Origin of the sequence: Agrobacterium sp. ES01 (assembly GCF_050320885.1) — a bacterium.
Lineage (GTDB): Bacteria > Pseudomonadota > Alphaproteobacteria > Rhizobiales > Rhizobiaceae > Allorhizobium.
Map to the genome: position 1 here is coordinate 1 of NZ_JBNQTH010000005.1, position 57,671 is coordinate 57,671.

General features: G+C 55.0%; 40 protein-coding genes (1 of these 40 running past the window's edge). 22 read left to right on the forward strand and 18 right to left on the reverse strand.

The features are described from left to right. Positions 1–292: 292 nt before the first annotated feature. Entirely contained in the window at positions 293–1,468 is a 1,176-nt protein-coding gene (locus ACQQ2Q_RS15410) for a glycosyltransferase (RefSeq protein WP_428188000.1), read from the reverse strand. Between the two features lie 332 nt (positions 1,469–1,800). Here ACQQ2Q_RS15410 and ACQQ2Q_RS15415 point away from each other — a divergent pair, with 332 nt between their 5' ends. The 3 genes from ACQQ2Q_RS15415 (at position 1,801) to ACQQ2Q_RS15425 (ending at position 6,413) form a co-directional block, all read left to right on the forward strand. Continuing rightward, entirely contained in the window at positions 1,801–3,120 is a 1,320-nt protein-coding gene (locus ACQQ2Q_RS15415; protein WP_428188001.1) for a polysaccharide biosynthesis/export family protein, read from the forward strand. A gap of 105 nt (positions 3,121–3,225) precedes the next feature. Further along, the gene (locus ACQQ2Q_RS15420) at positions 3,226–5,475 is read left to right on the forward strand and encodes a GumC family protein (RefSeq protein ID WP_428188002.1); all 2,250 of its coding nucleotides are present in this window, start codon (positions 3,226–3,228) and stop codon (positions 5,473–5,475) included. Beyond that, the gene (locus tag ACQQ2Q_RS15425; protein ID WP_428188003.1) at positions 5,472–6,413 is read left to right on the forward strand and encodes a glycosyltransferase family 2 protein; all 942 of its coding nucleotides are present in this window, start codon (positions 5,472–5,474) and stop codon (positions 6,411–6,413) included. The genes ACQQ2Q_RS15420 and ACQQ2Q_RS15425 overlap by 4 nt, the downstream gene beginning before the upstream one ends. Before the next feature lie 120 nt (positions 6,414–6,533). Here the strand turns inward: ACQQ2Q_RS15425 and ACQQ2Q_RS15430 are convergent, their stop codons facing one another. The 5 genes from ACQQ2Q_RS15430 to ACQQ2Q_RS15450 all read right to left on the reverse strand — a co-directional run bounded on the left by ACQQ2Q_RS15430 (position 6,534) and on the right by ACQQ2Q_RS15450 (position 12,096). Then, a complete protein-coding gene (locus ACQQ2Q_RS15430) occupies positions 6,534–7,403 on the reverse strand; it encodes a methyltransferase, TIGR04325 family (RefSeq protein ID WP_428188004.1) in 870 nt (289 codons plus the stop codon). After that, positions 7,400–8,938, reverse strand: coding sequence for an oligosaccharide flippase family protein (locus ACQQ2Q_RS15435; protein WP_428188005.1), 1,539 nt, complete (start codon positions 8,936–8,938; stop codon positions 7,400–7,402). Before ACQQ2Q_RS15435 ends, ACQQ2Q_RS15430 begins: the two co-directional genes overlap by 4 nt. Before the next feature lie 314 nt (positions 8,939–9,252). After that, a complete protein-coding gene (locus ACQQ2Q_RS15440; RefSeq protein WP_428188300.1) occupies positions 9,253–9,927 on the reverse strand; it encodes a sugar transferase in 675 nt (224 codons plus the stop codon). 209 nt (positions 9,928–10,136) lie between these two features. Then, entirely contained in the window at positions 10,137–11,522 is a 1,386-nt protein-coding gene (locus ACQQ2Q_RS15445; protein WP_428188006.1) for a hypothetical protein, read from the reverse strand. Between the two features lie 73 nt (positions 11,523–11,595). Then, positions 11,596–12,096, reverse strand: coding sequence for a hypothetical protein (locus tag ACQQ2Q_RS15450; RefSeq protein ID WP_428188007.1), 501 nt, complete (start codon positions 12,094–12,096; stop codon positions 11,596–11,598). Positions 12,097–12,425: 329 nt separating this feature from the next. Between ACQQ2Q_RS15450 and ACQQ2Q_RS15455 the strand changes: the two genes are divergently transcribed. Further along, positions 12,426–12,938, forward strand: a complete 513-nt coding sequence (locus ACQQ2Q_RS15455; RefSeq protein ID WP_428188008.1) for a hypothetical protein — start codon at positions 12,426–12,428, stop codon at positions 12,936–12,938. A gap of 26 nt (positions 12,939–12,964) precedes the next feature. Next, positions 12,965–14,332 (forward strand): glycosyl hydrolase, encoded by a 1,368-nt coding sequence (locus tag ACQQ2Q_RS15460; RefSeq protein WP_428188009.1) that lies wholly within the window; start codon positions 12,965–12,967, stop codon positions 14,330–14,332. 253 nt (positions 14,333–14,585) lie between these two features. Here the strand turns inward: ACQQ2Q_RS15460 and ACQQ2Q_RS15465 are convergent, their stop codons facing one another. Further along, entirely contained in the window at positions 14,586–15,320 is a 735-nt protein-coding gene (locus ACQQ2Q_RS15465; RefSeq protein ID WP_428188010.1) for a LuxR C-terminal-related transcriptional regulator, read from the reverse strand. A gap of 947 nt (positions 15,321–16,267) precedes the next feature. Continuing rightward, a complete protein-coding gene (locus ACQQ2Q_RS15470; RefSeq protein ID WP_428188011.1) occupies positions 16,268–16,996 on the reverse strand; it encodes a Crp/Fnr family transcriptional regulator in 729 nt (242 codons plus the stop codon). 1,040 nt (positions 16,997–18,036) lie between these two features. On the opposite strand from ACQQ2Q_RS15470, the gene ACQQ2Q_RS15475 reads away from it, so the two are divergent. From ACQQ2Q_RS15475 to ACQQ2Q_RS15490, 4 genes are read left to right on the forward strand one after another with little or no spacing between them, the layout of a single operon-like run. Further along, complete coding sequence (locus tag ACQQ2Q_RS15475; RefSeq protein ID WP_428188012.1) at positions 18,037–19,956, forward strand: non-ribosomal peptide synthetase; 1,920 nt, start codon at positions 18,037–18,039, stop codon at positions 19,954–19,956. Further along, positions 19,953–28,073: an amino acid adenylation domain-containing protein gene (locus ACQQ2Q_RS15480; protein WP_428188013.1), complete on the forward strand. Its 8,121-nt coding sequence runs from the start codon at positions 19,953–19,955 to the stop codon at positions 28,071–28,073. The genes ACQQ2Q_RS15475 and ACQQ2Q_RS15480 overlap by 4 nt, the downstream gene beginning before the upstream one ends. Then, the gene (locus ACQQ2Q_RS15485) at positions 28,073–30,622 is read left to right on the forward strand and encodes a condensation domain-containing protein (RefSeq protein ID WP_428188014.1); all 2,550 of its coding nucleotides are present in this window, start codon (positions 28,073–28,075) and stop codon (positions 30,620–30,622) included. Before ACQQ2Q_RS15480 ends, ACQQ2Q_RS15485 begins: the two co-directional genes overlap by 1 nt. Before the next feature lies 1 nt (position 30,623). Beyond that, positions 30,624–32,237: a glucosamine inositolphosphorylceramide transferase family protein gene (locus ACQQ2Q_RS15490; protein ID WP_428188015.1), complete on the forward strand. Its 1,614-nt coding sequence runs from the start codon at positions 30,624–30,626 to the stop codon at positions 32,235–32,237. Here ACQQ2Q_RS15490 and ACQQ2Q_RS15495 read toward each other — a convergent pair. Then, entirely contained in the window at positions 32,234–32,956 is a 723-nt protein-coding gene (locus ACQQ2Q_RS15495; RefSeq protein WP_428188016.1) for a 4'-phosphopantetheinyl transferase family protein, read from the reverse strand. The genes ACQQ2Q_RS15490 and ACQQ2Q_RS15495 overlap by 4 nt on opposite strands. 413 nt (positions 32,957–33,369) lie before the next feature. On the opposite strand from ACQQ2Q_RS15495, the gene ACQQ2Q_RS15500 reads away from it, so the two are divergent. The 5 genes from ACQQ2Q_RS15500 (at position 33,370) to ACQQ2Q_RS15520 (ending at position 39,150) form a co-directional block, all read left to right on the forward strand. Then, positions 33,370–34,293 carry an ArsR/SmtB family transcription factor gene (locus ACQQ2Q_RS15500; RefSeq protein ID WP_428188017.1) on the forward strand — a complete coding sequence of 308 codons (924 nt, stop codon included), beginning with the start codon at positions 33,370–33,372 and terminating at the stop codon, positions 34,291–34,293. A 101-nt stretch (positions 34,294–34,394) separates the two neighbouring features. Beyond that, a complete protein-coding gene (locus tag ACQQ2Q_RS15505) occupies positions 34,395–35,903 on the forward strand; it encodes an alpha-N-arabinofuranosidase (RefSeq protein ID WP_428188018.1) in 1,509 nt (502 codons plus the stop codon). 152 nt (positions 35,904–36,055) lie between these two features. Then, positions 36,056–37,330 (forward strand): extracellular solute-binding protein, encoded by a 1,275-nt coding sequence (locus ACQQ2Q_RS15510; protein WP_428188019.1) that lies wholly within the window; start codon positions 36,056–36,058, stop codon positions 37,328–37,330. A 96-nt stretch (positions 37,331–37,426) separates the two neighbouring features. Next, positions 37,427–38,311: a carbohydrate ABC transporter permease gene (locus ACQQ2Q_RS15515; protein WP_428188020.1), complete on the forward strand. Its 885-nt coding sequence runs from the start codon at positions 37,427–37,429 to the stop codon at positions 38,309–38,311. After that, on the forward strand, positions 38,308–39,150 hold the full coding sequence (locus ACQQ2Q_RS15520; protein WP_428188021.1) for a carbohydrate ABC transporter permease: 843 nt from the start codon (positions 38,308–38,310) through the stop codon (positions 39,148–39,150). Before ACQQ2Q_RS15515 ends, ACQQ2Q_RS15520 begins: the two co-directional genes overlap by 4 nt. Positions 39,151–39,179: 29 nt before the next feature. Here the strand turns inward: ACQQ2Q_RS15520 and ACQQ2Q_RS15525 are convergent, their stop codons facing one another. The 6 genes from ACQQ2Q_RS15525 to ACQQ2Q_RS15550 form a co-directional block, all read right to left on the reverse strand. Then, positions 39,180–40,265, reverse strand: coding sequence for an ABC transporter ATP-binding protein (locus ACQQ2Q_RS15525; protein ID WP_428188022.1), 1,086 nt, complete (start codon positions 40,263–40,265; stop codon positions 39,180–39,182). A 170-nt stretch (positions 40,266–40,435) separates the two neighbouring features. Then, positions 40,436–41,353, reverse strand: coding sequence for an SMP-30/gluconolactonase/LRE family protein (locus tag ACQQ2Q_RS15530; RefSeq protein WP_428188023.1), 918 nt, complete (start codon positions 41,351–41,353; stop codon positions 40,436–40,438). A gap of 26 nt (positions 41,354–41,379) precedes the next feature. Further along, positions 41,380–42,327, reverse strand: coding sequence for an ABC transporter permease (locus tag ACQQ2Q_RS15535; protein ID WP_428188024.1), 948 nt, complete (start codon positions 42,325–42,327; stop codon positions 41,380–41,382). Further along, complete coding sequence (locus ACQQ2Q_RS15540) at positions 42,324–43,265, reverse strand: ABC transporter permease (RefSeq protein WP_428188025.1); 942 nt, start codon at positions 43,263–43,265, stop codon at positions 42,324–42,326. The genes ACQQ2Q_RS15535 and ACQQ2Q_RS15540 overlap by 4 nt, the downstream gene beginning before the upstream one ends. Further along, positions 43,262–44,725 (reverse strand): sugar ABC transporter ATP-binding protein, encoded by a 1,464-nt coding sequence (locus ACQQ2Q_RS15545; RefSeq protein WP_428188026.1) that lies wholly within the window; start codon positions 44,723–44,725, stop codon positions 43,262–43,264. Before ACQQ2Q_RS15545 ends, ACQQ2Q_RS15540 begins: the two co-directional genes overlap by 4 nt. A 94-nt stretch (positions 44,726–44,819) precedes the next feature. Continuing rightward, the gene (locus ACQQ2Q_RS15550; RefSeq protein WP_428188027.1) at positions 44,820–45,836 is read right to left on the reverse strand and encodes an ABC transporter substrate-binding protein; all 1,017 of its coding nucleotides are present in this window, start codon (positions 45,834–45,836) and stop codon (positions 44,820–44,822) included. 247 nt (positions 45,837–46,083) lie between these two features. Between ACQQ2Q_RS15550 and ACQQ2Q_RS15555 the strand changes: the two genes are divergently transcribed. Continuing rightward, positions 46,084–47,316: a GAF domain-containing sensor histidine kinase gene (locus tag ACQQ2Q_RS15555; protein WP_428188028.1), complete on the forward strand. Its 1,233-nt coding sequence runs from the start codon at positions 46,084–46,086 to the stop codon at positions 47,314–47,316. Positions 47,317–47,318: 2 nt separating this feature from the next. Next, a complete protein-coding gene (locus ACQQ2Q_RS15560; protein WP_428188301.1) occupies positions 47,319–48,035 on the forward strand; it encodes a response regulator in 717 nt (238 codons plus the stop codon). Between the two features lie 32 nt (positions 48,036–48,067). Here ACQQ2Q_RS15560 and ACQQ2Q_RS15565 read toward each other — a convergent pair whose 3' ends face one another. Beyond that, the gene (locus ACQQ2Q_RS15565) at positions 48,068–48,970 is read right to left on the reverse strand and encodes a GntR family transcriptional regulator (protein WP_428188029.1); all 903 of its coding nucleotides are present in this window, start codon (positions 48,968–48,970) and stop codon (positions 48,068–48,070) included. Between the two features lie 132 nt (positions 48,971–49,102). Between ACQQ2Q_RS15565 and ACQQ2Q_RS15570 the strand changes: the two genes are divergently transcribed. From ACQQ2Q_RS15570 to ACQQ2Q_RS15595, 6 genes are all read left to right on the forward strand, one after another. After that, entirely contained in the window at positions 49,103–50,125 is a 1,023-nt protein-coding gene (locus ACQQ2Q_RS15570) for an ABC transporter permease (RefSeq protein WP_428188030.1), read from the forward strand. A 41-nt stretch (positions 50,126–50,166) separates the two neighbouring features. Further along, on the forward strand, positions 50,167–51,111 hold the full coding sequence (locus ACQQ2Q_RS15575; RefSeq protein ID WP_428188031.1) for an ABC transporter substrate-binding protein: 945 nt from the start codon (positions 50,167–50,169) through the stop codon (positions 51,109–51,111). Positions 51,112–51,184: 73 nt separating this feature from the next. Further along, positions 51,185–51,955, forward strand: coding sequence for an ATP-binding cassette domain-containing protein (locus ACQQ2Q_RS15580; RefSeq protein WP_428188032.1), 771 nt, complete (start codon positions 51,185–51,187; stop codon positions 51,953–51,955). Beyond that, positions 51,952–52,986, forward strand: a complete 1,035-nt coding sequence (locus ACQQ2Q_RS15585; protein WP_428188033.1) for a zinc-binding alcohol dehydrogenase family protein — start codon at positions 51,952–51,954, stop codon at positions 52,984–52,986. Before ACQQ2Q_RS15580 ends, ACQQ2Q_RS15585 begins: the two co-directional genes overlap by 4 nt. Before the next feature lie 437 nt (positions 52,987–53,423). Further along, positions 53,424–54,164 carry a hypothetical protein gene (locus tag ACQQ2Q_RS15590; RefSeq protein ID WP_428188034.1) on the forward strand — a complete coding sequence of 247 codons (741 nt, stop codon included), beginning with the start codon at positions 53,424–53,426 and terminating at the stop codon, positions 54,162–54,164. Continuing rightward, the gene (locus tag ACQQ2Q_RS15595) at positions 54,121–55,548 is read left to right on the forward strand and encodes a glycosyltransferase family 4 protein (RefSeq protein ID WP_428188035.1); all 1,428 of its coding nucleotides are present in this window, start codon (positions 54,121–54,123) and stop codon (positions 55,546–55,548) included. The genes ACQQ2Q_RS15590 and ACQQ2Q_RS15595 overlap by 44 nt, the downstream gene beginning before the upstream one ends. Before the next feature lie 142 nt (positions 55,549–55,690). Here ACQQ2Q_RS15595 and ACQQ2Q_RS15600 read toward each other — a convergent pair whose 3' ends face one another. Continuing rightward, entirely contained in the window at positions 55,691–57,193 is a 1,503-nt protein-coding gene (locus ACQQ2Q_RS15600) for an oligosaccharide flippase family protein (protein WP_428188036.1), read from the reverse strand. 208 nt (positions 57,194–57,401) lie between these two features. Then, positions 57,402–57,671, reverse strand: the 3' end of a protein-coding gene (locus ACQQ2Q_RS15605; protein WP_428188037.1) for a phosphodiesterase. Its footprint extends 531 nt past the window's final position; 270 of the gene's 801 nt are visible here — the last part of the coding sequence; its start codon lies off the right edge, out of view; it ends in the stop codon at positions 57,402–57,404.

A 57,671-nucleotide genomic window follows, 5' to 3' on the forward strand; every position in this document is an offset into this window, starting at 1 on the left:
GCGGGGTGGAGCAGCCCGGTAGCTCGTCAGGCTCATAACCTGAAGGCCGCAGGTTCAAATCCTGCCCCCGCAACCAAAATCCAAAACACAAATTCAATCATCATATCAAATACAAGATACAAGAATAAATCCCGGCGCTCAAAACGCCCGGGCGCACCGCTCAATAGCGGCTAGCCTGGCTCACGCAGCACTGCCTAATGATCAATCGGATTTTGGGGGCTTTCATCGATCCGTAAATGTCGGGTGAACCTTGTCACAATTCGACCGGATAGCAATATGCGGATGTGATTGCCTAATGCAGTGGCACTTGGTCCACGCCCTCGAAAAGCGGGGAATGCGACTTTTCCATTTTTATCGGCTCTATCGCTTTGTTGCGCCGTGCTAGCTCCTGTTCGATAACCACCTTCATTTCCATCATGAAATTCATAGCGCTGAATTGCGCTGCGTGCATCTGGATCGTATCGGGATTGAATCGTTCTTCCATCGCTTCGAAGATTTCGATGGCTTCTGCCAACGCTTCGACAGTTTGTTTCTTGAACAAAATACCTGTGCGGCCCGGAACGATCGTATCAAGGGCTCCACCTCGGCCATAGGCGATGACCGGACGACCGCTTGCCATGGCTTCGACCGGGACGATGCCAAAATCTTCCTCACCGGGAAATACGAGTGCGCGGCAGCGCGAAAGGTAAGACTTGAGTTCCGCGAAGGAAGCCGGGCCGATGAACCTTATTGTCGGGCCCGCGATCTGCTTGAGCGCCTTGATCTCCCGGCTGTCGCCATCGCCAAGCACGACAAGATTGCGCCTAAGCTTCGTGAAGGCGCGGACGGCCAAGTCTATACGCTTGTAGGCCACGATTTGTCCGGCGCAGAGATAGAAGTCGTCCACCTGGGCGCCGGGAGCAAAATCGTTGGTGGCGACCGGTGGATGGACCACGACCGAGGAGCGTCTGTAGTATTTGTCGATGCGATTGGCGACGTGATGCGAATTGGCGACAAACCGATCTACGCGGAGGCTCGAACTCGCATCCCACGCCCGCAGCACGGGTGTCAGCATCGGCATCATTAACCTCGTCATCCTCCCAGCATTGCCGCGATAGAAATGGTACTGGTCCCACAAGTAGCGCATCGGTGAGTGACAATAACATATATGTACCGCATGCGGCGGCGGGATGATGCCCTTGGCCGGGCCGGACTCGCTTGAGATGATCAGATCATAGTCGCTGAGGTCGAAACTCTCCAAGGCAAACGGCATCAATGGAAGAAGCGATTGGTAATGTTTCCTGGAACCGGGAATATGCTGCAGGAATGAGGTGAAGATCCGGTGTCGTAGTATCTTTTCCGAGAGCTTTTCGCGATCGCAGACCAGGGTGAAAATGTCTGCATCGGGATACATGTCGCACAGGGCCTCAATAACCTTCTCACCACCGCGCATAGATACGAGCCAATAGTGAATGATCGCTACCTGCATAGGTCTTCCTTCCCCAACTACTGGACCAATCTATTCGTGCGCCTCATCCGCTGAACAGAGCGCCATAAGTCTCGCGGCAACCACCAAAGTGACAAACCGACCCTGAATGGAGTGTCTCGCCTTATCAAAAGACGCACTGGATTAGCTCGAAACATGCCTCGTACTCCCCCAATTGGAGTGCAGGCGTAGTTATTGCTACCAAAAGTGATTAGAGCGAACCGAAGGAGAGAGAATTTACTCAGCCTGTTGCCATGCGATGATGAGGCATATGGTGACGGTCCGCGCCAATAACTCCGGCAGGTCAACGCACCCCAACGACGAGGTAGCGCGGTATGCTGACACCATATTCGAATACACCGCATCCGGTGCGTGGATATCGGTCGAGGTATTTGTGCTGTGCCTTGGCTGGCTGGCTGGTTCTGCAGTTCGCCGGTCCAGCTTCAGCAGAAGTGAGTCTTCTACCGCTGACGCAGGTGAAGGTGACCATCGTTGAATGGCTTGCCTCGACCGGGGAATACAAAGAATGGACGGCGCTCAATGGTCAATATTCAGTCTCGCCTGAAGGAACCATGGCAATTCCGCTGCTAGGCGAGTTTTCCGTGAAAGACGAAACCCCAAGTTCGACAGCGGAAAAGATTGCCAGACTTCTCAAAACCAAGACGGGCCTCGCCTCCGCGCCGGTCGCAACCGTGGAAATCATACGCTATCCAGTGTTGTACATTTCCGGTGTTGTGGCCAAGCCAGGCGAGCTCGAATATCGACCGGGACTGACCATCACCCAGGCCATGGCAATGGCAGGGGGGCGAGAGCGTGGAAAAGATGCGAACGGTTCAAGTGAGCTGGAGCAATTGCGCTATGCCGGCGAGCTGAAACGCTACGATCTGTCTCTGACACAATTGATGGCAAAACGCGCGCGTCTTGAAGCAGAACTGAATGACAGTCCCAAGGTCGCGTTTCCTGCCGAGTTGATGAATGCGCGCGCAGGCAGCACCGAGAATCTCTTTATGCGGAGTGAGGGAGACCTGTTCGTGGCGCGCGCCGAAGCTTTAAAGCGACAGTTGACTGCTCTCTCGGACTTGCAGGTTCTGCTTCAGAAAGAAATCAGCGTGCTGGATGAAAAGACGGCAGTGCAGGACCGTCAAATTGTAATCGCACAGGACGAACTGGCCAGCATTGCTTCATTGGTCACTTCCGGCACTCTGGCAAAATCGCGAGAGACGGCACTGGAACGGGTCGTGGCCGACCTGAGCAGCAACAAGCTCGATCTGGTGATTGCGGCCATGCGTGCGAAGCAGAAGCTCAGTGAAACGGAACGCGATGCCATAACCTTGAAAGGCCAGCGGCGCACAGAAGCGGGACGCGACCTTCAGGAAGTCACCGCCGAGATCGAAGACACGAAGCTGAAACGCGGGACCGTGATCGAATTGCTGCAGGCAGCAGGTGCGACGGTATCTCGGGACGCCTCACGTGCTGCTGCGGCCGTCCAGCCTCTGGAGTTCTGGGTGACGAGAGCCGGTAGTAGCGGCACGCCGACAAAGCTTCCGCAAACTGCGGAACTCGCACCCGGCGACGTTCTCGACGTACGCTATGACATCTCATCAAGCATGGCCGAGGCGGCATGGACCTCCATCATAAGCCAGCCGTCGCAATAGCCATGCCGGGATCTAAGGATACAACGGAGAGAAAAACACGTGGGACTCCATGAATTTGGAACGATCGAGACCCTTCCTCCCATAGCGAGACGAGAGGCATCAGGTATGGAAGCCGTCTCCATCCGCGATCTATTCAATTTCCTGAAAAGCAACATCCCGATTATTGTGCTTTCGACCGTGCTGGGCATCCTGTTTGGTGTGGTCTATATCGCTAGAACGCCATCAAGCTTCGAGGCAACGGTGCGTCTCGTCATTGATCCCGAACAGAGCCGCATCCTTTCCCAGGATGCGGCAACCGGCACGGTCATCATCGAGGCGGCTGAAATTGCGAGCCAGGTGGAAATTGTCAAATCGGAAGCCATTGCCCAGGACGTCATCAGCAAGCTCGGCTTGTTCAACGATCCTGAAATCGTTAACTCCACGTCCTGGCAGTCCACCTTGCGCGAGTATGCGACGTCGGTAATGAATCTCATTACCGGGGGAGGCGATGAAATACAGGGGCCTCCTGAAGAAGAAGAGCGCATGCGCAGAACGATGAACGGCTTTCTGTCGCGCGTTTCCGTTCGTCGCGTCGGACAATCTTATGTTCTGGAAATCGGCTACCGTTCCGGCGATCCAAAAAAAGCCGCGCGAACAGCGAATGCTTTGGCAGAGGCCTATATTCAAAACGGTCTGAATGATCGTAAGTCAGCCGCCAAGCAGGGAGCGCTCTGGCTCGAAGGGCGACTGATAGACGTTGGTCGCAAGGCACAGGAAGCTGCCTTGGCAGCCGAAGAGTATCGCAACAAGCACAACATAACAGCCATGACCGATGCGATTTCGCTGGATCAGCAACAACTGGCTGAGATCAGCAGCCAGATGCTATCGGCCCGGGCAGCGACTGCCGATGCAGAGGCCAAGTTATCGACCTTGAACAAGTTAATCGCGACCAGTTCAACAGATGCTAATCTGCCGGAGATTGGCGAAAACCTGCAGATCCAGAAGTTGCGCGAGGAAATGCGCCTCGCCGATACACGCCTCCAGGGATTGAAGGAACGCTATAGTGCCGGCAACCCCGCGATCATCGCTACCGAAACCGAAATAGCGCGCATAAAATCAAACATTGTCGGTGAGCTTCTTCAGGTCCAGGCGCTTTATCGTTCCAACCTCGCGGTTGCGAAGGAACGGGAAGCTCTCGCTGATCAGCAGTTTGAAAATGCTGACCGTCAAGGAGCGGACAAAAACATAGCGCGGGTTGAATTGGCTGAGATAGAAAGCAGGGCCAATACCTACAGGCGGTTGTACGAGAGCATTCTCCAGCAGTTTGTCAGCGCATTTCAGACACAGTCGTTTCCACTTGGAAACGCACGTATCGTGACGGCGGCAACTGAACCGTTAAGCCGGAATTGGCCGAAGCCCTCCGTGCTTCTGCCCTTTTCGATGGTACTCGGTATGGCATTCGGCTTGTTTGCCGCCGTCCTGCGCAGTGCTCTCGACCGAAGAGCGGGGTCCAGCGAGCGACTTCAGCGAGAGTTGGGCATCGCATCTTTGGGCAGTGTGCCTGTCTACAAACCGGCGCCTGCTGAAAACGGCCTCAGAGAAAGACTTCCCTCATCGGTTATGCCTCTTCGAGCTGTTTTGGATATGCCCTATTCGGCGTTCTCCGAAGCGCTCCGGAGTGTAAAGAACTCCCTGGATTCACTTGCCCCAAACCATGGATCGATGGTGATCGGTGTAACTTCGGTGGGGTGCGGCGAAGGCAAGACGACAATAGCAACTAACCTGGCACAACTCTATCAGAACGAGCAGCAGTCGGTGCTTCTCGTGGACGCGGATTTCGTGGCGGCGCGGCTGACTCGGCTTGCATTCAATGCTGCACCCGATTTCGCCCTCACGCCAATTCATCCGTCGGTGCTCGGCGATCCGTCAGATGGAATCGGTGTCTCGAGCCTCGCGCGTGTTACAAGGTGCTCCGAGCGTACGTATATCGATCACGATGCAGGCGTAGAGCCGGAGGTTTCTGACGTACCGCTCCCGCTGCTGACCATCGAACAGACCCGGCGTTCTGCAACACCTCCTTATCGTTACGCACACTTGTCGGCCCTTAAAGAAGCGCTGATCAAACTTCGCCCGCTTTACAAGGTCATCATTGTCGATATGTCTGGCTTTGAAGAATCCGCCGACACGCGCACCATATGCTCTCATGTCGACGGGATCATCGTGGTGATCGGGAATACCAAAAAACTGACAATCGAGCGTCTTACAGAGGCATTGAAGGCGTTTGGTCGCTCACGTGTGTCACTGCTCGGCGTCATCTCGAACCGGAGCAACACGGCCCACCGCCGCCGTCCTGCCTTGTCGAAGGGTCTGCGATGATGGCTATTGAAGCGGCACAAGCAGTTGCGGCAAAAAAACCTGTAACGACATTGCCCGGCTTGGCGCTCGTGATCGGCATACCCAGCGCAGGACGGCGTGATATACTCACTGAGGTGGTCCCGCATCTCGCCCGCCAGACGCGGCAACCCGCCGAAATCCTGATCTGTGTCCCACGCCTCATTGATGTCGATGCCAAGGCGTTATCTCTTCTACCATGCCCTGTCCGCATACTGTTGTCACAGCGCGGCCTCTGCAAACAGCGCAATGCCATTCTGGACGCAGTCCCCGATGCAGACGTTGTTCTTTTCCTGGACGATGATTTCCTGCTCGCTCCAACCTACCTCGCCGAATTGGAGCTATTATTCCAGAACAACCCGGATGCAGATATTTCAACTGGAACAGTCATTGCTGACGGGATTTCCGGTCCGGGTATTTCTCTCGCAGCAGGGCTAGATCTTCTGCGCAATATACCGACGCCGAGCGATGAAAGCCCTCTTCGTGACGTTTTTAGCGGCTATGGCTGCAACCTTGCCGTACGCATGTCTGCCGTGCACATCGGCAGGCTGCGTTTCGACGAAAATCTGCCACTTTATGGCTGGCTGGAGGATCTCGATTTCAGCCGGACTGCCGTGCGCTATGGTCGGGTCGTTATTTCGCCCCGGCTCATCGGGGTACACCTCGGTACCAAGGTCGGCCGAACCTCCAACTTTCGGCTAGGCTATTCGCAAGTCGCCAATCCAATTTACCTGATGCGCAAGAAGACCATGAGCTTTCGCCAAGCCTCCGTCCGAATAGGTCGCAACGTGTTGGCCAATTTTGTGAAAGTTTGGCGGGCCGAACCATGGATAGACCGCAAGGGCCGCCTGAAAGGCAACATGCTGGCGTTTCGCGACCTGCTATCCGGACGGCTGGCACCGCAAAATATAGAGCGGCTATAACATCTGGTTGTGCGCCCTTTGGCGAGATCCTCATAGGCGTGACGGCATTCACCCGATCTCCGCTGACTTCTGCGGTAATCTATGCCGCCTCCATTTATTTATGCTGGCCATAGACGGGAGCTATGTCTGCTGAAGCCTGAAATAGAAACCCGCGCTCTCGCTGGCTCCTAGCTCCGGGTGAGTCTCGATAACATGCGAAATGGCGGGGATAGACCAGCGGTCGACCTGACGGTAGCCTAGCTTCTCCAGATCACTTACGAATGCCTTCTCGTCTCGCATCTGATAGGGAACATAGGCCTTGCCGATGCGCTCCAGGGTAACGACGGGCGGACCAGCTTTCTTGAAAGCCACCTTGTTCAGCAGCAAGTGGCGTGGGAGCGCCGGCAAGCCGCTGAGCAGTGAAGACAGCGGAACGTCGAGATACTGCATCAATCCAGAACCCAGAAACAGTGGCAGCCTGGGCGCATCTTCGAGACTGTCGACAAAGCGCAGTTGATCGAGCCCATCCAGTTTCGCGCGTTTGCGCCCAGCCTCCGCTATCGCGGATAATTCGTAGATAATCCATTGGAAGTTTTCCGGGAGATCCAGCATGCCGCGAAAGGCGCGGTACTTTGTGCCCAGATGGCCGCCAGCATCAAGAACGCCGTCAATATCGGGGCCAAGTCTGCTCAACCAGAACATGACCGGATAGTCCCACGGCACGACCTCGCACATTTTCTCGAACGACACATGGGCGATCTCATCATGATTATAGCCCGTGAGCGGGCCTAATTTGGCCGCGGCAGCTATGGCGTCGTCGAAAGAGAGGTAGGCACCTGTAAACCGGCGCGGAAGTGGCGATAGATAGCGGAGCCGGCCAGCAATTATCTGCAACGGCACTCGTGATTTACCAGCGCCTGACCTAATTTTTAAAAGCACGGCCTTTACGGTATGCTTCATCTTCACAGACCAATTATCGCGGCCATTCAATTGCGTTCGGGTGACGTTCAAAGCTTGATCTCCAGGTTAGCCGCTGTAACGGGCAAAAGACCGCCGGCAATCTTGTGCAGCACTGCCAGAGTGGCGGCATAGACAAGACTGCCGGCCAGAATTTGCAGCACATTGGTGGTCAATCCGCTGGCCAACGACTGCGTGGCGACATTGCCGAGCGCGATGACCGTCAGCGCCATTGCGATTAGAGCGGCTACCGGATGAACACAGCCGCGCAAGACCCTTAGCCAGTTCACTGCGCCGTAACGACTTTGAAGCCACGCCGAAACAGCGAAAGAAAAGACAGCAGCAATAAACTGGCCCGATGCCGCCGCCACCATGCCGAACGGTGACAAAGCGAGCATGAGGCCGACGGATACCAAGCTGTTGATCAAGATGGCGCCTGGCACCTTCCGGATAGAACCCGTCAGCGAAAGAAGTGGCTCGGTGATACAGCCCGGAACGAGCAAGATCTGTTTGACGGACAGAAGACTGACGAGAATGGCGGCGGGTGCCCAGTCGTCACCGAGCACAAGATGGATCAGAGTGCCTGACATCAGCGCAAGCCCTATATGCACAGGAGCCGAAGCCACCATCAGGAAAACCAGATAATTGGTGGCCTTGGCGCCGATTTCCGGTGACGCCTCTCCTCCGGCTCCATTTGAAGCCGCAACTTTGCGGAAGACGCCCCACGCAATTTGCCGTCCAGGTTCGCAGACGAGGTCGGTGAAAGCAGAGACAATGCGCTCGGCAGCACGGTAGTAGCCGGCTTCTGCAAGGCCGAGAACGCTGCCGACCACGAGTGTGCCGGAATAGGATCGCATGAGCACAATCATGCGGTTGTACACAACGTGTTTGGAAAACTCGAAGATCTCCCAAAAGAAGACCGAACGGATGCCAAGTTTCGGCAACCATCGCAGTATTCCGATAAAGGCGATCACGGTCAGCAGCTGAGTGACGAGGCGTCCCGCCACGAGCGCGAAGATGTTCCAGCCGTGCAAAAGGCCCACGATTGCGAGCACCGTGCCGCAAAGTTCCGCCGCGACCTTGATGATGCTCAGCTCCCGAAGGCGAGCGTCGGCGATGAAGATGCCCTCACAAACAGAAGAAAACGGAGTTGGCAGCAACCATAGGCCAAACAGTGTTACCAGCAGAGCCTCGTGCGGCATCTTGAGATATAAGCCCAGGAATGTCGCAATACTGAGCCCAACCATCATCGCCGAGGCACCCGAGATGATGGCCACCGTTGCGATCTGATCTAGCCGTCCTTCCTCATGATTGGTTTTCATGACGAATTCGCGCCATCCCCCTTCCGCTAATACAAGCAGCAAGGCAACCAAGGCAGCCACGTAAGAAAAGAGACCAAACTCCGCGGAGGCCAGTGTCCGCGCCGCCACGACGAATGTAGCCACTTGAGTGAACTGCACGACGATCTTGGCAGCCAAGGTCCACATTGCGTTACTGATGAGGGAGCGGACGCTCGAGCCGGTGCCTCCTCGCAGCGAAGTAGCTTTGCTGGAAAGCCACGCACAAGTTTTTGAAAGTAAGACTGGCATCAGTATTCCTGCCTTATTTCGTATCTATCATCATATTTGGCCGCGGAGAGTATCAACCACCCTTTGTGCCGGTCTGGAGTGGACATGATTTCAAATTTTATTGACGTTTCGTCGATATATTTTTGAACCCCAAGTTTAACTCATTTCGAGCCCGAGCACTTTCGGCATCACGTTATGAGCTCCTTGAAGCTCCGGAGTTGGTAAGAGGCTTATCCATGAGCGAGTTTACATTGAAGTTCCAACTCAGATGGTTTGTTCTCCTTATCTGCCTAAGTTTTTGGGCTGCCGTCATTTACTGGGTAGTATAAGCGGCATCACCGATCGTTTTGCGCAAACAGAACAACCATGATCGTCTTTGCAATGATTGCGATGTCGGTGCGCATCGAGCATTTGTTGTAATATTCAATGTCGAACTGAACGCGTTGCTCGTAGGACGTGGAGGCGCGCCGCGACACTTGCCAGAGACCGGTCAATCCGGGCGTTAACGCAAGATAGCAGTGGATATGTGGCCCGTAATGCTCCAACTCCCCCGCGGTTATCGGCCTTGGACCAACAATGCTCATCTGGCCTATCAGGATATTAATCAGTTGGGGTAGTTCATCCAGGCTAGTCATACGGAGGTATTTTCCCAGCCAGTGTATCCGAGGATCCCTCTTTAGTTTCTGGGTGTCCTTCCATTCATTTAGCTTGGCCGAATCAGTGGCGAGAAGTTCCTGCAACACCTTGTCAGCATCCTTTCGCATACTGCGAAATTTCAAGCAGTAGAACGGCCGGCCATCGCGCCCGATTCTTTTGTGGCGAAAGATGATGGGGCCTCCGTCAACCAGAAGAAGCACGACAGCGATCAACACCAGCGCCGGAGATAGGAAGACAAGTGCCAGAAGCGAGAAGACGATGTCGAACGCGCGCTTGAGACCTCGCCAACCTGAGCGTTTGGTCGACGAGCCCTTTACAGAACCTTGCGCAAAATTGTCCGAATACAATGAAATCACCTACCGTTTCGCCAGTCTGAGGCTGCCTGTCAAAACGACAAGAGGCAATTTATCCTCATAGCCAATGGCTCAACTGATAGAGGTAGAGGGTGATCTCTTTTTAGCCGAAACGCCGGTCATTCATGTAAAGAGATCCTTACCTAAGCGAGAAGGTCAAATCGGAGGCAGTAATTACAAGCCCTGCTCCTCACTCTGCGCAAAGTCCTTCAAGCCTGAACGGAAGCGGAGGTCAGTCCGCTTCTGGGTATCGCACTTTTCAAACCCGCCATGACGAAGAACAAAAGTCCAAGGTCAACGATCGTCCCAGAGATGAGCGCACCCACCATAACGCCCAGACAACCGTTTCGCGCCGCGACACCGATATCGGCGTCGTAAGTCCGAGGGACTCCCCTCGGCAGGAGGATCGACGTCAAAAGAAACATCAGGAAGAAGAAGGTGCCGGGAACCCCGACATTAGACAACAGTGCGACAGCGAAAGATGACGTCCTTGACGTACCTAGCCCGACCCCGAAGCCATAGGAATCGAAGAAGTTAGAAATACCGTAAGCATTCCAAGCACCTCGCTCTATCGCTGACAGGGAGGTGGGCTTGCTGAGAATGGTGATGTCGATGAAATCGTAGACCAGCCTGTAGAAAGTCTGATTGAGGGCCAGGAAAAATAACACGGATATCGCGGCGATGGGAAAGACGAGAATGACTGCTGCACTGGCGCGCGTCCCCGACAGCCCGCCGGCGCGAAAGATACTTGTCAGATACAATATAGCGAGGCAGACCGGAAGACCGGCAATCCCCCCTGATGATGTTGAGCGAACAACCAGCAGGCTCGACAGCACAAACAAAAGGCCGCTCATCTTGCTATGGCGACCGCATACCCATAAAGTTCCACTAAAGCCGATTACACCCAAGCTGGCGCCTGCAAAAGCAGATGCTTCAGGCCACGATCCTATGATCCGTCGCATTCCCGCAACCATTTCATCGGCATGAAAGGTGTAGGGCGCATTCCGAATATAGGGAAATATAGAGACAAGCGGTGTACCGGGACTAATCATGTCGGCGATCCCAAAAAAGATATTCGCAGCGCCAAATGCCATGAGTCCGATCGTTACGTTTCGCAGTCCGTTCGAGGTCGATGCAACAGATAAGATCAGGCAGAACGTAATCAGGTCCGCGACTAGATAGACGGCCTGGGTAAAATTGCCGCTCACCGGTCGAAGAGGGATTGTGCCTTCACTGCCCAAACTTGCTTGTCCGCCGATTGGCACGATCTCCATCGTATTTTGTAGCAAGCGCGGCGCAAAGTAACCGCAGATAATACCGTAGGTAACAAGCAATGCGAGCCACATCGCCGGCGATGAGCGGAATATTATGCCGACTGTCGTCTGCAGGTTACCATGAAGCCATATAGTCGAGAGTAACAAGAAGGCGACAAATACGTGTCCTGGCTGTATGCCCGTGGAACCGAACATTAAAGCCGCTGCGCCACCCAAGACAGGAAAAACTGAGAAGGCAATCACAGTTGCCCCGCTACCTCGCAATAGGCAAATTACGCCTACTGCGAACGTCACGACACCGATTGGCTCGACACCCATCATCAACTCACTCTATTGGCCAGCGTCGCGACACCTAGGCATTTGGTCACCGGACTTGCCCGTTTCCTAAACCACTTCAACAGTCATGTTTGCTATCAAGGGGACTTCTGGCATGCGCGTTATACGTCACCCGCGGGCTTTTCAGCGTCTTGGACAAGCCGGACCGCTGATCCAGCAGCCAGACAGTCTGGCCGATGATTTTAGACTGGATACCGGTCAGTTTTGCCACTGCGGTACCGGCGAGATACTGTGACCCGGTGTGCGTCCAGATGACGCCGGCTTGTGCCAATTCCCTTCTTTGGCGCCAAGCATGCGGGAAATCAAAACGGAGAATAGCGCGAAAGGCATATCTGGTGAGCTTCGAGGGCATACGCTCGATCCACGGCTTGGAGAAAGACACGACGCAACCAAGATCAATCGCGCGCCCATACCCGTGAGGCGTGTGGTCATTCACGTCGACGAGTGTGCTGGCAGCCCAGCTTGCTCTCCAACGTTCCGCGTCCTTGTTTTCCGTCAGGTGTACAAAGACACGCAATAGCGCTTCAAACAGGGTTTTTTTGGCAGTAAAAAATGACATTCAGATCATAAACCGCAAAAATAACATACGCCTCAAGACTGCGAACTCAAAGCATTTCTGCCGCCAAAATCGTGTTCGTAAAACTTAGATTGAGGAGAGATTCATGCCGTCAAACCAAATAATAGCATGCCTTCAAATTCAAGAGAAGACACAACTTAGTTATTGAATAAGAACTGAAATTCTGTAATTTTAGATTTTTATGTGAAGGGATTTAGACTGTGAATTCCTCGTGCATATTTTACGTCGAAGGCGACAGCTATTTCTTTCCAACCGTAGTATCGGCCTTTCACGCAAGAAAAGCAGCGTCCGGTTCTTCGGATGTTGTCGCAATGACTATGCAAGAGTTTCGAGATAATTCCAGTGCGGTTGGGTTGTGCCGAGATGCAGACATCCCTTTGATTGATGGAATGCGATTCTTTAGCGCAAGACGCGCCCAACTTGATCGTCGAGTATGTCGTGCGCGGATAAGCGTTTCGGCGATGCGGCGCCTTCTCTGGTCTGATCTCTTGCCTGACCATTACTGGAAGATGATTTATATCGATGGCGATACCCAAATTGTCTGCGACATCATTCCATTGGATCGCCTCAATATTCCACAGGGCAAAATGTTGGCGGCACCCGTTTACATCTCTATCGCCAGACGTTGTGCCTACCAGCTGCGCTCCTTTGGGGATCGTATCGCGAGCGCCTTTTCGAGCCTCAGAGGTAACGCAAATCGAATCGAATTGCAGCGTGTCCTGAAGGATCGGAATCTTGACGAAACACTTTTCGGTCCTTCGAATGCAGCTCCTTCTGCACTGATGCCCTTCCGTGGTAGTGGCATCATGGCCCATTCCGGTTGAACTTGAGCGAGGGGGAGCTGTTAGTGATGCGTGTAACGGCAACAGGCAGTTCCGGCGGCAGACGCCTCACTTTGTTCGCGGGGCTGGTTTTCGCTCTGGCTATACCAATCCGACAACAAGCCAAGGCCGAGGAGGTTGCCGCACAGCCGACAGCTGCGTTTCTGGATAGTATCGGCGTTGTTTCAACGTTCGATGACCGAGGGCAACCTTACTCCAGAACGCTGGAAATGTTGAAGTATGGTGGGTTTCGCTGGTTGCGCGGCGGTATCGAAGGGCTGACAAAAAACGGTCCGCTTACAATCGACACATTTCTGACTCTGCACCGGGAGGCAGGTGTCAAGATAAGTTGGGGTCTCGGAAGCGGCATCAGCGATCTAGACACGCTTTTGGCAACGGGTCGCATTCTGGCAAAAGCGGGCGCCCTGCTCGCATTTGAAGGAAACAACGAACCCAATAATTGGCCTGTGTCTTATAACGGTCGCAAAGGGGGCGGGCGAAGTTCCTGGCGCGCAGTTGCCGAATTGCAAGCTGATCTCTATCGCTCGGTGAAAGAGGACCCTTTGCTGGCAGCGTATCCGGTTTGGTCTATCTCAGAACCGGGAGCTCAAACTGATGATGTCGGCCTCCAATTTCTGCAAATTCCCGCTGATGCGATTACGCTGATGCCCGCGGATACGCGTTACGCCGACTATGCCAATGTGCACAACTATCTCTATCATGCGAATTCACCGCATCCAGCCGATAACAAGAGTTGGGACGCGTCCGATCCCAGTAGCTCCTCTCCAGTAGATGGACTTTACGGAAACTTCGGGAGAACGTGGGCGCAGAAATTTAGGGGCTATTCGGAGGACGAATTGACCCATTTGCCACGGGTCACCACGGAAACGGGCGCTGCAGTCAATGGTGAAGTGGACGAAGCCTTGCAGGCAGTTCACTTGGTCAACCTCTATTTGGCCCAGTTCGCGCGGGGTTATAGCTATACATCTGTCTACATTCTGCGAGATCGCACGGATGAAGAAGGCGTGCAATCATTCGGGTTCTTTCGCCCCGACTACTCTCCGAGAACGGCTGCACACTATCTCCACAACCTGACGCGAATCCTGGCCGATGAATCGATGAAGTCTTCTCCGGCGCGATTGGATTATTCGATTGAGCCCCAACACGATACCGTTCACGATCTCTTGCTTCAGCACAGCGATGGCGCGTTTCAACTTGTGATATGGGGTGAGGCGTTGGAAGGTGAAAGTACCGTCACGATCAAACTGAAAAAGAGCGTTGCAACAGCCAGTATCTTCGACCCTACAATCGGTACTTTGCCCATAGCCAAACACACGGACACCAGTGAGATTGTCCTGACAATTGGCAATCATCCAATCATTGTTACACTTCAGTAAAAGTTGAAATTTTCTTCAAAATGTAAACAAATTGAATAGATGCAATGGCGAAACTTTATGGCATCTCGACAATTTTCATTTCACCGTTTTCGGTCTTCAACGCCAGACGTCTTGATCACTAGTCCCGCCTGCGTTGCAGCTTAAAAAGCCAGGGCTTCTGCCAAAGCACCGGCTCCTTAGAGTTGATGCGAGTGGCAAAAGCCACTGGCAATGAGGCCTGACAGTGACGGCATGCAATTTATCCAATGATGACTTATTTCAGTTTGAATGCGGCTTGGGTGCGGTTTGTAACATTCAGTTTTCTCATGATGTTGCGAATATGGACTTTAATGGTGCTCTCGCAGAGGTTCATTTCGTACGCGATAATTTTGTTCGCTTTTCCGCGACGCAATCCCTCCGCGACTTCGATCTCCCGCGGGGTGAAGCTCTCGTTTAAGTGATTGGAAACTGTAACCACAGAATTCAAAGCCTCTCTGCTGGCGAGAAGGCTGCTAACCGGGAAGAAGAGACCGCCCGCACGAGCTAGCGAAATGGCTTCCGCAGCGACGCTGATGTTCACATTGGTTGGAATATAGCCAGATGCGCCGCAGTCGATTGCCTTGAGAAGGTCACCCAGTTCGTTAGAATCTGCGATAACGATCAAAGGGATAAATTTGAAAGCCGCTGCGACGGCTTTAATTTTGTCGCAACTGCCTGTCTCGTCAGGCTTATCACTGGTAAGCACTAGCAGTATTGCCGATGGTTCGCTCTGGAATTGGCGCTTGCGCCATTCATCAATTGATCCCGAGGTGACGAACTTCATTGTCGGATCATAACTGGAGAGGCTGCGTGAAAGGCACTCGCGATCCAGCACTCGACTGTCGAGTATGAGGATGTATTCATCCGCTTTGTCTTCCAATGCCTGGCTGGACGCAAGCGAACTGATGTAATCTATATCTGCTTTTGTTACATTATTTATATTGCCTGAGATGGACATATCTGCACTCATTTTTACCCCCTCTATATTCACATATCCGATAAACGGATACACAAAACACAATAAACCCCTCACAGTTTGGCTAAGCCGAACTGCATATTCCCCTCTACTTATGGTTTGTATGAATACTTTTCACAGATTTATTTATGGCGCATTAACCCAAGTTAATTTTCCATTAAACAAGTCGTGATTGCCGAAATTTAGTCGCCAAAATGACACAATTGGAAAGTGCTCGACTTAATGCAAACGCGTTAAGTTCGTGGCTTATCGTTCGGAAGACTATAATAGATAGTAAGCTTGTGATTTTTTGTTGAAATTTATTATTGTTACTATTCCCTCGGTGCGCCGATGGCGTCGGGGGCCACATATGGGGAGATACTGCAACTGCACGAGCGTATTGATATCGCATGCAAGATAGCGATGGCGATACGGTATGAGTTTAAGGGACAGGCCTTGCGATGGGTCTTCGGGAGAACATTCGTCTAGATCGTCTCCTGCTTCGCAGCCATCTGCCGGAGATAGGCGTCGCAAGCTTCCTCAACCAGAAAGATACTGTCTGTTGTGATGTCCCGCAGCATGAATCTTGGGCGTCAGTCGCAGTAGATCCTTTTCCACCACGAGTGCGATCACTTTTTCTGTGATGACACAGGTCGTCTAACCCGCCGCCAAGGATCGTCGATAGATGATCCATCATCGAAGCCATTGGAAGGCTCCCAGAGCACATGCTTCTATTTGATAAAGGTAGAACACGCCAAGGTGAAGCCGTCGCAGGTCGCCAGAGAATATCGTCGATGAAGTGAACGTCATCAATGGATAGCGTGTAGGCAGTGAAATTGGCTGATGAAAAAACCACAAATCAGAGCAAAACAGTCCTGGTTAAACTGGCCTCCAATTCACGGACCCGTTCAATCGCGAAAGGTCACACGACGGAATGCATGATGAGCCTTCGGACGCGTATTTCAATGACCCGCAAGTTGAAGGTCTTCGGTCTCAGGGCCAGTCAAGTAGTACGGGTCGAAGTCGACCAGTTCAATTAGTCTGCGGCGGTCAAGGAACTCAACAATCCCGTTTCGAAATGACAGCAGCCCGCTGATCCTCATTTCCTTGAGAACACGGTTCACGTGCACAGTCGACAAGCCGAGCGCATCGCCGATCTCCGACTGTTTCAGCGGACACTCGAAGCCGTCGAGATCAGGGCGGGACAAGTTGCCAGCGCGTACCGCAAGTTCAAGCAGGAGGTGACCCGTGCGTCCGAACGCGTCTCTCCTTCCGATACTTGCCAGCCGTTCCACCATCCTGGCGTGACGTTTCATCATCTCGATACTCATAATAAGCGGCAATTGAGAAGCGCTTCCGCCGCTCTGCCCCGACAGTTGTCCAGTAAACTCAAAGCACGTGACAGAGGAGATGGCTTGCACCGTCTCCTGTGATAGAGCTGCAGATGCGGATGACAGTACATCGCCATGCAGCGAGAAATCGGTGACTGTCCGAGTGCCATTGAACATCGTCTTGCTAGATACTACCCAGCCGCTATCAATAAAGAAGATTCGTGAAACGTCACTTTCGCTGTCGAAAATTGTGGTGCCTGGAGAATATTGGCGCAGGTGCGCACCGGTGAGCTTCGATCCACTATTGAAGTAGTCGGAATGGACCGCTTGCCTGAGATTCCAGCTATCGCGTATTATCATCTAGCAACCTATGCGCCAAACACCATAATCGGAACACTTTTAACACAAAATACATTAGTGGATGCAAAGATTCACGTAGTTTCGGGTTAATGCGTTAATTTGACGACTTTTGTTGTTTTTTGGCAAAATCAGGTGGCGCTTGCGGCTCGACAGCGCATTGACTCTATCTCGTGATGAATTTTTCTATGAGATAGATGTTGTCTTTTTCAAAAGCATTGCCATGCAATGTCATTTCTCTTCGCATTCTATATGGATTCCATTTACTGTCACGAAATACGAATTTTCTAAGTTTTGTTGCTCAGAATTTCTCATTGTTTATGGGGAATAACATGACGCAGCTGCATCGTACGAACGGGAGTGATCCTTGCGTTTCGATCACGAAGATTGATTTCCTGCCAATGTATTGAAATTTCTTCAGTAAAACGTCGCTCTGCATAGAATTTTTCAACATCAATTTTGGATGCTTTTCAGAAGATTTGAAAAATCAGTGAAATGTAAGATGTAGAGGCCTGTCATTTTGCCTGCTGAGCGTAATATTCTATTCACTTTGCTCGCCCAGATGACCGGCACAGACTTCGCTGAAAATGCAGATTTTAGAGCCAATTTGCGGCGACCCACACCTTCAAGCCAGCTTGTCGGTGCCTCTAGACATAGCAGCATGGTCCCCCAGCGCCTGATCCCAATCGTCGAGCTTCATGCGCGTTCGCTGGCCGGTAAAAGCGACAGGGTGTCGTCACCGCTGGGCATCAGATCAGACAAAGCTCTTTTGGTTCCATGTCGCACACAGTCCGTGCTTGATCGTCGACATATGCAGTCAGCCTGGCGGCTCCAGTCATACGCAACCCGCACTTGAGGCGCGGGCAGCCTAGCCAAATGGCTTAGACGTTAGGGCGACCGGTCGGCCAATTTCACCCCAATGACCAACTTTCCATTTTATGGCGGTGTGAAACTATCGCTGTCGTGGAAAGACCGTACTTGCGGAAGCGGGCATAGAGCATCGCGATCTGTGGTCGGGCAAACGCGATGAAGCGGGGAAGCCGATGAGAGCACTCCAGGATATTAAGGGCGTGGATTTTACCCCTCGGGACGGTCGAACGGGTGGAGTCCGCTACGATAGGACGCGCAGTGTTCCGGATATCGTCAGGCAGCATGCATTTTCCGCTCCCGACACTATCGCCATCATTTCCGGCGACACACAGCTGACTTATAGAGAGCTCGATCTCCTTTCCGACGCGCTTGCCAGTTATCTGATCCAAAGTGGAGTTAAAAAGGGCGATGTCGTCTGTCTGCTGGTACCGCGCGCCTTAACCACCGTCGTCGCCAAACTTGCCATACTCAAGGCTGGAGCGGGCTACCTGCCGATGGACCCAGCTTATCCGTTGGACCACCTTCAGTATGTCCTGGACGAATGTCGTCCCAAGATAATCTTCACGGACGCCGGCCAGGACCTGGACCTGGCGGCGCTCACTCCCCCTGGCAGTCGGGTGGTCGACCTTCCAAGGCTGCTCCCGACGCTTGAGCCGGGTGACGTCAGCACGCAACCCGCGTCGACCGGGGCAGACCTTGCCTATGTCATGTACACCTCCGGCTCCACTGGCCGCCCGAAAGGAGTAGCCGTACCGCATCGTGGCATCACCAGGTTAGTGCTTGAACAAAATTACATAGATTATCGCCCGGGCGAAAAGGTTTTGCACTCCACCACAATTTCATTCGACGCCTCCACCCTGGACATATGGGGAGCGCTTTTGAACAGAAGCACGCTGGTGGTCATGCCGAAGGCGAACTATTCGCTCACGGATATCCTTGATCTAATCCGCGTCCACGACATTGCCATCATCACGTTCACAACTGCGCTGTTTAATCTGTTTGCAGATCACGCTGCTGGCGATCTGCCGAGCCTGCGCCAAGCCAATTTTGGCGGAGAGGTTGCGTCTGCGGCCCATGTGAGTCGCTTTCTGGCGGCTTATCCGAATTGCACCCTCATTAACGTCTATGGTCCAACAGAAGCCGCCTGCATCGCGACGACCTATGCGGTGCCGCCGAAGTTCTCGAGTACGGACTTACCTATCGGAAAGCCTATCGCTCATACCGATGTTTTCCTGCTCGATGACGACATGCAAATCTTACCGCCCGGCGTTGAAGGCCAGATTGTGATTGCAGGTGACGGACTGGCACTCGGCTATTTCAATCGGCCCGATCTTACGGACGAACGTTTTGTCACAATCGAGACAGATGACGGCCCCCTGCGTTGCTATCTGACCGGCGACCTTGGCATTGTTGACAGCGACGGCCTCTTTCATTTCCGGGGGCGCCGGGATCGTCAAGTCAAAATCAATGGCAAACGGATCGAGCTTGAAGAGATTGAAGCGGCGTTGCGCCGTCACCCGCGCCTCCTCGAAGCGTTGGTAGAATGCCACGAGCATAATGGAATCAAGCGGATCGTAGCCTATCTGCGGCCAAGCGATCCCCAGGACCTGTTCAACACCAATCTTGTGCCGGCCGTGATGGAACGTCTGCGCAATACGCTGCCCGCTTATATGATCCCGAGCGCGGCGATGGTTCTTGACGTGTTTCCGTTGACACAGGTGGGAAAGATCGATCGTTCGAAACTGCCTATGCCACCGGCCGAGGAGATAAAACCAGCAATTCCCGAGAGCCGTAGTGAAGAGATTTTGATCCGCCTGTGGCGCGAGGCCTTGGGACTGGATGCTATCCCGATTGATCGCAATTTCTTCGACCTGGGTGGCACTTCGCTTCAATTGATGCGGGTGCATGCTGCGCTGGAAGCCGAGTTGGGGCAGCGCTGCGAGGTTCTGGCATTTTTCAAGCATCCGACGGTTCGAGATATGGCGAGCTTCCTGGATGGAACCACACCGAGCATGCCGCGCTCAAAGACATCAGATCAGCGGCCAGCAGTCCAACGCAAGACCATGTCTCAGTTTCGCCGGAGCACTCCATGAGAGAGGAGGAAAACCTGTCGAAACTTGACTCGGTCAACGCGGGGATAGACAGCGATTATCTGCCCGATGGTATAGCCATAATAGGTATGTCGGGGCGTTTTCCGGGCGCACCAAGTGTTGATGCTTTATGGCAAATGGTGGAACGCGGCGGCAACGCCTTCCGGATATTCTCGGCAGATGAACTCGAGGACAGTTTCACGGATGAAGAGCGGGCGTCGCCCGACTACGTAGCGTGCCGGCCGCATCTTGATGATGCCGACAAGTTTGACGCGGAGTTCTTCGGCATGTTCGCCCGTGAGGCCGCACTGACGGATCCCCAGCACAGGATCTTCCTGGAATTATGCTGGGAAGCCTTGGAAATAGCGGGCTACGACCCATACCACAGCCCAGGTGCCGTTGGTGTGTTCGCCGGTTGTTCCGTTCCGACCTATCTGCTCAATAACGTTACGCCGGATCGTGCCGCAGTTGAGGAATTGACCTCACACTACCAGATCGGATGCTACAATCAGTTGATTGGCTCGATCAGCGATGTTCTGGCGACCAGGGTCGCTTATAAATTGGGCCTGCGCGGACCGGCTTTCACGCTCCTATCTGCCTGCTCCACTTCGCTACTGGCCGTTTCGCAGGCATGTCAAAACCTCCTCACCTATAGCTGCGACATGGCCTTGGCTGGCGGCGTGTCGATTACAATGCCCCAGAAGCGCGGGTACATGTATCAAGAAGGAGGAATGGTCTCCCGCGACGGCATCTGCCGTCCCTTCGACGCGGAAGCATCAGGAACGGTGTTTGGCAGCGGCGCCGGCGTCGTGCTGCTCAAGCGCCTCGAAGACGCAATCAAGGACGGCGACGTTATCTATTCGGTGATCCGGGGTTACGCCGTAAACAATGACGGTTCCGACAAGATCGGATTTACTGCCCCAAGCGCGGAGGGGCAGGCCGAAGCGATCAGCGCAGCCTTGGCCCATGCCGGCATAGATCCATCGACCATTGGCTATATCGAATGCCACGGAACGGCGACTCCTCTTGGAGATCCCATAGAGTTTTCAGGGCTAACAAATGCCTTCTCTGAAGCGAGCGAGCAACGGGACGCCTGTGCCCTGGGATCACTGAAGGGTACGGTTGGGCACCTCGATGCCGCTGCCGGGGTAGCAGGCCTTATCAAGGCGACGATGGCACTCCATCACCGCAAAATCCCGGCCATGCCCAATTACAAGACGCCAAATCGCAGGATCGAGCTGGAAGACACTCGATTCTACATTCCCAGTGAAACCAGAGATTGGCCTGAAGGCCCCTCGCTGCGACGGGCTGGTGTCAGTGCCTTCGGCGTTGGCGGCACCAATATCCATGTGGTCTTGGAGGAGTCGCCGGAAGTTAAAGAGAACACCGGATACGATTTTTTTGGGCCCCTCATCCTACCCCTTTCTGCCCGCTCGGACGCCGCGCTGTCAGAGATGCGCAACAATCTCGCAACTTATCTGGAAGAGAACGACGATGCTTCCCTGCTGAAGGTGGCTAGAACATTGCAGGGGCGCCACAATTTCAACACCCGAATGGCAATTTCGGCGACGTCAACAGCCGGTGCCGTTGAGCAGCTGCGTTCGGAAACGGTTGCAACTCACGTTGCAGAAGACCGGCCACCACCGGTCGTTTTCATGTTCCCCGGGCAAGGATCGCAATATGTTGGAATGGGTGCGGCTCTGTACAAAAGCGAACCGGAATTCGCCCGGTGGATCGATCGCGGCACCGAACTTCTGCAAATGCGCTTCAGGATAGATCTGCGGGATTACATTTGTCATAGCGGTTCCGTGAGCAGTCACATGGCTGCAGAGCAGCGAGAGACCCGGATTGCACAGCCATGCCTCTATCTGGTCGAATATGCCCTGGCCCAACTGTGGATCAGCAGAGGGCTGCAACCCGATGCGATGATCGGCCATAGCGTCGGCGAGTTCGTTGCAGCAACGTTGGCAAATGTTATTTCGTTCGAGGATGCACTCACGCTGGTGGCCACACGTGGGCAATTGATGCAGAATCAGGCACCCGGTGCCATGCTTTCCGTTCGGGCGGCCCCCGACACATTGCGCGAATACCTGAAAGGTAGCGCAGAGATCGCGGCAATCAATGCACCGAGACTCTGTGTTGCCTCCGGGCCGATTGACGATATTGAGGCACTTTCCTTGGCTCTGGAAGAAGGTGGGATCGCCTTCAGCCGTTTGCACACCTCGCATGCGTTTCATTCGGCCATGATGGAGCCCTGCATTGATGCACTGCGCGATGTGGCCGCCAAGGTCACCTACGGACGCGCCACCATCCCCTACATTTCATGCGTAACGGGCGGCTGGCAGAATGATGAATTGGGTTCTTCGCCCGATTATTGGTCGAGGCACTGCCGCGAGCCTGTGCGCTTTTCCGACGGCTTAACGACACTATGCCAAGGACAAAGCCCGATCCTGATTGAGGTCGGTCCCGGCAGGACGCTCTCGGTCTTCGCTGCGCAGACGATCGGTCGCGGTGAACTCGGCGCCATCGTCCAGTCGCTTCCAGAACACGATAACGCTCATGCCGCCGAGCGCTTCTTGGCGGAAGCTCATGGCCGGGTCTGGGCTGCCGGCTGCGTTCTGCCATGGCCTGGCCTGCCGGTGGAGCAGCAACGGATCCTGCCGCTGCCGACCTATCCATTCCAGCGTCAGCGGCATTGGATCGACGCTCCAGCATCTGTGCGTCGCGCACTGGCGGCCTCGATGGCGGAAGCAACTGCCGCGACGGACACTATCAAGAGCGAACCTCTATTTGAAAATGGGTTGGAAACGATGAACGCTATTAGCTCCATTACAATCGCAGATCGTACCGTGGCATTGGAGACTTCGCTCCTGACGCTGCTTGGCGACATGTCCGGTGAGCCGATCGATGCCAGCAACCGAAGTGACAGCTTCCTCGAACTCGGTTTCGATTCGTTGTTCATTGGTCAGTTTGCGCAGAAGATTGACAAGCAATATGGCGTCAAGATTTCGTTCAGGGAATTGTTAAGCAATATTCCTTCGATTGCTGCGCTTGCCCGGTATCTCGACACTGTTTTGCCGCCGGACCCGGCTGCTCAGGCTCCTGTCGCTCCGGTTGTCCAGCCTGTGCCTCAGACATCAATAGCCGCTGTACAGACGCCAGTTTTGCCGGCGATGGGCCTTCCCAAAACTGTTGCATCAGGGGCTTCGGTCGATGGTAGCCTTGAAGCATTGCTGCAGTCCCAGCTGGCTTTGGCTCAGAACCTGTTTTCCCAACAAATCCAATTGTTGCAGGGGGCACCCCATACATTGCCGTCAACGTCAGATCCTATTCCGGTTGCTGCGAAGACCTCGGTTGCGGTCGGCAACCCTCCGGGAAATGTCGAGATGTCTGCTTTAATATCTGCTGCCGGCGACAGTGTCGCCGAGATTGGTGGGGAGCGTTATACCCGGTATCAGCAAGGAGCAATGAAGGTAAAGACGGAACTAACGCCGCAAAAGGAAGCCTTCATCAACGATCTGATCCTCGCTTATTCAAACAGAAACAAGAATTCAAAGGACTATACGCAAAAACATCGCGCACGATTGGCCGATCCTCGAACCGCATCGGGCTTCCGGACCGAGTGGAAAGAGATGATCTTCCCCGTGGTCTCCGATCGCTCAAAGGGTTCGCGCATTTGGGATGTCGATGGCCACGAGTATATCGATCTCGTCAATGGTTTCGGCCAAACGGCATTCGGGCATGCACCCGACTTTGTTGTCGAGGCGATGAAGGAACAGATGGACGCAGGCTTTGCTATCGGTCCGCAAACGTTGCTGGCGGGCGAAGTTGCGGACCTAATCGGTGCCATGACCGGACACGAGCGTATTACCTTCTGCAACACGGGTTCCGAGGCTGTTATGGCAGCCATGCGTCTGGCCCGTGCCGTCACTGGTCGCGACCGCATCGTCGTCTTTGCCAATGACTATCACGGTCAGTTTGACGAGGTATTGGTCAAGGGTCGGGCGAGAACAAAAGAGCCCGTTGCACTGCCGATCGCTGCCGGCATTCCGTCCGGCTCCGTCGGCAACATGATCGTCCTGCCTTACGGCAGCGAGGAGAGCCTCGACTGGGTTCGTGCCAATGCACAGGATCTGGCGGCAGTTATCATCGAACCGATCCAGAGCAGACATCCGGAGCTTCGTCCCCGGGAATTCGTGGGCGCTCTGCGTAAGATAGCGACCGACGCGGAATTCGCGCTGGTCTTCGATGAAGTCGTCACCGGTTTCCGCGTCGATCCCGGCGGCATGCAAGCCATTTGGGGCATTCAGGGCGATATGGCCACCTATGGCAAGGTCGTTGGCGGTGGCATGCCAATCGGGGTCCTGGCAGGCACCAGCCGGTTCATGGACGCTCTCGACGGAGGCCGTTGGGCCTATGGTGACGACTCCGTGCCGAGCGTGGTTCCGACTTTCTTTGCCGGCACATTCGTTCGCCATCCCGTTGTACTGGCCGCAGCACGGGCCGTTCTCAATCACATCAACGGCGAGGGTGCAGCACTTTACAGCCGCGTCGCACCGCGGACTGAAGCTCTCGTCGACGAGATCAATGGTGAGCTTGCCAAGCGGGGGATCGCACCGTGCCTCAGGGGATACAAGAGCTGGTTCGTGACTGATTTCAGCAATCAGGATCCACTGGGAGGCCTGATCTACCCCTATCTCAGGATGAACGGGATCCATATTCAAGACGGCTATCCCTGCTTTCTAACGACCGCCCACAGTGAAGACGACTTCAAAACTATCGCCAGGGCATTCCGTGATGCCGTTGATGCTTTGCAGTGCGTTGGGATCCTTTCTCCGACGGGTGAGGTCCAGCTTGCCGACGTCTCCTCAGATGGCGCCCCAACGGAGTCGGTTGCTGAGGTAAGCGAGCGGCCCGAGAGTGCTTTATTGACGGAAGCGCAAATTGAAATCTGGCTGGCGGCGCAGGCCGGAGATGAAGCATCCTGCTCTTTCAACGAGTCGCTGTCGCTTGCTTTGGATGGCCCTCTCGACGAGGGGATCTTCCTGGCCTCACTGAAGACCGTCGTGGATCGCCATGATGCCTTACAAATCCGCTTTGATCGCAATGGTGAGAGGTTCCGCTTCATTCCAGATTTCGACTTGCCGGTAGAATTCGTGGATCTTGCGGCCGAACGAGATGCGCAGGCAGCCCTGGCTGATCTGATCGAACGCGACGCAATGACACCCTTCGATCTGGTCGAGGGTCCACTGGCCAGGGCGCAATTGGTCCGTATGGGCGACAACAGGCACGTGTTCGTGTTCACGGCACATCACATCATCTGCGACGGCTGGTCGCTGAACGTCATCATCAACGAACTGTCAGCGGCGTATTCCAGTGCAATGAACGGAGAGACGGCGACATTCGAGCCAGCTCTGTCATTTGCGGAGTATGCGAGCAAGTATGCACCAAGCGCTGATGTCAGTCGCGAAACTGCCCGCTTCTGGCAGGAACAATACAAGGAACTGCCGGAACTGCCCGACATGCCATTTGATCGGCCCTATCCGGACCAGCGGACCTTTGCGGGGGGGACCTGCACTGCCAATATTCCGGCAGAGGTCTACAAGCAGATCAAGAAGCGCGGTGCCCGCTCTGGTGCCACACTGTTCTCGACAATGCTGGCCGCACTCCAGGTCATGATCGCCCGTCTATCCGGCCAGGACGATGTGGTGATTGCCATCCCTTCGGCCGGCCAGAGCCTTCTCGACGACAGGATCCTGGTCGGACACTGCGTCAATCTGCTGCCGCTCCGCCAGACAGTCGATATGTCCGCACCTTTCGAGAACCATCTAAAGGCGACCCAGCAGCTGGTTCTGAAGGCCTTCGAGCATCAGGACTACACTTACGGTACCCTCGTTAAGACGCTGGGCGTCAAACGGGACCCACGGCGGCTGCCATTGACGGGCATCCAGTTCAACCTGGAGCGTATCGCCGCGAATGCCGATTTTACGGGGCTTGACGCCGTTATCGTACCAAATGCCAAGTCGTTCTCGAACTTCGATATGTTCTTCAACATGATCGAGAGCGCAAACGGTGTTCGCATCGATGTCGATTATAACGCCGATGTGCTTGACCGGTCGACAGTCGACCGTTGGATCGGCCATCTGGTCACCCTTGTCACGGCACTGGCGGAAGACATGAAGCACCCCGTGGCAGATTTTGAACTGCTGTCGCCGAGCGAGAAGATGTGGCTGACAGAGGAGCTCAACCAGAGCGCAGCCGCATATGACAGCGACAAGTTTACCTTTTCACTTTTCTCCGCAAAGGCGAGAGAGTTCCCGCAATCGATTGCCGCGCAACATTCCGGTCAATCGATCACCTATGGTGAACTTGACCAGCGCTCAAATCAGTTCGCGCGACATCTGGCCTCAATTCTGCCTGGACAGGGAGAGCGTATCGCGCTCCTGGTCGACCGCTCGCTCGACATGCTTGTCGCATTACTCGGCATCATGAAGGCCGGGCATGCCTATGTGCCGCTCGATCCGGGACATCCGGTGTCACGGCTTCGCCAGACTCTGGTCACAGCGCGGCCGGCGGCCTTGGTCTGCGACAGCGATAGCGGCGCAGCGCTGGCAGACGGCGGAATGGTGACGGTTCGTCTGGATAAGGAGGCAGCAAGCATTGCCGCTTTGCCGGAAGCCGAGCTGGAGACATTGCCCTCCGATACCGAGACGACCGCCTATGTGATATTCACTTCCGGCTCGACCGGCGCGCCGAAGGGTGTCGCAATCTCTCACCGGGCCCTGACGAATTTCCTCCAGTCGATAGCGAGGGAGCCCGGTTTTACTACCGATGACATTCTGGTCGCGGTTACGACGATCTCTTTCGATATTGCCGGGTTGGAACTCTATCTGCCCCTGATCTCCGGTGGCAGTGTCGTGATTGCGGATCGCGCCCAGGTGGAAGACGGCTTTGGGTTGGTTCGCCTGATTAAGGAGAGCGGAGCCACAATTGTGCAGGCAACGCCGACACTCTGGCAAATGCTGGTCGAGGCCGGTCTCGACGGCACGACCAACCTGAAGAAACTGTGCGGCGGGGAAGCTTTGCCAAAGGCACTCGCCGTTACGCTTGCCGGTATGCAGGGCGAGCTATGGAACATGTATGGCCCGACCGAGACCACCATCTGGTCTTCCGTCGCGCGCATTGCAGACCCTGACGCACCGATCACAATCGGCCACCCTATTGCCAATACGCAGCTGCACATCCTCGATCGCGAAGGCAGGCTCGTTCCTCCGGGCGTCACAGGGGAACTTTATATTGGTGGTGACGGCCTCGCCCAGGGTTATTTTGATCGATCGGACCTCACCGAGGCAGCCTTCGTATCGCACGATATCGGAACCGGAGCGATCCAACGGCTCTACAAAACGGGTGATCTTGGCAAGCGTCTGGACGATGGGTCGCTCAAATTGCTCGGCCGGCGCGATAATCAGGTCAAGCTGCGCGGTTTCCGCATCGAACTGGGCGATATAGAAGCCGTCATTTCCCAGGTTCCTGGAATGAGCCAATGTGCAGTGGTCGGCGCGCGCAACGGCAAGGGCGATCTGGTCCTGGTCTGCTACTTCGTTGCTGAGCCTGGAACACCGGCTGCTGACAGTATTGAACTTGCCAAGCAGGTTCGCGCGCAGTTGCCAGCCTATATGGTGCCGAGCATCTGGACCCTTGAAAACGAGCTGCCACAGACAGGAAATGGAAAACTGGATCGCAAGACATTGGAGGCACGCGACATTCGCCGCACCGTCGATGTGGGGGAAGCCGCGTCCAAGATCAAGCCGCGGACCACTATGGAAGAGACGCTTTGGACCATCTGGAAGAGCGTGCTCGATGTCGACACGCTCGGGGTTGAGGACAATCTCTATTCGCTCGGTGCGGATTCGTTGGTTATCTTCCGTATCGCCGCGCGGATGCTGGATGCGGGTCTGCCGCTTGAAGCCAAGCACCTGCTGCGTCATCCATCGATTGCCGAACTGGCCGCCTATGCGGAAGAACAGGAGGACGCTCCCGAGACTGATAATGTTGTCTACCAGATCCCGTCTTTAGCAAGTTTCCGTAATGGCGCTCGTCGCCGGATCGAGGGCGTGTAATGAGCCAGTCTGAACACACCGAATTTTCGCAGACCGATACAAAGATAATTGGCGAATTTCCCTGCACGCAGACTCAGTTACGTTTCTGGGTTTTGGACCAGTTTCAGCCCGGAAACCCCTCACTCAATGTCGCTGTCCAGTGGGAGATACGTGGCACCTTCCGGCCGGCAACGATCGAAGCCGCTTTCCGGAAAATCATCCAGCGCCACGAAATTCTGCGCACGCGCTTCGTTGAGCGGCATGGAAGCCCCTATCAACAGGTTCTAGATTCCGTCGAATTCAAAATGTCGGTCATCGACTTGCGTCACATGCCAGCTGACCAACGCGAGCAACGCATTTCGTCGATCGGTCAGGAGACGGCTTCCGCGCCTTTCGACCTCGCACGCGGCGGTCTCTTCCGCGTTACACTGCTTATGGTGGAGAGTAAGCGGGCCTTTATTCTGATCACGGCGCACCACATTTGTTTCGACGGTTGGTCGATCCGCGTGCTAGGCCGCGAATTGGGTGAAATCGCATCGGCCATCGATGAAGACCGCGCGCTTGAACTTCCGCAACTGCCTCTGCAATATGGGGATTTCGCCCTGTGGCAAAACGAATACATGTCAAGTCACGGTTTTACTGTCGAAGCGGATTTTTGGAAAGCCTGGCTCAACGGCGCTCCCTATTTTGAGTTGCCGACGGACTTCCCTCGTCCAACCGTCAGGAGTACCAACAGCAAGATCATTGCTGTTGTGAAGCCAAAGGATTTTGGCGACAGGCTCCAGAAAGCAGCACGGGATCACCGTGTTTCTCTTTATGCTTATGGCGCCAGTATCATTAGCGTCGTGCTTCATCGCTTTACAGGAATGACCGACATCATGTTCGACACCCAGATTGCGGGGCGCGCGCATTCGGATCTGGAACCTATGATTGGGGTATTCATAAACAATCTCGTGATGCGACTTCCGGTGGAGCCCCAATGTACGTTTGAGAACCACCTCAAGAGGTCTGCCGAGGCGGTGATGGCGGCGGTCAACCACCAGCAGATGCCATTCAACAAACTAGTGGAGTTGCTTAACCCGGTACGCGATCAGTCGCGCACACCACTGGTTTCGGTGAATTTCAATCAGTCAAAGGCCTTTCTTGAGGATCGCCGCTATGGGTCCTTTGAACTGATCAGTGCCCCATCCCAATCGCCTGGCGCAATATATGATATCAGTTTCAGCATGGTCGGAAGGCCATCTGGCTGGCGAATGTCGATTGAATATAACACCGATCTCTATGATGAGAAACGGATGAATCGAATGCTAGAACTTTGGCAAGAGGTTTACGATGAGGTGCTTGACGATCCGACTGGGCCACTCGTCCGCAACGCTTCGTTGATAGAGGGCAAGACGTCAACCCTACCGAGGACAACTGCTGAACCTTTTATACGCACCCAAATCAATCAGGCTCAAGAAGTATCTGAATTGACGAGGAGCGATCTGTCGCAAAACAGTGAGATGGCGAGTGAAGAGAACATCCGGCGGCGCGTCACTGAGATCTGGGCGGAGGTACTGGACCTGAGCATTGTTGCTCCGAATGAAAACTTCTTTGCACTTGGCGGCCATTCCTTGGCGGCTGTACGCATGATTTCGCGCGCGCGAGATAGTTTTGGCATGCATTTGAGCCTTTCCGATCTTTTCAAAGCGCCGACCCTCACGGGGTTTGCCCAGTCTATTATCGACACTAGTGCCACCAGAAAACTACCCCGAGCTGCCTCTGGTTCCAGCCCTTGGAGTGTTACCCCCTACAGGATCGGGACGGGTACGAGCACTGTTTATACGCTGAACCATCCATTCCACTACCATCGGCTCGCCAACGTCCTCGACAGCAAGGTATCAGTTTACAACATCAACATGTTCGGATCGTCTGCAGAAGAGACGACGGGAGCCAAATCCCTCGAAACCGTCGCCCGTCAGGTCGTCGAGGCGATGAACGTCGATGCCCACAGCGGACGCGTCTCACTCGTGGGACTTTGCGTAAACGGCGTTCTAGCCATGGAGGTTGCTCGGCAACTGCGCGCTGCCGGCGTGGATGTTGGCTTGACCGCCATGATCGATTCTTGGGCTCCAGGCTACTTCCTGCCGATACCACGGTCACGCCGGCGACTTATGCATATCGAACGGAGAGTGAGGCGAATGTCTTATTTCACTCGGAAACTGCTCGGCCGCGGCATAAAGCCGCTCCGGTTCCTGAAGGAATTCAGAATTACGAGGCAGTTTTTGACTATGCTTGGCTTTGACGCGGTGAGGGTCACTCCTGACGAAGTCACGACCACTCGAGTGATCGACTTTCTCGCGCGGGCGGCGCAATCTTATTGCCCGCAATCAAGCGGTGAACTTGCTTTGTTCCGAAGCCAAGCCAGCCCGGCTTGGGCGAAGACATCGTGTTTCGGATGGGAGGCCACCTTAGTGGGAGATGCAAAGGTCATCGACCTAGAAGGCTGGCATGAGGATTCCCTCAACATGGGGGGCGTGCATAAGTTGGCTGCGGTCATCGAAAGCCGTTTGCTCGCAGAGCGCGCCTGACATGGTCGGCCCGTCCAAGCCTGTAGGCATCAACGCTAGCCACGCGGTGGCGGCGGCTTTGCGCATCGCCGTTTTGGTTGATCGGCAAGACCGATTGGAAAATTGGCAATTGAGGATAATCGACCGCATCCTGGAAGATGACCGTTTTTGCCTGGTCTCGGTGCCTGTATGTCAGTATTCGAACGGTCGGACCAAAGCATCTTTATTGTTCAGATTTGTGAGCGCCATGGAGCGAGCAATCGTTGCTCGACAACCGAAATATGTACCAAGGCACTTTAATCTATCGGATCTTCCATTCGAGCCGTTCTGTAAGGTTTTTCGCGGCAAAGATGAACCCAAATTGGACCTCGTCCTGTGCCTAGCTGGAGGTGCGCTGGATGACACAGAAATCCGCCGGATGCGTCACGGCGAATGGCACTTCTCGTTCACACGTCATGCTGATGCCGTCGCGGACTGGTTTGGTTATGCTGGCTCGATCGAAAAAACGCCTACGACAAAGGTGCGGATTGAGGTGCGTCGGCCGGAAAGCAGCCAGCGCGAAATTCTCGCCAGTGCCGCATTCAACACAAAATTCAGCGCGATAAGAAACGGCGACTTCATCAAGGAGCGTGCGGTGACATTGGTTATGCGGGAACTGCGTCGGGTGGCCAATAACGGTAGTATGCATGCAGTCGCGAACGCACCGAATGCAGAACCCGCTGAAATGCCGCCGACGGCATGTCAGTTGGCATTATATTCTATGAACCTGTCGAGAGTCCTCTTTGTCCGTGCGGTTGAGGCTGTGAAGCTGAAGCTGGGCACTGGTCCTGCAGACTGGCGGCTTTATGTTGGAGAAGGATATGGGCATGACTTTGATCCGCACAAAGCCGTGCCGGCCGTTCCGGGAGACGACGAATTCCGCGCAGATCCGTTCCTCCTAGAATATAGCGGACAGCTCTACATATTCTATGAAGCCTTTTCTCCGGGCGAGACCAAAGCCCATATCGCGGTAAGCCGACTCGTCGGCAACAGGCTGGAGAGGTTAGGTATTGCCTTGGAGTGTGATCATCACCTGTCTTACCCCTTCATATTCCGTCACGATGATCAGTTGTTCATGATCCCGGAAGCACATCAAGCGCGTCGTCTGGAGGTCTGGCGCTGTGTGGACTTTCCGCTGGGCTGGGAGCTCTACTCGACCGGACTTGAAGGGTTCGCACCCGCAGATAGCGCGCTCACGCATTTCGATGGAAAGTGGTGGTTATTCACCAATCTGTCCGATTTCCATGCCTACGAAGACCACTGTAGCGAACTACATGTCTTTGAGGTGGACGGACCGGAACTCAAGCGGATCGTGCCACATAAGAATAATCCGGTCGTCATAGACAGCACTGTGGCGCGCAATGGCGGGCGACCGTTCGAACATGAGGGCAAGCTCTACCGACCATCCCAGCGCAACGAGCACGGAATCTATGGTTATGCCTTGAACATCATGGAGGTTGAGCACCTTGACCTTGAGACGTATCGTGAGCGTTGCGTACGCACCATCACACCGGATTTCGGCCCTGGACAGGTCGCGTGCCATCATCTTGATGCGGCGGCAGGGCGTTTCGTCATTGATGTGATGTTTGAGGGCTAAAGGGAGAAATCACGATAACGTAGCACCACGTCTTCACCAAACGTCAATGCTGCCAAGGCGCCGCAAAAACTTTTGTCGACATCAAGATTGAGCAATGCCCAATCTTCCGCGCGGCCGACCAGCGGATCAAGACGCCGGAGCAAGGTTTGGCCAGCGTTGTCCGCAAGCGAAACATCGAAACATTCAAGCGGAAGAGACAGGCCAGCACCATGCGCTTTGATAAAGGCCTCCTTGCGGGTCCAGCACCGATAAAAGGAGGAGATCTGGTCGGCCAAAGGCAGCGCCTGCAGGTCTGCATATTCAGCCGGTGAAAAGAAGTGGCCCGCGACATCTTCGGATATTGGCCGAATTTCCTCGATATCGATACCGAGATGAAACCGGCGTGAGACCGCAAGGATTGCCTGTCCAGCGCTGTGGCTCAGGTTGAAATGAAGCGCAGTCGAGCCTTCCCAGACAAGTTCAGGTTTGCCGTTTATGCCATAGGAAAATATAATTTCCGATGGCGACACACCGATATACTGTCCGAGAATATTGCGCAGTTGCACGCGGCCGGCGAGGAAGCGTTTTGCATCCCGCGGCCGGATGAAACGGGCCGCGCGCGCGCGCTCATCATCGGAGAGAATAGCCCCTGCGGTATTTTCGTCGCCCACAGGATGGTCGAGTGACCAGTTCCAAATGTCGATCATGGAGCCGTCATCCGATGCGGGATCAGTGTCCATGCTTCACCAAAGACAAAAAGGGGGTGGTAAATTGAAGCGCGGACGCAAGTCGGCTCTTGAATGTGCTTTCCTCTTGAAGGGTGTAAAGGTCTGCACAATGAGTGTGCAACTTCTGATCTTGGATATTTGAATGTTGATCGGTCACGGTGGTTGCCAAACATATACGTAGGCGGCGGGTCCATTCCCTCTGCGCCCAATGATCAGACGAGGATGAAATCCAGAATTTTTCGAACTTTAATCCGAAATGAACATTTCCGATAGGATTGGATCAGCACGGGATTAAGCAACACTATCGGGAGCTGGACCATCCTAAAGGTCTGCTGGCTTTCCAAAGCCTCAAGCTTCTGTTCTGCCCCCGTTGCATTCATATCGAAAAATCTGATATGAATGCAACGGGGGCAAAGGGCAGGTATATGACGGGTAAGGTACTGGTAATCGATCCTGTGGAGCGACAGGATCTCCTGAAGGGCCTCGCAAGCGAGGTTCGCATCGGCATCTTGAAGCTTCTGCGGACTGAGGGGGCGAGAAACGTCAACCAGATCGCTGAGGCACTGGCGCTTCCGCAATCCACCGTGTCGATCAATTTGAAGATCCTTGAGGATTGCGGGTTGATCTATACCGAAAGTCAGAGAGCGAAAAAGGGTAGCCAGAAGCTATGCCACTCCGCTTTCCAAGAGATCCTGATTTCATTTGCCGAGCCGATGGCCGATCATCTAGAGAATATGATTGAGGTCTCGATGCCGCTGGGTCTCTATACGCAGTTTGACGTAAAGGGCCCTTGCGGCCTCTGTTCCCGTGACGGCGTTATCGGCCTTCTCGATGTGCCGGACACCTTCCTCGATCCGGACCGAATGAAGGCAGGTCTGCTCTGGTTTACCAGGGGGTACGTCGAATATCAGTTTCCGAACAATACCTTGCTCAAGAAGGCCAAGCCCAGGGCGCTGGAGTTTTCGATGGAACTGAGTTCGGAGGTGCCCGGCACCGCCGCAAACTGGCCTTCCGACATTTTTCTCGAAATCAATCAAGTCGATGTCGGTACATGGACCTCCCCGGGTGACTTCGGTGACAAGCGTGGGGTCTTTACCCCCGACTGGTGGAAGCTTGCCGGTTCGCAATACGGCAAGCTGAAAAACTGGCGGATCAATGAGCAGGGTTCCTTCGTCGACGGAGTGAAAATTTCGGCGGTCACCCTCGATGATCTTGGACTCGATCGTCATCGGTCGATCCGTATGCGCGTTGGCGTCAAGGAGGATGCCGAGCATCCCGGTGGCATTAATATCTTCGGAAGCGGTTTCGGCAATTATGACCAGGATATCGTGTTGCGTATCCAGATCTGAAAAATCTTAAGAACACTTGACGCCGCCACCCATGTCAGTTCTAAATACCAAAAAGACGGATATAAACCGGATAAACGGATATTAAGATCTGTGGGAGGAACATGGACGCTCGGGTCACTGCGCATGCGCGCTATTCAATTGGAGAGATCGACAAGCGGCTTTACGGCTCATTCCTGGAACATCTGGGGCGTGCCGTTTACACGGGTATTTATGAGCCTGAGCATCCGACGGCTTTGCCGAATGGTATGCGCCGCGATGTGATCGATCTTGTGCGGGAACTCGACACGCCTGTGTGCCGCTATCCCGGCGGGAACTTCGTCTCCGCCTATAATTGGGAAGACGGGATCGGCCCCAAGGGAAATCGACCCACGCGGCTGGACCTTGCCTGGCGCACCTCGGAATCCAATCAGGTCGGCGTTCACGAATTCGCCGAATGGGCCGATGCCGCCGGCACCGATATGATGCTCGCGGTCAATCTGGGTTCCCGAGGCCTCGATGAGGCCCGCAATTTTGTCGAGTATGTCAATCATCCCGGTGGTAGCCAGTGGTCGGATCTGCGCCGCAAGAATGGCCGTGCGGATCCCTGGGATGTGAAGCTCTGGTGCCTGGGTAACGAGATGGACGGTCCTTGGCAGGTGGGACACAAGAGTGCACACGAATACGGCCATCTCGCTAACGAGACTGCCAAGGCGTTGCGCGCATTCGATGACAAGCTTGAACTCGTTGTATGCGGCTCTTCCCATTCCGAAATGGCTACCTATCCACAATGGGAAGCCACGGTTCTGGAGGAGACCTATGACCAGGTCGACTATATCTCGCTGCATATGTATTTCGAGAACTACGAGAAAAATACGGCCGAATATCTGGCGCTTCCGGAGAAATTGGACCGCTATATAGGCACGGTCGGCGGCGTCATCGACTTCGTCAAGAGTAAGAAGCGCTCGAAGCGGGACGTCAAGATTTCCTTCGACGAGTGGAACGTCTGGTATCACGAGCGCAAGAGTGATGCGAAACGGATGAAGGAGTGGGACTGGCCGCACGCGCCGGTGCTGCTGGAAGACATCTACAATTTCGAGGACGTACTGCAGGTTGGCTGCATCCTGAATACTTTCATCCGTCGTTCAGACCGCGTCCGGATCGCCTGCATAGCACAGTTGGTGAATGTCATTGCGCCGATCATGACTGAGCCGGGTGGCGCAGCCTGGCGACAGACGATCTATCATCCGTTCCACCTTGCTTCGCGTCATGGTCGCGGCACGGCACTTCAGCTGGATGTTGACTGCAAGAGCTACACATCCGGTGTCGCCGATGACGTCTCCTATCTTGACATCGCGGGCACTCACGACGCTGACGCAGGAACGCTGACCTTTTTCGCGATCAACCGCCATGGACAGGAGCATATGGACATTGCTCTAGCAGTTGAGCGCTTCGGCTCGGTCAAAAGTGTCGAGCACACGCTGATCAAGCATGATGATCTTGAAGCGCGCAACACGAAGGAAAATCCTGACAACGTCAAGCCGCATCAGACGAACGATGCTACGCTTGAAGGGAATACCGTGCGGCTATCGGTGCCGCCCTATTCCTATTCGATGATTAGAATTACACTTTAGTGAAATGTCATGCTCATGTGAATTTGTGAGCTGGCCAACGGTGGAAAAGTCAAGTTGTTGCAGCGTCTCTTGCCCAGATGAGGGGGCCGGGGCGCCGTCGGTGCAATCATCGGGTGGCTGGGAGACCACCCGTCTTCAGGGAGGAGAAAGACATGCCGAATTGGTACAGATTTACGAAAGCACTCGTCGTGGCCACGGGGTTGATGACCTCCGCAGCTCATGCTCAGGAAACGGTTGTCTGGTGGGATTTCCTCGCCGGCGGTGATGGTGTGCGGATGAAGCAGATGATTGCCGATTTTAACGCGGCACATCAAGGTGAGATCAAGATAGACGCGACCACTCTTGAATGGGGAATTCCATTCTATTCGAAAGTCCAGACCTCAGCCGCCGTTGGCGAAGGTCCTGATATCATGACGTATCATGCCAGCCGCATTCCCCTGGGTGTCAAACAGGGCATCCTGCAGGAAGTGACTGCAGACGACTGGAGTACCATGGGGTTGAAGCAGGAAGATTATGCGCCAGCCACTTGGGATGCCGTCACAGTCGATGGCAAGCAGTATGCCGTCCCGCTCGATACGCATCCGATTGTTCTTTACTACAATAAGGATTTGCTCGCCAAAGCCGGCCTGCTTGACGAGAACGGAAAGCCAAAGGGCTTGGATTCGCGGGACAATTTCACAGCCACGCTGAAAGCGCTGAAGGATGCAGGCGTGAAGTTCCCTCTGGGTTCTGTGACGGCCGACGGCAATTTCATGTTCCGGACCGTCTATTCCTTGATGGGGCAGCAGGACGGTGAACTGATGACGGACGGCGAGTTCCTCGCTGGTGACAATGCCCAAAAGCTTGAGAACGCCTTGTCGGTCCTGCAGGAGTGGACCAAAGAAGGTCTGCAATCCACCTACACAGACTACCCGGCCACGGTCGCTCTTTTTACCTCGGGAGAGGCGGCCATGATGATCAACGGCGTTTGGGAAGTGCCAACGATGACGGACCTGAACAAGGAGGGAAAGCTGTTTGAATGGGGTGCGGTAGAATTGCCAGTCATCTTCGACCATCCTTCCACCTATGCCGACAGTCACGCCTTTGCGATTCCTGACAACAAGGGCAGGGATATGACGCCCGAAAAGCGCGCTGCCGTGCTGGAAATCATAAGCTGGATTTCGAAAAATTCACTGCTATGGGCCACCGCCGGCCACATCCCCGCCTACGGCCCGATTACCAATTCCGCCGAGTACAAGGCCATGGAGCCCAATGCCACCTACTCATCGCTGACAGCGAACATGATCTTCGATCCCAAGACCCCGCTCGCTGGTATCGCGGGACCGGTCTTCGATGTCATGTCGACCTATTTTGTACCGACACTCAACGGTGAAATGGACGCCTCTGAAGCCGTCGAGGAGATCAAGATCGGCTTGGACGAGCTCTGATTTTAGGTAGTATGCCCGGGTGCGAGCAATCCTGCCCGGGCGTCCTTCTGTTCAATTGACCGCCTTATTGTCACGTTTCGGGAGGTCTCGGAAAGCATGCTCAGGAACAGAGGTAGCGAGGCCCTGTTTGCATTCGTCCTTGTCGCGCCGTTTGTCGCGATATACGGACTCGTTTTCATCTATCCGGCGATCAAGCTGTTCAGCGTCAGTCTCACCGATGCGCCGCTGATCGGGGGCGGCAGTTATGTGGGGCTCGATAACTACACGCGTCTCGTCGGAGAGCGTCGATTTTCTACCGCCTTGTGGAATACGGCCTACTTCGTGTTGCTCACGGTCGTTCCAGGCACGATGATTGCCTATGCGATCGCCCTCGGCGTCAACCGCCTCACGGGGTCTCTGAAGTCGGCAATATTGGCCGTCTTCTTCCTGCCCTATATTCTGCCGGTCTCTGTCGTCTATCTCATCTGGGACTGGACCCTGAACTTTCAGTTCGGGATTGCAATGTATGTTTTCGATCTGTTGGGTATGCAACGCATTCCTGTCTTCAAGTCCACCGTCTGGTTCATGCCGGCGGTTGGTCTCGTCACGATATGGTGGACCGCCGGCTTTTCGATTCTGCTTTTTCTGGCGGGACTAAGGGCCATCCCTGCCGAGATTTACGAGGCAGCGGAACTAGACAATGCCAGACGCTGGACGATGTTCAGGCGCATAACCTGGCCATTGATGTGGCCGATCACTGCGCTCGTCCTGACCATCCAGCTAATCTCGCAGCTCAAGATTTTTGATCAGGTCTATCTTTTTTCGCAGGGTGGGCGCCCAAACGACAACCTCGTTCTCGTCTATTACATCTTCCTCAGGGCATTTCAGTCCGACCAAGGTGGGCGGGCAGCTGCGGCTGCGGTGGTGCTTTTCCTGATTGTTATCATTGTCGCGGTGGTGAATTTCCAGCTCACGAGACTTTCGGGGGCGCGCAACAGATGAAAGTCCAAACCCTACGTCGCCTCAACCGCGCCGGTCTCGTCATCACCTTGCTGACTGTTCTAGCAGCTGTGATCTGGGCCTTTCCGCTCTACTGGGGTGTTGTGTCCTCATTGAAGCCGGAGGATGAGGTCGTCAGACCGTATATCGAATTATGGCCGGATACGTTGACGTTCTCACACTACATCTTTGCGTTGACAGAAACCGAGATCGGGCGGTGGTACCTCAATTCCATCGTGACCGCCGTCGCTGTCACCGTATTGACGGTCTCTTCCTCGCTTCTGTGTGGTTATGCCATCTCGCAACTGGATTTTCCGTTTCGCAAGGTCCTGTGGTGGCTGATCCTCGCGAGCTTCATGGTTCCAATGCAGACGCTGATCGTCAACCATTTCGAGCTGGTTGCCAATCTTGGTCTTATCAATAGCTGGGCCGGCATCGTGCTGCCCCAACTCATCCATCCGGTCATAATCATTGTCTACAAGCAGTTTTTTGATGGTGTGCCGAAGGATTTCCGCGAAGCAGCTGTCATGGACAACGCTTCGGAATGGCGGATTCTGACGCGTGTTTATATTCCGATGAATTGGGGTGTCACGACGGCGCTCGCCATTGTCTGCTTTATCTGGTCGTGGAATTCTTTCCTTTGGCCATTTCTGGCTGTCACCCGGACGGATATGATGACAATCACTGTCGGCATCACGCAGGTGAACGATGCTTTCGGCGTTTATTATGCGCGCGAACTGAGTGCCGCTGTTCTGGCTGGATTGCCGGTGGCAATTGCCTATCTGATCTTTCAAAGGCGCGTCACCGAGGCGATAACGCTCTCGGCGGGTATCAAGGGGTAGGGCCTTGTCTTGTCATCCGCCGCATCACGTCAATGGTGCTGGTATGACCTTCCGTCGGTGTCAAAGAAGTGAACGGCATTCGGATCAAGGGCGATGTGGACACGGTCGCCGGGCCGTATATCCGAGCCGCCGCTATCTTGGGCGATCAATTCCGATCCGTTATCAAGCGTACAATAGGCAAGCGTGCGTTCGCCCAAGCGCTCGACCACGCCGATCTTGGCCTCGGTGGTGTTTTGCTGCTGGCCGTCGCTCTGGGTGACAACGCGTACGGCTTCCGGTCGTATGCCCAATTCAAAGCGGCCCGGATTCGGTACGGGAGCGTCGATTTCGAGTTCGAAGCCGTTGCCAAAACGCACCGGCGTGCGCCCTCCTCCCAAAACCTCTACGGGCAGAAAATTCATACCCGGGCTCCCGATGAACCCGGCAACAAACCGCGAGGCGGGTTTCAGGTAGACATCCATGGGCGTGCCGATCTGTTCGATCCTGCACTGGTTCAGCACAACAATTCTGTCGGCCAGTGTCATCGCTTCGGTCTGGTCATGCGTGACGTAGATCATCGTGGCATTCATTCGTTGGTGAAGTTGCGCCAGCTCGACGCGTGTACGGACCCTTAGCGAGGCGTCGAGGTTCGAGAGGGGTTCGTCGAAAAGAAACGCCTTAGGTTCTTTGACGATCGCACGGCCGATCGCCACCCGTTGCCTTTGTCCGCCGGATAGCTGGGAAGGTCTACGGGCCAGCAGTTCATCCATCTCCAGCATGCGTGCCGCATCCTTGACCCGGCTCTCGATCTCGGCTTCGGCCAGACCGATATTGCGTAACCCGAATGCCATGTTCTCCCGTACGCTCATGTGGGGGTAGAGAGCGTAGTTCTGGAACACCATGGCGACGTCGCGTTGACCCGGTGCCAAGCCTTCGCTTGGTACGCCGCCAATTTTCAAAGTTCCACTGTCGATGCTCTCCAAACCGGCTATCATGCGAAGCAACGTGGATTTTCCTGAACCGGAAGGCCCGAGGAAAACCATCAGCTCGCCAGAATTTACGGTCAGTGAAATATCGCGGATGACGGAGACCGCCCCGAAACTCTTGGATACGTTGTCCAGACGGATTTCCGCCATCGTTGCCCTCCTCCATTCTTTTTCATCATCATTCCCGGTATGTATCGTAAGTCAAGATATGAAAACGGATTTGGTATCTGATGATCGTGTGTCAGGACAGGGGGAGAGTACCCTCAGAGGTAATGGCCGTGATCTCAATCAATGCGACCGTGTCACCACGTTCGGCAATATCAGCTCAGCGATGCCCCGTTCGTGGCGAGATAGACCGAGTAAAGCGATCTGGTGGCTGTAATGAAAAGCCGGTTCTTGCGGGGGCCACCGAAGGTGAGGTTGGCGACCGTTTGCGGGACGAGGATCTTGCCCAGCAATTCACCCTCCGGTGAAAAGCAATGCACGCCATCTCCGGCGCTGGTCCAGAGGTTTCCATGGACATCCATTCTGAAGCCGTCCGGAAGCCCCTTGTCCAGGTTGCAGAAAACGCGATCATTGGTCAGCGTTGTCCCGTCCACGACATCGAAGACGCGGATGTGGCTGGGCGCGTTGACATCGTGGCTCGATGACGAATCGGCGATATAGAGCTTGCTTTCATCTGGCGAGAAGGCCAGTCCGTTGGGCTGGCCGAAATCGGTGACGACCGCGCTCAGCTCTCCGGTTTTGGGATCAAGCCTGTAGACGTTACGGGTCGCCTGTTCGGGTTCAGCCCTATAGCCTTCATAGTCCGACAGAATGCCATAGGTTGGATCTGTAAACCACACGCTTCCGTCTGAACGCACCACAACGTCATTGGGGGAGTTGAGCTTCTTTCCTTCGAAGCTGTCTGCCAGAACCGTCAGCGAGCCGTCTATTTCCGTGCGCGTTACGCGACGGCTCCCATGTTCGCACGAGACCAGACGGCCCTCGCGGTCGCGCGTATTGCCATTGGCGAAGTTGGACTGCGAACGAAAGACGGAAACCTCTCCGTCCGGCACCCACCGCAACATGCGCTGATTCGGGATATCGCTGAAGATCAGGCAATTGAGATCTGCGAACCAGACCGGCCCCTCAGCCCATCGGCATCCGCAATACAGTTCCTCCAGCCCAGCACTCGCCACCGTCAACTGCCGAAAGCGGTCGTCGTGGATTTCATAGATGGAGGTTTGCTGTGGCATGATCTTGTCCATTGTCGTTGTAAGTTTCACCGTATCGCCTTGCGCCCGCCGGCCAGCAGGATCACGGCGATGATGATCAGTCCGGTCAGGATCAGGCGAACGCCGGCTCCAAACCCGTAGGTGTTGAGCATCGAGACCACCAGGAACATGAAGAGCGATGCGCCCCAGATACCGGGTATGTTGGAGTTACCGCCAGCCACTGCCGTTCCCCCGATGACGACAACGGCAATCGACATCAGCAGATATTCTGCACCCATGTTGAGCGCCGCACCACCGGAAAAGCTTGCCAGCAGATAACCGCTGATAGACGCCAGCACCGCGCAGGCGATATAGGTGACGAGCCGTGCGCCATCGACGGGAATGCCGGTCATGCGGGCGGCAAACATGCTTTGCCCGATTGCGGAGATCCAGCGGCCATAAATGCTTTTTTCCAGCATGACCCAGGCCGCGATGGACACCACAAGCGCCACCAGGGCAACATTGGGGATACCGAACAGGCTGGATGTCGTGAAGTCTGCCAGCATCTGCGGCGGCTTGATGCGTAGACCACGATTGGACCAAATCGCCGTCGATTGAATAATAAAGCTCATCGACAGCGTGGCAATGATGGGTGGTATGCGCAAAAGCTTGATCAGTGCGTAATTGCAAAGACCGACCACAAAGCCAACGCCGAGGGACGCCAGCAGACCGGCGATAATCATGCCGTCTGCACCATTCATCAGCTTCAGCGCGAGCGTGCCCGAAAGCGTCATGGTGGCTGGAACGGATAGATCGATATTGCCAGGCCCGAGCGTGATGACGAACATCTGTCCGACGCCGACGATCACTGAAAATGCAGCAAAGGTGAGCGCCGCGTGAGAAAGGCTCAAGGAACTCGCGCCGCCGGTGAAGAGCACCGTGATGATCCAGATGATCAACGTGGCGGCAAAGGACCAGATCCACGTTTTGGACGAGAGGATGCGAAGCGCGCTCATCGGCCCTTCTCCCGCTTTTCAAGTCGATTGAGGAAGAGACGCAAGGCCAGTACAAGGATCAGGATTGCGCCCTGCGCGCCGATCTGCCAGTCCGGCGAAATGCGCATGAAGGACAGGAAGGAGCCGGCCAATGTCAGCGTCAATGCGCCGATCACGGCACCGATGGGCGAGACACGTCCGCCGACAAACTCGCCTCCGCCCAGAATGACGCCCGCAATCGACAGCAATGTGTAGCGAAGTGCGATATTGGCATCTGCAGCCGTGGTCAGTCCGACCAAAGCGATACCCGACAGGATGGCAAAGAAGCCGGCCAGCGCATAGGCACCGGCACGAAGCCCGATCACGGACCAGCCGGCCCGCTCGACCGAGCGGAAGTTGCCGCCGACACCGCGGATCAGCACGCCGAAGGATGACCGCATCACAACGAAATGGGTCACCAGAGCGATCACGACACTGGCAATAATCGCCATCGGAACGAAAGGCGGTTTCGAGGTCATGAGCCAGCGCGCCCACTCAGGGGCTGCACCGCCCGGTGATGGCAGCAGCAACACAGCAAGGCCGCCCCACACAAAGCTCATACCGAGCGTGACGACAATGGACGGCAAGTCGCGGACGAAGATCACCACACCCATGATTGCGTAGATAGCAATGGCGCCGACAAGGATCAGAATACCGAGCGTCGGCGAAGACTGGAGATATGTTGCGGCCACACAGGCAGCAAAGCTGACAAAGGCACCCATAGAAAGATCGAGATCATTGACCGACATGATCAGCATCTGCGCGATGGTCGCGAGTGCAATCGGCACGGCGAGATTGAAGAGCAGATTGAGCCCGATATAACTCATGGCACGCGGCTGCATATAAAAGACGGCTGCCAGAAGAACGGCAAGCGACAGTGCCGGGATCAGAAGCCTGACGGTGCTGGAAGACAGTTTCATGCGGCATCACTCCCGCTGAAGGATGAGGCAAGAACATTGGTTTCCGAGATCTCCTCGCCAACCAGTTCGGCGGCAATAGCGCCATCGCGAAACACATAGACGCGGTCGCACAGGCAGATCTCATCCATTTCCGTCGAATACCATATGAATGTACGGCCGGCAGCGGCTTCGGCCCGCAGGATGGCATAGACCTCTTGCTTGGTGCCCACATCGACACCTCGCATCGGATCGTCCATCAGGACAATGCTCGCGGTTGTTGCCAGAGCGCGTGCAAACAGAACTTTCTGCTGGTTCCCGCCCGATAGAGAGAGAATACGGTTTCCCATATCCGGGGTACGGATCTCTATGCGTTTTTTCCAACGTTCTCCGAGTTCACCTTCCTGGCCATGATCGATCAGTCCCCGGCTTGAGAGGCCTCCGAGCGAGCCGATGCTCAAGTTCTTGAGGATGCTCCAGAGCGGAAATGTGCCGTTGAGGCTGCGATCTCCTGCCACGAAAGCAATACCATGGCCTTTGGATGGCAGCCAATTGCCGTTATAGGCGAGATAGAGATCCAGCAGAGCTTCGGTCTGTCCGTGCCCTCCCAGACCTGCAAATCCGATGATTTCACCGCGATGTGCCTCAAAGGCGAGACCGTCGCCCTGGCGCGGTGGCATGGAGAGAGCCGGCGCTCCACTTCTGTCGATATCCGCCCTTTGCCAGTCCTGCTCGTGCACAACGCTGCCCATGGTTTCAACGAGGGTGCGGCTGGTAAATTCGGAGGCGGGACGGTCGGTGACCACCTTACCGTCCTTCATCACGACAATTCGGTCAGAGGTGGTGAGTATCTCGCCAAGGATATGAGAGATCAGCAAGACTGAGCCGCCCTGGCTGACAAAGCGCCTGATATAAGCCATCAACTGTGCAGCGAGCCCCGCATCGAGCGAAGAGGTTGGTTCGTCGAGGATCACCAGCTTTGGTCGCGCGCTCGCGCCGGCAAAGCTGATGGCGATTTCCACCATCTGCCGCTCGGCAATGGACAGATCTTCAACCGTGTTTCCACAATCGATGCCGTGGCCCGGAAAGATCTCGCCCAGCTTTGTTTCAATGAGGGAAAGCGCCTTTGAGCGCCAGTTCCAGCCGGTCAGGTCGCTATGCATGACCCGTGCGTTTTCGGCGACGGAAAGATTGGGGCAGAGCGACAGTTCCTGAAAGACACACCGAATGCCGTTCGCACGTGCTGTGGCAATGTTATGCGTGCCGCTTTTGCCACCGAAGGTCACGGACCCTTCATGCGGAGCCAGACCGCCATTGATGACATTGACGATCGTTGATTTGCCGGCACCGTTGTGACCGACCAGACCAACGCATTCGCCGGCCACGATGACGAGATCGGCGCCGTCCAGTGCCTTGACTGCGCCGAAGGCCATCTTGACGCCGCGTGCGGCCACGACCTCTTGTTTTCCTGTCAGTTCACTCATGAAGGATCATCATCGACATTTCTGGTGGGGGCGAGATTGGAATCCGGGGCGCCATCCTCAAAGAGGCGTGGCGTCCCGGTCGGGAGGTGTGGGCTTATTTCGCCGCGTCGATGACCTTTTGGGTGTCTTCGAGCGTGTAATCCACATTCGCCACGCCACCCTTCTGGGTGTTGGCGAGATTTTCCTCAAGATTGTCCTGATCGATACGCAGGAATGGAACGGTGAGGTCCTTCTTCACATCCTTGCCATCGAGGATTTGCTGGGCAACCCAGAAGGCGAGCGTCGAAACGCCGGGGGCAATCGAAACCGACATGGTCTCATAGCCATTGGCGTCCTTCTGCTCTTTCCACCAACGCAGTTCGTCGTCGCGGTTGCCGAGAACGATCGTGGGGGTTGGCCGATCAGCGGCGGCAAAGGCCTGTGCTGCGCCATAACCATCACCGCCCTGGGTCACAACGCCTGCGATCTCTGGAAGGCTCGGCAGAATGCCAGCAACGGCACGCTGGGCAACATCCTGCGCCCAGTCACCATTGACCGAGCCGGCAATCTTGAACTGCGGGTACTTCTTCACACCCGCTTCGATACCCGCATGGATCTCGTCGTCAACCGAGACACCGGCAAGCCCGCGAATTTCCAGGAGATTACCGCCGTCGGGGATCTTCTTTGCGAGATAGTCAAGCTGGCTTTCACCCATGGCCTTGAAGTCCACCGCAATGCGCCAGGCGCAAGGTTCGGTGACGATGCCGTCGAAAGACACAACGATAATGCCCGCATCGCAGGCTTCCTTGACGGCACCGTTCAATGCTGTCGGCGAAGCCGCGTCGATAACGATCGCATCATAGCCCTGCAGGATCATGTTCTGGATCTGGGCAGCCTGCTCGGTCGCCTGATTTTCTGCGGTGGTGTATGGGTCGGCTGCGGCGACAACGCCGTCGGCGACTGCTTTCTTGGTAATTGTATCCCAGCTCGTCAGCATAGCCTGGCGCCAGGAATTACCAGCATAATTATTGGACAGAGCAATCTTCTTGCCGGAGGTGTCCGCAAGGGCTGTGACAGGCCCGGCGATGCACGCGACAGCAACAGATGCGATCAGCATCTTAGAAATAGTCATGATTTCCTCCCTAAAGCTCCCAAGAGATGCTTCCCCGATTCCGCTCCTCAACGGTTCATCCGGAGATGCTCATTCAACGAGCGTCTTGTGCTCGATTGCGAAAGGATGGAGAAGAAAACTGGGATTGTATAGGCGCATTCAAGCAACCGGTTTGCGGTCTTGCGCGCAAAATATGCGGGTTCCCGCAAGACAGTATCGAAAATGAAGCGCTTAATTGCGCAATGAAGGACTGGGAGGAGGTCCGCTCGTGCTCAATCCGGAACAGAATACACTTTTCGATCACTATCTCGGTATTTCGCGACTGCTGGCCGGCCAACTCGAGTTCCACTCGATCATTCAGGCCGTTGCAGCCGAGATCAGCCATATCATTCCGCATGACCACCTCGATGTTTGCATCAAGAGGGTGGATGGCAAGTACCACAATGCCTATGAAAGCGGTCCGGAAAGCGCCTGGAGCCTGCAGCCGCCTGCGCTTCTGTCGGGAAGTCCTATCCGTACGGTATTGACGGGTGAGGTCGATTATCTACTTACCGACAATGCCTGCACCGATCCAAGATTTCACTTCGACGGCGCCTTTTCGAGCCCGATCATTGAACTGGGCCTGAAAAGTCGCCTTCATGTGCCGCTGAAGGTGCAAGGCGATATCATCGGGGCCTTGAGCTGTTCCAGCTTCCAGTCCGCTCTTTATACCATGGAAGATATTTCGCGAGCGCGTTCGATTGCCGATCTGCTTGCGCCCTATTTTTTCGCGTTGCGGGCAGCCGAGCAAGCCAAGCAATCTGCCATCGTCGAAGCGCAGGCCAGGGCGCGTGAAGAGGGACTGAGACTCGGCGCGCTCAAGCTGACCGAAGCACTGGAGGCCGAACGCCAGCGGATCGGTATGGACCTTCACGATCAGACGCTTGCCGATCTTACAAGGCTTGCGCGCCGAATGGAGCGACTGGCCTCCCAGCCAGAAGTGCCCGGGGAGACATTGGAGCCGCTTTTCCGTACGTTGCAGCATTGCATGCACGATCTGAGACAAATCATCGAAGAGGCAAAGCCATCGGTCTTGCAGCTCTTCGGTCTCGCTGAAGCCATCGAAAATCATCTCGAACGCTCGATCGGGGAGAGCGGTCAGGCGATCACCTGGCGGCTCATCAACGAGAGCAGCGCTCAAATAGAAGGCCTGGATCAGCCTGTGACAATCGCGATCTTCCGCGTCGTTCAGGAAGCGGTCAATAATGCCATCCGTCACGGACAGCCGCAGACCATTACCGTAAAGTGCCGCAGTGAAAACGAACGTCTGATCTTTCAAGTAATCGACGACGGTGTCGGGATCGCCAATCCGAATGAACTCACAAGCCATGGCATCGACAATATGAAAACCAGAGCGCGTCTGATCTCTGCAAGTTTCGAGATCGGATGCCATCCGAAGGGCGGTGGCACAGTCGTGAGTATAACGCTGCCGCAAATCAAAATGAAAGTTCAGGAGATCTGATGATGGATGTATTGATCGTCGAAGACGACCCATTGCACCGCTCCTATCTCAACGAGGCAGTGCGTGCAGCCCTTCCCGAATGCTCAACAGTTCTCGAAGCTGAGAATGGTCGAGGGGGTGAAGTTCAGGCCCGCCAGTCGCGCTCCGTCAATGTCGTGATGGATCTGCAGATGAGCGAGAGAAACGGCATCGAGGCGGCGCGCACCATCTGGCGGGAGAGGCCTGACACCAAGATCCTGTTCTGGTCCAACTATGCCGACGAAGCCTATGTGCGCGGTGTGTCGCGTATCGTTCCGGAAGGCGCGACCTATGGCTATGTGCTGAAATCGACTTCGGATGAGCGGTTGCGGCTTGCGCTGAGAAGCGTCTTCATTGAATCCCAATGCGTTATCGACAGGGAAGTTCGCGGCATACAACAAAAGAGCCTGGGCAATGCCCATGGTTTAAGTGATGCCGAATACGAGATTCTCGTCGATCTGGCGCTGGGTCTCACAGACAAGGCGATAGCTCAGCGCAAGAAACTGTCGCTACGCAGTGTGCAGAACCGCCTGCAAACCCTTTATGAAAAGCTCGACGTCTATCAGCCATCAACCGAACAGACCAGCGGGTGGTACAATCTGCGCATGCGTGCGGTGACAATTGCTCTTCTGAGCAAGGTGTTGAATGCAAGTGCCCTTGAACGTGCAGAACGCGAGCTACGCGACAGTCTCAAGGATTGAGTGTCACCTTAGGGGCATCGGTGTTGACGCTGTTAGGACAGAGCGTGGATGCGCAGTGACGACAGGAGCGTCTGTTTTGACGTTGTCAGGTGATGGCGCGCGGCCTTCATCGCCGCGTCTTCACTTCGTGTCTTCAAAGCCTCTATCAAATCCAGATGCTCGCCGATGGCCGCCAGATTGCGCTCTCGCTCGTCCTTCTTGTCCCACTGGTAGTGGTAATGGAATATCAGAGTGATGACCTTCTGAAATTCGGTCACGAAGCGGTTCTTGACCACGCTTCCGATGGCGGTGTGGAACTGCTCGTCGAGCACCGAAAAGTCGTGATACCGGTCATCTATTTCTTCAGCGAGCTTTCGGTGCGCGACCTCCAGTTCAGCCAGTCGCGACCATATCTCGTGCTCATCCGGCAAAGCGAGCAAATGGGAGATCGCATTCAGCTCCATCATCATGCGAAAATCGGACAGTTCCACCGCGTAGTCACGGGTAAAGCCGACCAGCTCCCAGCCGCCTTTGGCTCGCCTGCGCACGAGCCCCATTCGACTGAGGGAGGCTAGAAATTCCTGCAGACCATAGGCCGGAACGCCAAATTTGCGGGCGAGTTCCGTGACGTTCAGCGACGTTTGCGGTGGCACGTCGAAGCGCAGGATCCAGTTGAGAAATTGATGCTCCAATTCCTCGGGTGAAATTTGCTGGAATTTGACCTCCAGCCTGTCTGTCGCTTTCGCTTCGCGCAGCAAAGATTTCGACCGCCCGTCCCAATTGAGAATGCCTTCGCTTTGTAGCCTTTCGAGCGCCGCTCGAACGACGGTACGGCTGACGTCGAGATGAGCAGCAAGCGTGAGTTCCGCAGGCAGCTGATCGCCCACACTCAGGTCATCGCAGTAATCGAGGAGCTGATTATAGGCTCCGCGAAAGCGCTCATCCGTCCTCGCCATCCCGCCTTATCTCCATGAGATTCAATATTGGTATATTTATCATATTGTCGAGAATGATTAAAAACAATTGACAAGACAAGCCCGTCATTTCACGTTGCACTTAATTATTTTGCACCGTGTGGGAGGAGCCATATGTCGGTCGCAACGGATGAGACCCACACGCACGGCGCGCTGGGCAAGTTCAACGCTGACACGTTTCATCAGATTTCGGCACTGGCCACACTGGCATTGCTGATCGGAATCTTTGCGTTTGGAAATGCAGCCTTTCTGTCGGTCAATAATGGCCTGACGATCCTTCTGCAAACCTCGGTCATCGGGCTGATCAGTATTGGTATGACCATCGTGATTATCACCGGAGGGATCGATCTGAGCGTAGGCTCAGTGCTGGCCTTGTCGGGAACGGCTGCCGGCCTACTGGTCAAACTCGGCGTACCGGTGCCCCTTGCCATGCTCGCGGCCGTCGGAGTTGGCGCGCTGTGCGGGTTGATCAATGGCGTGGTAATTACGAAAATGAGGATCACGCCTTTCGTGGCCACACTCGGCATGATGATGATCGCGCGTGGAGCGGCATTGCAATTGACTGGCGCTGCACCGATTTCCCAGCTCGGCGAAGCCTTTGGTGTACTGGGCAACGGCGCCCTGTTCCGCGAAGTTGAAAAACTGCCGAACGGGCTGTCAAAGGTCATTTTCCCGGGCATACCCTATCCGGCAATTCTTCTTCTGATCATTGCCATCGGCGCTGGCATTCTTCTGCGCCGACGGGCACTCGGCCGGCATATTTACGCGACCGGGTCGAACGAAGAGGCAGCACTCCTGTCCGGGGTGAATGTCGATCGCACCAAGATTGCCGCCTATGTCATTTCCGGTGCTCTTGCCGGCCTTGCCGGCAATGTCCTGATGTCACGTCTCGTCACGGCCCAGCCGAATGAGGGCGTGATGTATGAACTTAACGCCATCGCTTCGGCGGTCATCGGTGGCACGTCCCTCATGGGTGGTGTCGGAGCCATCTCGGGCACCATGATCGGTGCCTTTATCATCGGGGTCTTACGCAACGGGCTCAACATGTCCGGCGTATCGGCCTTCATCCAACAGATCATCATCGGCTTTGTCGTCATCTTGGCTGTCTTTATCGACCAAATGCGCAACCGGAGGTGAGGCTTAGGCCATCTGTCGTCGTGTCTTAAAGGGAGGAAACCATGAAGACCATTATTACAGCATTGCTTGCAGCAACTGCCATTTCGGCGATTCCAGTCACATCGGCCTTTGCCGGCGAGATTGCCGTTATCGTCAAGACAACCAACTCGAATTTCTGGCAGAACGTCAACAAGGGGGCAACGGCGGCTTTGGAGGGCCAGTCCGATTTCACCATGACCTTTGACGGTCCAGCCGCCGAGTCAGACATCGCTGATGAAGTGAACATGGTCGACAACGCCGTCAATCGTGGCGTTGCCGGCATCGTTCTCGCGCCCTCGGATCCGGACGCACTTGTCCCCGCCGTCAAGCGCGCCAACGAGGCGGGCATTCCCGTCACCATTATCGACTCAGCGCTGTCTGACGCGGGCAACGGCACGTATCAGGCCATGCTTTCGACGGACAATTGCGCCGCCGGCAAACTGGCCGCCGACGAAATGATCAAATTGACCGGTGGTGAAGGCAAAGTCGCGATCATGTCCTATGTGGCAGGCGTTGGGTCGGAAATCGGTCGCGTCGGCTGCTTTACCGATCAGATCAAGGCCGGTTCAAAGCTCGAAATCGTCGGGCCATATTACTCGAAGTCGCAGATGGCGATGGCGCTTGACCAGACCACCGACGTGCTCGCTGCCAATCCCGATCTCAAGGGCATTTTCGGTGCCAACGAACCGACGGCCGTGGGAATGGGGCGTGCTCTGAAGCAGGCAGGCAAGGCGGGTCAGGTTGCGGCCATCGGCTTTGACGGCAATGCCGACCTCCAAGACTTCGTCAAGGACGGTACGCTGAACGCCATTCTGGTTCAGGGATCCTTCCAGATGGGTGAAAAGGGCGTGAAGGCGATCATGGAACTGGCAGCAGGAAAGAGCGTCGACGCACAGATCGACACGGGTGTCGTCCTCGTGACCAAGGACAACATCGACACTGATGAGGCCAAGAACGTCCTCTACTAAAAACGAGCGATGGGGCGGTCGAAGGTGATCGCCCCAACTTTTTGACTTTTCAGAAACAGACCGGGACAAGACGATGAAGCCGCTGGTTGAGATGATCGATATTGAAAAGCATTTTGGCGGCATTCATGCCGTCAACGGCGTTTCCCTCACTCTTTACCCTGGCGAAGTTGTGGGTGTCCTCGGCCACAACGGTGCCGGAAAATCCTGCCTCATGCGCATGTTATCAGGCGCCATGAAACCCAGCAAAGGCAGGATCAGCGTTAGCGGAAAAGAGGCCGAATTCGCCTCGCCACAGGATGCACGCACCTTTGGCATTGAAACAATCTACCAGACGCTGGCGCTTGCCGATCACCTCGATGCGCCAGCAAACCTCTTCCTCGGTCGCGAGTTGAAGACCCGATGGGGCAATCTGGATGACAAACGTATGCTCTCCGAGGCACAAAAGGTGCTCGCGCGTCTCAATCCTAACTTTCGCAATCTTGGTGAAGCTGTGTCGCGCCTGTCTGGTGGGCAGCGCCAGGTGATTGCCATTGCGCGCGCCCTTTATTTCAATGCCAAGATCCTGATCATGGACGAACCGACAGCGGCGCTCGGCCCGTCGGAATCGGCGATGGTCGCAGATCTGATCCGTCAGCTCCGCGACGAAGGAATCGGCATCTTTCTGGTCAGCCACGACATGCATGACGTATTCGATCTTTGCGACCGGGTTGTGGTGATGAACCGCGGTCACCAGGTAGGCGCTCATCGCATAGACGAAGTCACCAAGGACGACATTCTCAGTTTGATCATCAAGGGCGAATTACCAGTGGACTGGACGCCCCGCAACGCAGGACAAGTGCAATGAACCGTCACCAGGAAGTGAGCAACCGCGGCGCAACGATGCTGTGCGGTACCTGTGTGGAACCTGGGCGTTTCGAACTGCGTGAAGCCGCCATTCCACAGGAGGCACCTGACGGCTGGGCGCTGGTCGACATCTGCGCTGTCGGCATCTGCGGTACGGATTATCATATCTTCGAGGGCAAGCATCCTTATCTCGCTTATCCCCGTGTTATCGGCCACGAACTGGGAGGCCGTCTGGTCTCTGATGCGGCGGGCATGTCAGCAGGCGATATCGTCGTGATCAATCCCTATATTTCATGCGGGACTTGCCGTGCCTGCCTGCGCGGCAAGCCGAATTGCTGCATGAAGATCGAAGTGCTTGGCGTCCACCGCGACGGCGGCATGTGCGCACGCATCGCAGTGCCTGAGACCAATCTTTATTCTGCGCAAGGCCTGACTGACGTTCAGGCGGCGATGGTCGAGTTCCTGGCGATTGGTGCGCATGCTGTGTCGCGTTCAGGCATTACAGAAGGAGACAGAGTTCTCATCACGGGTACGGGGCCGATCGGCATTGGCACCGCACTTTTCGCTCGTCTGGCTGGCGCGCAAATTCATCTTCTCGACCTGAGCAAGGAACGCCTGCAACTGGTGGCCAGCAAATTCGGCTTTGATCGGCTGCATGATGATCCAGCCAGTCTGCTTGAAGGCGATCTCGCAGACGGCTTCGATCTCATCTTTGATGCCACTGGCACAGCGCGCGCCATAGAGGCAGGTTTTCCGCTTCTGGCACACGGGGCAACTTACGTCCTCGTCTCGGTGGTCAAGGACGACATCAGCTTCAACGATGCCGAGTTTCACAAGCGCGAGGCTCGCATCATCGGCAGTAGAAACGCGCTCAAGGGTGACTTCGAACACGTAATGGCAGCGATCCGCAGCGGCCAGATCGACACTGACAAGCTTTTGTCAACCGAACTTCCAATCTCTGATCTGCCTGATCGCTTCTCGGCGCTCGCCTCCGACCGCAGCGGGCTTATCAAAGCGATCGTCCGGCCATAGCGTCGGATATAGTTGGGATCTCAGGTTAAGATCACCGTGACATCTATAAGCAGACAAGGATCTGCTGTTGATGACACATAGGTTGCGAACTCGGCGCAATATTCCGGTCGAGAAGATGAGATCGGGTGGTTACAGACCTTAAAGTTGAACAGTTGATACGCCTTTTTGAGTAACTCTCGCCAAATGCGACAACTATCAAGAACGCCGACAAGTCCATAGTGTTCAAATTGAAATTGAGATTGGCTGGCCTGCAGCCGATGGGGCGTAGCCACGTATAAATATGCGGTGAATTCGCTTTGTCGGGCTGTGACATTGCCGAATGCTTCCAAGGAGATTTTTAGGTCATAGACGGACTTCGGATCACAGATTGTAGCGGAGAGCGTCACGCATGATCGAGCTGGGTTCATATTCGCAATTATGAAAGGCAGGCCGATGATATGAATTTGCTTTTTGTGGTCAATGGTCGCTACGTCACGCAAAACATAACGCGTGTTCAACGGTATGCGCGCAACATCGTCAATGCGATTGACCAGTTTGACGACGCAATTGGATCAACGGTTCTACTTCCAAAATCGGTCGGCGACGCTGGTTTTCGGCGACTTAGAATAAATGAAACCGGAGTGCTCAACGGCTACGCTGGGGAGTTGATCGAACTCCCGTTTGCGACAAAGGGGCAGAGACTCTTGAATCTTTGCAACGTGGTGCCGACTCGCAAAAGTGAGCGGGTTGTCTGCATCCACGACGCCAATGTCTTGTCGGCGCCCGAGAGCTATCGTCGCGGTTTTCCTACTGTATATGATAGCCTTCATCCGTCGTTGGTTCGTCGGGCCACCGAGGTTGCAACGAGTTCCCGAGCCGCTCGCAAGCTTGCGCGATATCTGCCGATTTCCTTCTGCCAGATCGCCGTTTTGCGAAACGGTTATGAGCATGCGCTGTATTGGAACCCGACAAATCCGTCATTGACTGAGGAATTTGGACGACCAGTTGTAAAGGTAACGGCGCGGGGCTGCCCTGTCATATCCTCAGACTGTATAGGCATGCCCGAAATTTGCGGCGATGCCGCACTGATGGCGGTACCATTCGCTCCCCCAGCAATCGGTCAATCACGTCCGGGCGATGGCGCAATCAGGGGAGATGCGTGCCGAACTGATCAAGAGCAGTTCGCATTCGATGAATGAAGGACAATGGGGTTCCACAGCCCGACTGCATTTAAAAAGTGTGGCTGGCAGTGGAGCCGGTAATTTTATCAATGCGCATCATGATGGGGAGATCGCGATGACGGGACTGAATAGGGATGGCGGCGCTTGCGATATGCCGCGCCGCGTCGTCGTGATCAGCGACCTCTCAGAGGCGCGGGACGGCCCTTCTGTCATCGCTCTCAAGAACGCAAAGGCCTTGGCTGAAAGTGGTGTCGCAGTCGCCTATTTCTGCGGTGACTCCGGTCAAAACCAAGACTTGATCGATATGGGAATTGAAATCCACCCTATTGGCGATAGCGACCTACGCAGCACTTCCATCGCCAATGCCGCTGTCAGAGGGCTTTACAATGCGGCGGCGGCCCGAAAACTCAAATCGCTCATCAAGAACCACGACACACCAGAGACGCTCTACCACGTCCACAACTGGTCCAAGATTCTATCCCCTTCGATCTTTTCGGTTTTACGGCTTGTGATGGAACGGGTGATCTTGAGCGCTCACGATTATTTTCTCGCTTGTCCCAATGGCGGTTACTTTAATTTTCGGAAAGGTGTGCCCTGCACATTGGTTCCTCATTCCGCTTCGTGCATCTTCTCTGACTGTGATCGCCGCTCCCGCGCCGAGAAAGTCTGGCGGATTTTCAGGGATCTCGAGCGACGATTGTTTATGGACTTGTCCCGATCACCGGGCACCGTTCTGGCCGTACATGAAGGAATGGTTGGTCTGCTTACGCGTGGTGGCATTTCGAAGGATTCGATCAAGGTTTTGAGGAATGTCGTAGAGCCTTGGTCGGATGAACGGGTTGAGGCTGAAACAAACAGCGAGTTCGTGTTCGTTGGCCGGCTCGAGCATGACAAGGGGGTGCTCCTGCTTGCCGAGGCAGCAAGGAACGCCAATGTTCCCGTGACATTCGTTGGCGACGGTGCACTGGCAGGCGAGATTTCTGCAATCTATCCCGGTGCCAGGCTGGTCGGTTTTAAAGATCGTCAGGGATTGAAACAGGTGGCCAGCAAGGCGCGATGCCTTGTCGTTCCAACCCGCTCGCGCGAAACCTTTTCCCTGGTTGCCTATGAGGCCATTACTTCCGGTATCCCAGTGGTGATCAGCGATTTTGCGGCGACGCGGGATGATATTCTGGCCGAAGAGGTTGGTATTGCCTGCAATCCCTATGATACCGCTGCATTGACGCAAGCCCTAACCAATCTGGCCGTCGACGATGCTAAAATAGCGAAAATGAGCTTGAGCGGCTTTCAAGGGCGCGACGGAATGTTTCTGTCTCAGGAGAAGTGGCGACAACAGCTGTTCGATCTGTATCGGGTGCAGATGCGGGAAGCGAATGCGGGCGGGCACCCGCTTGCACGATGAGTCCAAAAAGTACTTTCAAAGATATGAGTATCCAGCCGAAGGCTCGAAGGTACGGCAACAACGGGTTGGGGCGCTAGCTGCGAGTGTTCAGAAGATTGTTCATTTGGCAAGACGGCGTTCCCATAGGAAACTGACCGTGTTTCTAAAGGCGTATGTTCTTTTTGACCATTTTCAAAGCAAGAGCTTCGCTTCCGTCCGGAGAGCCCGCAAGTTTCCATAGGGCAAGATCCGAGGCGGTGAATATGAGAATGGCGACACCGCAGGTCCAGCAGAGATGGACAAATGTGTACAGGGCACTGTCGTGGATGCCGAATAAATTTGATGCGGCGTAGAGGAAGATAGCCATCGGTATCATGGCAACCATTGGACGCAACAGGTTTTGCAGTTGAGCCAGTATGGTGAGTCGCGTCAGCTCTTTCACCAGTATTAATGTGATGAAAAACCCCAATACTGCCGAGATTGCGTGGCCGATCAACATACCCTGCAATTGCATCGTCATGGTCAGAGCGATAATCAGTGGCACCTTCACGCAGAATTCAATCGCGAGCTTTGCGAAGGCTATCCTCGTACGGTTCAGGGCCATAGCAAGGGCCGGTAGCAGAACTGTCGGCGCATAGCCGATGAAGGCGGCGAAGGCCAACCAGGTGAGCAGGGGGGCACTTTCATTCCAATTGGGACCGAGAACAAGATGAATAATCGGGTGTGCCAGCATTGCCATCAATAAAAAGATAGTGCCCACGACCGAGAATACGCCACTTGAGGCCTTCAGATAGACCTTGCCAAGGTTTCCCCCTTGACGTGCAACGATGAACGCCGAAAACAGCGGCGGTGTAATCGGTTGAATGATGGCTTGGGCGGGAACGGAGATCAAGTTGTCAGCCCATGTGAATTGACCGAATGTGGCGGTATCGACGAAATGCGGTAGCACTACCTTGTCAGCTTGCCAATTGATCGCCGCGAAGATCTGCCGTGCTGCATACCAGCCCAACATATCAGCGAACAGGTGCCATTGGGAGAGAGTGAAGCGAATGCGTTGCGGCGCGACAACATAAGACGCAAGCATGGCAATGGCCGTGGTTGAAATCTTGCCAACGGCAATAGCCCAGTAACTTCCGGTAGCAATAGCCAGTGCCGAAGCGATCACCAAAGAACCAATCTTGGCCATAACTTCAAGAGCCACATCGCGCCGGAAGTCCAAAGCGCGCGCATATTCCGTCAGCCTTTGACTAACCAGGCCACGCATCGCCGGAGCCAATGACAGCGCACACTGAAGCGCAATCAGTCGTGGTTCATCATACAGCAGTGACAGAGGCCAAGATAAAGCGCAAAGCGTAGCGACAATTGCGACAGCGCGCAGCAACCCAATTGAGAAGGCCGTATCGTACATAGCCTCGGAGGGCACGGGGTAATTCAGCAGTGCCGCCGACAGGGGCATTTCGGAAAATGTTTCAACGATCAGAACCGCTGTCATCGCCATAGCAACGACCCCGAACTCTTCCGGACCCAGAAAACGCGCAAGGATAAGAAGCGAGATTAAGTCCAACCCCTTCGTGAAGAACCTTCCTCCCGTCGTCCACATCGCTGCTCTGACAGTCCGTTCCGAGAGTGTTGGAGTTCTGTCACTGCTCACAAAAATACCTGACATCCCTGCTGACAGCAGATTTTTTATACTCGTTTCATTACATATACCTCGCTTATTGACTTAAGCTCAGTTCAAAATTCGGGAACTATTGGAAGGGTAAGCGTCGGCCCGCAACCTTGGCATGAATCCGCTCCGCAACGCTAGCGGGCCAGCGATCGGAGTTTGCAGAATGATGCAAAGTGCTTGTTGTCTGCCTCTCTAGAATTGGTACCTACGGTCCCTCACAAATCGGTGCGCGGTCTGTCCGGGATTGTCCCACTTCGACGCCATAGGCGCGGAAGCCTTGGTCATCGATCTGGATGATTCGGTAGCAAGGGTGGCCGCCTGTCCACCAGGGGGCAGGTTCCTCCAGATCGGTTACAAATCGGTGTCCTGTTGCCTGGCCGGAGCTGTAGGCGATGCCTTCTGCAGTGGTGCCTGTGAGCGGGACATGGATGTGACCGAAGACGATATGCCTGACGCCGCCTTGGTGCTTGATCAG

Coding starts and splice junctions, on each gene's coding strand:
- ACQQ2Q_RS15550 (WP_428188027.1), bottom strand. CDS start 45,836: ATGACTATTTCTAAGATGCTGATCGCATCTGTTGCTGTCGCGTGCATC.
- ACQQ2Q_RS15410 (WP_428188000.1), bottom strand. CDS start 1,468: ATGCAGGTAGCGATCATTCACTATTGGCTCGTATCTATGCGCGGTGGT.
- ACQQ2Q_RS15530 (WP_428188023.1), bottom strand. CDS start 41,353: ATGCCACAGCAAACCTCCATCTATGAAATCCACGACGACCGCTTTCGG.
- ACQQ2Q_RS15580 (WP_428188032.1), top strand. CDS start 51,185: ATGAAGCCGCTGGTTGAGATGATCGATATTGAAAAGCATTTTGGCGGC.
- ACQQ2Q_RS15415 (WP_428188001.1), top strand. CDS start 1,801: ATGCTGACACCATATTCGAATACACCGCATCCGGTGCGTGGATATCGG.
- ACQQ2Q_RS15520 (WP_428188021.1), top strand. CDS start 38,308: ATGAAAGTCCAAACCCTACGTCGCCTCAACCGCGCCGGTCTCGTCATC.
- ACQQ2Q_RS15590 (WP_428188034.1), top strand. CDS start 53,424: ATGAATTTGCTTTTTGTGGTCAATGGTCGCTACGTCACGCAAAACATA.
- ACQQ2Q_RS15470 (WP_428188011.1), bottom strand. CDS start 16,996: ATGATAATACGCGATAGCTGGAATCTCAGGCAAGCGGTCCATTCCGAC.
- ACQQ2Q_RS15525 (WP_428188022.1), bottom strand. CDS start 40,265: ATGGCGGAAATCCGTCTGGACAACGTATCCAAGAGTTTCGGGGCGGTC.
- ACQQ2Q_RS15560 (WP_428188301.1), top strand. CDS start 47,319: ATGGATGTATTGATCGTCGAAGACGACCCATTGCACCGCTCCTATCTC.
- ACQQ2Q_RS15570 (WP_428188030.1), top strand. CDS start 49,103: ATGTCGGTCGCAACGGATGAGACCCACACGCACGGCGCGCTGGGCAAG.
- ACQQ2Q_RS15490 (WP_428188015.1), top strand. CDS start 30,624: ATGGTCGGCCCGTCCAAGCCTGTAGGCATCAACGCTAGCCACGCGGTG.
- ACQQ2Q_RS15535 (WP_428188024.1), bottom strand. CDS start 42,327: ATGAGCGCGCTTCGCATCCTCTCGTCCAAAACGTGGATCTGGTCCTTT.
- ACQQ2Q_RS15460 (WP_428188009.1), top strand. CDS start 12,965: ATGCGTGTAACGGCAACAGGCAGTTCCGGCGGCAGACGCCTCACTTTG.
- ACQQ2Q_RS15505 (WP_428188018.1), top strand. CDS start 34,395: ATGGACGCTCGGGTCACTGCGCATGCGCGCTATTCAATTGGAGAGATC.
- ACQQ2Q_RS15500 (WP_428188017.1), top strand. CDS start 33,370: ATGACGGGTAAGGTACTGGTAATCGATCCTGTGGAGCGACAGGATCTC.
- ACQQ2Q_RS15545 (WP_428188026.1), bottom strand. CDS start 44,725: ATGAGTGAACTGACAGGAAAACAAGAGGTCGTGGCCGCACGCGGCGTC.
- ACQQ2Q_RS15435 (WP_428188005.1), bottom strand. CDS start 8,938: ATGCCAGTCTTACTTTCAAAAACTTGTGCGTGGCTTTCCAGCAAAGCT.
- ACQQ2Q_RS15485 (WP_428188014.1), top strand. CDS start 28,073: ATGAGCCAGTCTGAACACACCGAATTTTCGCAGACCGATACAAAGATA.
- ACQQ2Q_RS15455 (WP_428188008.1), top strand. CDS start 12,426: ATGACTATGCAAGAGTTTCGAGATAATTCCAGTGCGGTTGGGTTGTGC.
- ACQQ2Q_RS15450 (WP_428188007.1), bottom strand. CDS start 12,096: ATGTCATTTTTTACTGCCAAAAAAACCCTGTTTGAAGCGCTATTGCGT.
- ACQQ2Q_RS15575 (WP_428188031.1), top strand. CDS start 50,167: ATGAAGACCATTATTACAGCATTGCTTGCAGCAACTGCCATTTCGGCG.
- ACQQ2Q_RS15540 (WP_428188025.1), bottom strand. CDS start 43,265: ATGAAACTGTCTTCCAGCACCGTCAGGCTTCTGATCCCGGCACTGTCG.
- ACQQ2Q_RS15465 (WP_428188010.1), bottom strand. CDS start 15,320: ATGAGTGCAGATATGTCCATCTCAGGCAATATAAATAATGTAACAAAA.
- ACQQ2Q_RS15565 (WP_428188029.1), bottom strand. CDS start 48,970: ATGGCGAGGACGGATGAGCGCTTTCGCGGAGCCTATAATCAGCTCCTC.
- ACQQ2Q_RS15420 (WP_428188002.1), top strand. CDS start 3,226: ATGGAAGCCGTCTCCATCCGCGATCTATTCAATTTCCTGAAAAGCAAC.
- ACQQ2Q_RS15600 (WP_428188036.1), bottom strand. CDS start 57,193: ATGTCAGGTATTTTTGTGAGCAGTGACAGAACTCCAACACTCTCGGAA.
- ACQQ2Q_RS15515 (WP_428188020.1), top strand. CDS start 37,427: ATGCTCAGGAACAGAGGTAGCGAGGCCCTGTTTGCATTCGTCCTTGTC.
- ACQQ2Q_RS15475 (WP_428188012.1), top strand. CDS start 18,037: ATGAGAGCACTCCAGGATATTAAGGGCGTGGATTTTACCCCTCGGGAC.
- ACQQ2Q_RS15425 (WP_428188003.1), top strand. CDS start 5,472: ATGATGGCTATTGAAGCGGCACAAGCAGTTGCGGCAAAAAAACCTGTA.
- ACQQ2Q_RS15480 (WP_428188013.1), top strand. CDS start 19,953: ATGAGAGAGGAGGAAAACCTGTCGAAACTTGACTCGGTCAACGCGGGG.
- ACQQ2Q_RS15445 (WP_428188006.1), bottom strand. CDS start 11,522: ATGATGGGTGTCGAGCCAATCGGTGTCGTGACGTTCGCAGTAGGCGTA.
- ACQQ2Q_RS15595 (WP_428188035.1), top strand. CDS start 54,121: ATGCGTGCCGAACTGATCAAGAGCAGTTCGCATTCGATGAATGAAGGA.
- ACQQ2Q_RS15510 (WP_428188019.1), top strand. CDS start 36,056: ATGCCGAATTGGTACAGATTTACGAAAGCACTCGTCGTGGCCACGGGG.
- ACQQ2Q_RS15495 (WP_428188016.1), bottom strand. CDS start 32,956: ATGGACACTGATCCCGCATCGGATGACGGCTCCATGATCGACATTTGG.
- ACQQ2Q_RS15585 (WP_428188033.1), top strand. CDS start 51,952: ATGAACCGTCACCAGGAAGTGAGCAACCGCGGCGCAACGATGCTGTGC.